This window comes from Streptomyces sp. MRC013, assembly GCF_023614235.1.
GTDB lineage: Bacteria > Actinomycetota > Actinomycetes > Streptomycetales > Streptomycetaceae > Streptomyces.
Genome location: NZ_CP094264.1, coordinates 625858 through 682996 on the forward strand (window position 1 = coordinate 625858; position 57139 = coordinate 682996).

At 76.0% G+C, this 57139-nt stretch carries 45 protein-coding genes and 8 pseudogenes (2 of these 53 running past the window's edge); 37 read left to right on the top strand and 16 right to left on the bottom strand.

Going from position 1 to position 57139, the window contains the following annotated elements; translation table 11 throughout:
* Together LUW75_RS02870 and LUW75_RS02875 are read right to left on the bottom strand one after the other, a co-directional pair.
* Positions 1 to 140 carry the start of an AMP-binding protein gene (locus LUW75_RS02870; RefSeq protein WP_250334216.1) on the bottom strand. The gene continues 1483 nt to the left of window position 1, outside the view, so 140 of the gene's 1623 nt are visible here — the first part of the coding sequence; its start codon is at positions 138 to 140; its stop codon lies beyond the left edge, outside the window.
* A pseudogene (locus LUW75_RS02875) lies at positions 137 to 1824 on the bottom strand (AMP-binding protein). Before LUW75_RS02875 ends, LUW75_RS02870 begins: the two are co-directional and overlap by 4 nt.
* A 104-nt stretch (positions 1825 to 1928) precedes the next feature.
* On the opposite strand from LUW75_RS02875, the gene LUW75_RS02880 reads away from it, so the two are divergent.
* The 4 genes from LUW75_RS02880 (at position 1929) to LUW75_RS02895 (ending at position 6952) form a co-directional block, all read left to right on the top strand.
* On the top strand, positions 1929 to 2810 hold the full coding sequence (locus tag LUW75_RS02880; protein ID WP_349816390.1) for a helix-turn-helix transcriptional regulator: 882 nt from the start codon (positions 1929 to 1931) through the stop codon (positions 2808 to 2810).
* Between the two features lie 456 nt (positions 2811 to 3266).
* Complete coding sequence (locus tag LUW75_RS02885) at positions 3267 to 3593, top strand: plasmid stabilization protein (RefSeq protein ID WP_250334217.1); 327 nt, start codon at positions 3267 to 3269, stop codon at positions 3591 to 3593.
* A 699-nt stretch (positions 3594 to 4292) separates the two neighbouring features.
* A complete protein-coding gene (locus tag LUW75_RS02890) occupies positions 4293 to 4700 on the top strand; it encodes a four-helix bundle copper-binding protein (RefSeq protein WP_250334218.1) in 408 nt (135 codons plus the stop codon).
* Positions 4701 to 5257: 557 nt separating this feature from the next.
* On the top strand, positions 5258 to 6952 hold the full coding sequence (locus tag LUW75_RS02895; RefSeq protein ID WP_250334219.1) for a RecQ family ATP-dependent DNA helicase: 1695 nt from the start codon (positions 5258 to 5260) through the stop codon (positions 6950 to 6952).
* Positions 6953 to 7031: 79 nt separating this feature from the next.
* Here LUW75_RS02895 and LUW75_RS24245 read toward each other — a convergent pair whose 3' ends face one another.
* Positions 7032 to 7163 carry a hypothetical protein gene (locus LUW75_RS24245; RefSeq protein WP_284453796.1) on the bottom strand — a complete coding sequence of 44 codons (132 nt, stop codon included), beginning with the start codon at positions 7161 to 7163 and terminating at the stop codon, positions 7032 to 7034.
* 602 nt (positions 7164 to 7765) lie between these two features.
* Positions 7766 to 9379, bottom strand: coding sequence for an amidase (locus LUW75_RS02900; protein WP_250334220.1), 1614 nt, complete (start codon positions 9377 to 9379; stop codon positions 7766 to 7768).
* A gap of 840 nt (positions 9380 to 10219) precedes the next feature.
* On the opposite strand from LUW75_RS02900, the pseudogene LUW75_RS02905 reads away from it, so the two are divergent.
* The 5 genes and pseudogenes from LUW75_RS02905 to LUW75_RS02925 all read left to right on the top strand — a co-directional run bounded on the left by LUW75_RS02905 (position 10220) and on the right by LUW75_RS02925 (position 14310).
* Positions 10220 to 11489, top strand: a pseudogene (locus LUW75_RS02905) (PP2C family protein-serine/threonine phosphatase).
* Between the two features lie 189 nt (positions 11490 to 11678).
* A complete protein-coding gene (locus LUW75_RS02910) occupies positions 11679 to 11939 on the top strand; it encodes a GlsB/YeaQ/YmgE family stress response membrane protein (RefSeq protein WP_250334221.1) in 261 nt (86 codons plus the stop codon).
* Between the two features lie 105 nt (positions 11940 to 12044).
* Entirely contained in the window at positions 12045 to 12704 is a 660-nt protein-coding gene (locus LUW75_RS02915) for a DedA family protein (protein ID WP_250334222.1), read from the top strand.
* Between the two features lie 180 nt (positions 12705 to 12884).
* Positions 12885 to 13313, top strand: coding sequence for a hypothetical protein (locus LUW75_RS02920; RefSeq protein ID WP_250334223.1), 429 nt, complete (start codon positions 12885 to 12887; stop codon positions 13311 to 13313).
* Positions 13314 to 13401: 88 nt separating this feature from the next.
* The gene (locus LUW75_RS02925) at positions 13402 to 14310 is read left to right on the top strand and encodes a hypothetical protein (protein WP_250334224.1); all 909 of its coding nucleotides are present in this window, start codon (positions 13402 to 13404) and stop codon (positions 14308 to 14310) included.
* A gap of 4 nt (positions 14311 to 14314) precedes the next feature.
* On the opposite strand, the gene LUW75_RS02930 is transcribed toward LUW75_RS02925, so the two are convergent.
* The 3 genes and pseudogenes from LUW75_RS02930 to LUW75_RS02940 all read right to left on the bottom strand — a co-directional run bounded on the left by LUW75_RS02930 (position 14315) and on the right by LUW75_RS02940 (position 16687).
* A complete protein-coding gene (locus tag LUW75_RS02930) occupies positions 14315 to 15286 on the bottom strand; it encodes an AraC-like ligand-binding domain-containing protein (protein ID WP_250334225.1) in 972 nt (323 codons plus the stop codon).
* A gap of 158 nt (positions 15287 to 15444) precedes the next feature.
* Positions 15445 to 16335, bottom strand: a pseudogene (locus tag LUW75_RS02935) (hypothetical protein); the annotation flags it as partial.
* 19 nt (positions 16336 to 16354) lie between these two features.
* Positions 16355 to 16687, bottom strand: coding sequence for a TraR/DksA family transcriptional regulator (locus tag LUW75_RS02940; RefSeq protein ID WP_250334226.1), 333 nt, complete (start codon positions 16685 to 16687; stop codon positions 16355 to 16357).
* Positions 16688 to 17030: 343 nt separating this feature from the next.
* Between LUW75_RS02940 and LUW75_RS02945 the strand changes: the two genes are divergently transcribed.
* The 4 genes and pseudogenes from LUW75_RS02945 (at position 17031) to secD (ending at position 21465) form a co-directional block, all read left to right on the top strand.
* Complete coding sequence (locus LUW75_RS02945) at positions 17031 to 17984, top strand: HAMP domain-containing sensor histidine kinase (RefSeq protein ID WP_250334227.1); 954 nt, start codon at positions 17031 to 17033, stop codon at positions 17982 to 17984.
* Complete coding sequence (locus LUW75_RS02950; RefSeq protein ID WP_250334228.1) at positions 17981 to 18646, top strand: response regulator; 666 nt, start codon at positions 17981 to 17983, stop codon at positions 18644 to 18646. The genes LUW75_RS02945 and LUW75_RS02950 overlap by 4 nt, the downstream gene beginning before the upstream one ends.
* Positions 18647 to 18694: 48 nt before the next feature.
* On the top strand, positions 18695 to 19102 hold the full coding sequence (locus LUW75_RS02955) for a hypothetical protein (protein WP_250334229.1): 408 nt from the start codon (positions 18695 to 18697) through the stop codon (positions 19100 to 19102).
* A gap of 75 nt (positions 19103 to 19177) precedes the next feature.
* Positions 19178 to 21465 (top strand): annotated as a pseudogene (secD, locus tag LUW75_RS02960) (protein translocase subunit SecD).
* 176 nt (positions 21466 to 21641) lie between these two features.
* On the opposite strand, the gene LUW75_RS02965 reads toward secD, so the two are convergent.
* Positions 21642 to 21803: a hypothetical protein gene (locus LUW75_RS02965; RefSeq protein ID WP_250334230.1), complete on the bottom strand. Its 162-nt coding sequence runs from the start codon at positions 21801 to 21803 to the stop codon at positions 21642 to 21644.
* 357 nt (positions 21804 to 22160) lie between these two features.
* Positions 22161 to 23348: an aminotransferase-like domain-containing protein gene (locus LUW75_RS02970; protein ID WP_250334231.1), complete on the bottom strand. Its 1188-nt coding sequence runs from the start codon at positions 23346 to 23348 to the stop codon at positions 22161 to 22163.
* A gap of 545 nt (positions 23349 to 23893) precedes the next feature.
* Here LUW75_RS02970 and LUW75_RS02975 point away from each other — a divergent pair.
* The 8 genes and pseudogenes from LUW75_RS02975 to LUW75_RS03010 all read left to right on the top strand — a co-directional run bounded on the left by LUW75_RS02975 (position 23894) and on the right by LUW75_RS03010 (position 31718).
* A complete protein-coding gene (locus tag LUW75_RS02975; protein ID WP_250334232.1) occupies positions 23894 to 24613 on the top strand; it encodes a Phenylacetic acid catabolic protein in 720 nt (239 codons plus the stop codon).
* 83 nt (positions 24614 to 24696) lie between these two features.
* Positions 24697 to 25806, top strand: coding sequence for a radical SAM family protein (locus LUW75_RS02980; protein WP_250334233.1), 1110 nt, complete (start codon positions 24697 to 24699; stop codon positions 25804 to 25806).
* Between the two features lie 57 nt (positions 25807 to 25863).
* Positions 25864 to 26109, top strand: a complete 246-nt coding sequence (locus LUW75_RS02985) for an acyl carrier protein (RefSeq protein WP_250334234.1) — start codon at positions 25864 to 25866, stop codon at positions 26107 to 26109.
* Entirely contained in the window at positions 26102 to 28141 is a 2040-nt protein-coding gene (gene fabI, locus LUW75_RS02990) for an enoyl-ACP reductase FabI (RefSeq protein WP_250334235.1), read from the top strand. The genes LUW75_RS02985 and fabI overlap by 8 nt, the downstream gene beginning before the upstream one ends.
* Positions 28138 to 29079 carry a beta-ketoacyl-ACP synthase 3 gene (locus LUW75_RS02995; protein ID WP_250334236.1) on the top strand — a complete coding sequence of 314 codons (942 nt, stop codon included), beginning with the start codon at positions 28138 to 28140 and terminating at the stop codon, positions 29077 to 29079. The genes fabI and LUW75_RS02995 overlap by 4 nt, the downstream gene beginning before the upstream one ends.
* Positions 29080 to 29201: 122 nt before the next feature.
* A pseudogene (locus tag LUW75_RS03000) lies at positions 29202 to 29456 on the top strand (alpha/beta fold hydrolase); the annotation flags it as partial.
* 130 nt (positions 29457 to 29586) lie between these two features.
* Complete coding sequence (locus LUW75_RS03005) at positions 29587 to 29970, top strand: hypothetical protein (protein WP_250337789.1); 384 nt, start codon at positions 29587 to 29589, stop codon at positions 29968 to 29970.
* Positions 29971 to 30164: 194 nt separating this feature from the next.
* The gene (locus tag LUW75_RS03010) at positions 30165 to 31718 is read left to right on the top strand and encodes a long-chain-fatty-acid--CoA ligase (RefSeq protein ID WP_250337525.1); all 1554 of its coding nucleotides are present in this window, start codon (positions 30165 to 30167) and stop codon (positions 31716 to 31718) included.
* A 115-nt stretch (positions 31719 to 31833) separates the two neighbouring features.
* On the opposite strand, the gene LUW75_RS03015 is transcribed toward LUW75_RS03010, so the two are convergent.
* From LUW75_RS03015 to LUW75_RS03030, 4 genes are all read right to left on the bottom strand, one after another.
* Positions 31834 to 32400, bottom strand: a complete 567-nt coding sequence (locus tag LUW75_RS03015; protein WP_250334237.1) for a DUF2165 domain-containing protein — start codon at positions 32398 to 32400, stop codon at positions 31834 to 31836.
* Positions 32401 to 32404: 4 nt separating this feature from the next.
* Positions 32405 to 34474, bottom strand: coding sequence for a galactose-binding domain-containing protein (locus LUW75_RS03020; RefSeq protein WP_250334238.1), 2070 nt, complete (start codon positions 34472 to 34474; stop codon positions 32405 to 32407).
* 134 nt (positions 34475 to 34608) lie between these two features.
* Positions 34609 to 35007 carry a DUF2267 domain-containing protein gene (locus LUW75_RS03025; RefSeq protein ID WP_250334239.1) on the bottom strand — a complete coding sequence of 133 codons (399 nt, stop codon included), beginning with the start codon at positions 35005 to 35007 and terminating at the stop codon, positions 34609 to 34611.
* A 96-nt stretch (positions 35008 to 35103) separates the two neighbouring features.
* The gene (locus LUW75_RS03030) at positions 35104 to 35298 is read right to left on the bottom strand and encodes a hypothetical protein (protein WP_250334240.1); all 195 of its coding nucleotides are present in this window, start codon (positions 35296 to 35298) and stop codon (positions 35104 to 35106) included.
* Positions 35299 to 35681: 383 nt separating this feature from the next.
* Between LUW75_RS03030 and LUW75_RS03035 the strand changes: the two genes are divergently transcribed.
* Positions 35682 to 36116, top strand: coding sequence for an ATP-binding protein (locus LUW75_RS03035; RefSeq protein ID WP_250334241.1), 435 nt, complete (start codon positions 35682 to 35684; stop codon positions 36114 to 36116).
* 87 nt (positions 36117 to 36203) lie between these two features.
* The gene (locus LUW75_RS03040; protein ID WP_250334242.1) at positions 36204 to 36389 is read left to right on the top strand and encodes a hypothetical protein; all 186 of its coding nucleotides are present in this window, start codon (positions 36204 to 36206) and stop codon (positions 36387 to 36389) included.
* 57 nt (positions 36390 to 36446) lie between these two features.
* Here LUW75_RS03040 and LUW75_RS03045 read toward each other — a convergent pair whose 3' ends face one another.
* A complete protein-coding gene (locus LUW75_RS03045) occupies positions 36447 to 37193 on the bottom strand; it encodes a sigma factor-like helix-turn-helix DNA-binding protein (RefSeq protein ID WP_250334243.1) in 747 nt (248 codons plus the stop codon).
* A gap of 334 nt (positions 37194 to 37527) precedes the next feature.
* Between LUW75_RS03045 and bla the strand changes: the two are divergent.
* The 13 genes and pseudogenes from bla to LUW75_RS03110 all read left to right on the top strand — a co-directional run.
* A pseudogene (bla, locus tag LUW75_RS03050) lies at positions 37528 to 38446 on the top strand (class A beta-lactamase).
* A 167-nt stretch (positions 38447 to 38613) separates the two neighbouring features.
* A complete protein-coding gene (locus LUW75_RS03055) occupies positions 38614 to 39387 on the top strand; it encodes an HAD family hydrolase (RefSeq protein ID WP_250334245.1) in 774 nt (257 codons plus the stop codon).
* A complete protein-coding gene (locus LUW75_RS03060) occupies positions 39384 to 41765 on the top strand; it encodes a glycoside hydrolase family 65 protein (protein WP_250334246.1) in 2382 nt (793 codons plus the stop codon). The genes LUW75_RS03055 and LUW75_RS03060 overlap by 4 nt, the downstream gene beginning before the upstream one ends.
* Before the next feature lie 281 nt (positions 41766 to 42046).
* Positions 42047 to 43387 (top strand): diaminobutyrate--2-oxoglutarate transaminase family protein, encoded by a 1341-nt coding sequence (locus LUW75_RS03065; RefSeq protein WP_250334247.1) that lies wholly within the window; start codon positions 42047 to 42049, stop codon positions 43385 to 43387.
* A gap of 138 nt (positions 43388 to 43525) precedes the next feature.
* Positions 43526 to 44950, top strand: coding sequence for a pyridoxal phosphate-dependent decarboxylase family protein (locus tag LUW75_RS03070; RefSeq protein ID WP_250334248.1), 1425 nt, complete (start codon positions 43526 to 43528; stop codon positions 44948 to 44950).
* Entirely contained in the window at positions 44947 to 46398 is a 1452-nt protein-coding gene (locus LUW75_RS03075) for a lysine N(6)-hydroxylase/L-ornithine N(5)-oxygenase family protein (protein ID WP_250334249.1), read from the top strand. The genes LUW75_RS03070 and LUW75_RS03075 overlap by 4 nt, the downstream gene beginning before the upstream one ends.
* Positions 46395 to 48118: pseudogene (locus tag LUW75_RS03080) on the top strand (IucA/IucC family protein). Before LUW75_RS03075 ends, LUW75_RS03080 begins: the two are co-directional and overlap by 4 nt.
* Positions 48115 to 48666, top strand: a complete 552-nt coding sequence (locus LUW75_RS03085; RefSeq protein ID WP_250334250.1) for a GNAT family N-acetyltransferase — start codon at positions 48115 to 48117, stop codon at positions 48664 to 48666. The pseudogene LUW75_RS03080 and the gene LUW75_RS03085 overlap by 4 nt, the downstream one beginning before the upstream one ends.
* A complete protein-coding gene (locus LUW75_RS03090) occupies positions 48663 to 49958 on the top strand; it encodes a hypothetical protein (protein WP_250334251.1) in 1296 nt (431 codons plus the stop codon). Before LUW75_RS03085 ends, LUW75_RS03090 begins: the two co-directional genes overlap by 4 nt.
* Positions 49959 to 50205: 247 nt before the next feature.
* Positions 50206 to 51492, top strand: coding sequence for a pyridoxal phosphate-dependent decarboxylase family protein (locus tag LUW75_RS03095; protein ID WP_250334252.1), 1287 nt, complete (start codon positions 50206 to 50208; stop codon positions 51490 to 51492).
* The gene (locus tag LUW75_RS03100; RefSeq protein WP_250334253.1) at positions 51489 to 53366 is read left to right on the top strand and encodes an IucA/IucC family protein; all 1878 of its coding nucleotides are present in this window, start codon (positions 51489 to 51491) and stop codon (positions 53364 to 53366) included. Before LUW75_RS03095 ends, LUW75_RS03100 begins: the two co-directional genes overlap by 4 nt.
* Entirely contained in the window at positions 53363 to 54169 is an 807-nt protein-coding gene (locus LUW75_RS03105; RefSeq protein WP_250334254.1) for an ABC transporter ATP-binding protein, read from the top strand. Before LUW75_RS03100 ends, LUW75_RS03105 begins: the two co-directional genes overlap by 4 nt.
* A gap of 116 nt (positions 54170 to 54285) precedes the next feature.
* Positions 54286 to 54963, top strand: a pseudogene (locus LUW75_RS03110) (ABC transporter substrate-binding protein); the annotation flags it as partial.
* Here the strand turns inward: LUW75_RS03110 and LUW75_RS03115 are convergent.
* Together LUW75_RS03115 and LUW75_RS03120 are read right to left on the bottom strand one after the other, a co-directional pair.
* Entirely contained in the window at positions 54933 to 55394 is a 462-nt protein-coding gene (locus LUW75_RS03115; RefSeq protein WP_250334255.1) for a hypothetical protein, read from the bottom strand. The pseudogene LUW75_RS03110 and the gene LUW75_RS03115 sit on opposite strands and share 31 nt — an antisense overlap.
* Positions 55395 to 55557: 163 nt before the next feature.
* Positions 55558 to 56286, bottom strand: coding sequence for a helix-turn-helix transcriptional regulator (locus LUW75_RS03120; RefSeq protein WP_462933687.1), 729 nt, complete (start codon positions 56284 to 56286; stop codon positions 55558 to 55560).
* A 205-nt stretch (positions 56287 to 56491) separates the two neighbouring features.
* Between LUW75_RS03120 and LUW75_RS03125 the strand changes: the two genes are divergently transcribed.
* Positions 56492 to 57139 carry the 5' end (the start) of a COG1470 family protein gene (locus tag LUW75_RS03125; protein ID WP_250334256.1) on the top strand. 735 nt of this gene lie beyond the right edge of the window, so the window shows 648 of its 1383 coding nt (coding positions 1-648); the start codon lies at positions 56492 to 56494; its stop codon lies beyond the right edge, outside the window.

Here is a 57139-nt window from a genome sequence, read left to right on the forward strand (position 1 = left end):
CGCCCTGACGGGACGTCGACGAGCGCCTCCCGGTCGGGGAACCGTTCGACGGTGCGTGCCAGGGCTGCGCCGATCGTGTCGCCGAGCAGGGACGTCCCACCGGTGCCGTGCGCGTACGACGGCCGTGGGGTGCGGGTCACCGGAAGTCCTCCTCGCGGTACTCGCCGGCCGAGCCGTGCGCGGTGCGCTCGCGCAGCTCGACGCGGCGGATCTTGCCGGACACGGTCTTGGGCAGGTCGGCGAACTCGACGCGCCGGATCCGCTTGTAGGGGGCGAGGATCGCCCGCGCGTGCGCGAACAGCGCCTTCGCGGTGTCCGGCCCCGGCTCCCAGCCCTCGGCGAGGACGACGTACGCCTTGGGCACGGTCAGCCGCACTGGGTCGGGCGCGGGTACGACGGCGGCCTCGGCGACGGCCTCGTGCTCCAGGAGCGCGCTCTCCAGCTCGAAGGGGGAGATCTTGTAGTCGGAACTCTTGAACACGTCGTCGCGCCGGCCCACGTAGGTCAGGTACCCGTCGGCGTCGCGGGCGCCGATGTCGCCGGTGCGGTAGTACCCGCCCGCCATGGCCTCGGCGGTCCGCTCCGGGTCGCCGTGGTAGCCGGCCATCACCCCGACGGGGGCGGCCGACAGGTCCAGGGCGATCTCCCCCTCGCCGGCGCCCGGCTTCCCCGTCACCGGGTCGAGCAGCTCGACGCGGAAGCCGGGGCCCGGCCGCCCCATGGAGCCCGGTTTCAGCGGCTGTCCGGGGCTGTTGGCGATCTGCACGGCCGTCTCGGTCTGCCCGAAACCGTCCCGTACGGTGACGCCCCAGGCGCGCCGTACGGCGGAGACGACCTCCGGGTTCAGCGGTTCGCCGGCCGCGACGGCCTCGCGGGGCGGGGTGCGCAGGGCGGTCAGGTCGGCCTGGATGAGCATGCGCCACACGGTCGGCGGCGCGCAGAAGCAGGTGACGCCGTGCCGGTCCATCTCGGCCATGAGGCGGGCCGCGTCGAAGCGCGTGTAGTTGTGGATGAAGACGGTCGCCTCGGCGTTCCAGGGGGCGAAGAGGCTCGACCAGGCGTGCTTCGCCCAGCCGGGCGAGGAGATATTGAGGTGCACGTCGCCGGGGCGCAGGCCGATCCAGTACATCGTCGCCAGGTGCCCGACGGGGTACGAGGTGTGGGTGTGCTCGACGAGTTTGGGGCGGGCGGTGGTGCCGGAGGTGAAGTAGAGCATCAGGGGGTCGGACGCCCCGGTGGGGCCGTCCGGGGTGAAGGCGGCGTCGGCCGTGTACGCCTCCTCGTACGCGGCCCAGGCGCCCGTCCCCCGGCCGGGGCGCCCACGGCGATGCGGGTGTACTCCCCCGGCACCCCGTCGAACTTCGCCGTGTCGGCGGCACGGGCGACCACGTGGCGGGCCCGGCCGCGTTCGACGCGGTCCCGCAGGTCGGCCGGCCCGAGGAGGGGCGTGGCGGGGATGACGACGGCACGGAGCTTCATCGCGGCGAGGGAGGTCTCCCACAGCTCCGCCTGGTTGCCGAGCATCACCACGATCCGGTCACCGGCCCGCACGCCGTGCGCGTCGCGCAGCCAGTTGGCGACGCGGGCGGAGCGGGCGGACATCTCGGCGAAGGACAGCCGCGTCTCGGCGCCGTCCTCCTCGACGATGTGCAGCGCCGTCCGGTCGTTGCCGTCCGCGACGGCGTCGAACCAGTCCAGCGCCCAGTTGAACCGGGCGGGACGGGGCCAGGTGAAGCCGGCGTACGCCGCCTCGTAGTCCTCCCGGTGGCGTAGCAGGAAGTCCCGGGCGGCCCGGAACTCCTCGGTCGCGCCGCTACCCGACATCTGTGTCCTCCTCGTTGCGGGACGGGTTCGCGCCATCGTGTAATCGGTGACACGGGTCTCACTACCCCCGTACGGGGGTGAAGCGGCGGGCGGGGGCGGTGCGCGTGGGCGAACGGCGGAGTGACACGGCCGAGCTGCGGACGGCGCTGCTGCGGATGCGCCGGGCCACGGGGCTCCCGGTGGCCTTCGGGGGGCTGCTGGAGGGACGGCCCGGGGCGCGGCTGCGGATCGGGGAGCTGTCGGGCGCGTCGTCCGGAGCGCTGCGCGGGCTGGCGATCGGTTCCGGGAGCGGCCTGGGCGGCCGGTCGATGGTGCTGGCCCGCCCGTGCGCGGTGACGGACTACCGGGCGGCGCGGCACATCAGCCACGAGTACGACGAGCCGGTCGCCGCCGAGGGGCTGCGGTCGGTGCTGGCCGTGCCGGTGGTGGTGGGTCACCGGGTGCGGGCGGTGCTGTACGGGGCGCTGCGCGCGCCGCAGCCGCTGGGCGGCCGGGTGCTGGACGCGGCGGTGGCGGTGGCGCGGGAGATGGAGCAGGCGCTGGCGGTGCGGGACGAGGCGCGGCGCCTCGTGGAGCCGGTGCCCGGGGCCGGGGGGCCGGCGGCCTGCGGTGCGGCGGCGTGGGAAGCCGTGCGGGAGGCGCACGGGGAACTGCGCGCGCTGGCGCCGCGCATCGCGGACCCGGTGGTGCGCGCCGAGCTGCTGGCGGCGTGCGGGCGGCTCGCGGCGGCGGACGGCCCGGCCCGGGGAGCGGCGGCGGACGGTTCCGCCCCGGACGCGGGCACGCCGCGGGAGGGGCTGGCACCGCGGGAGGTGGACGTGCTGGCGGTGGTGGCGACGGGGGCGACCAATGCCGACGCGGCCCGGCGGCTGGGGGTGCGGCCGGAGACGGTGAAGGGGTACCTGCGGTCGGCGATGCGCAAGCTGGGCGCGCACACGAGGCTGGAGGCGGTGGTGGCGGCCCGACGGGCGGGTCTGCTGCCGTAAGCCGGCCCGACGGGCGGGGCTCCCGCCGTGGCCGGCCCGACCGGCGGGGCTCCCGCCGTGGCCGGCCCGACCGGCGGGGCTCCCGCCGTGGCCGGCCCGGTGCAGGAGTACGTCGCGGGAGTCCGCCGGGGACCACCGCCGGAGGCCGCCGGAGACACGCGCTTCTCCGTTCCTGCTCCTCGGGGGGTGCGGGCCCCGCGCCGGACGGGCGGCCCCGCGCGGGACGCCGAGCGCCCGCCCGGTCCACCGGTCGGCCCACGGACCGGTCCACCGCGCCCGGACCCGGGCCGGCCGCCCGGCATCCGGCATCCGGCATCCGGCCCGCACCCGCCCGGGCGACGGTCGTTACCCCCGCGCCCTGCGGGGAACGCGCATCTCATCGAAGAGGGCCGCCGCGCGACCACGCCCGCGAACGGGCGGTACGGCGGCAAGCGGACGAGCGAGAGGGAACACGCCATGCCCCGAGGCAGCAGCCCGAAGCGGGAGCGGCAGTACGAGCACATCAAGGAAAGCGGCAGGAAGCGCGGCATGTCCGAGGACCGGGCCGAGGAGATGGCGGCCCGTACGGTCAACAAGGAACGGGCCCGCTCCGGCGAGGCGAAGTCCGCCAGCCGGAGCTCCACCCGGGGGAAGTCCCCCTCTCAGCGCGGCGGCGAGAAGTCCGGGAACCGCTCGAAGGAGCCGACTCGGGACGAGCTCTACCAGGAGGCGAAGCGGCGGGGGGTCGAAGGGCGCTCGTCGATGAACAAGGACGAACTGGCCCGGGCGCTGGGCCGCTCGTAGGGACCCGCGCGCGGATGCCACAGGCCTGCGCCGGTCCGGCACCCGGCACCCGACGTCCGGGGAGAGGGAGTGGCGCGGCGGCGCCCGGTGTGGCCGCCCCCGCCGCGGTCGCCGGTCACCGGCCGCTTTCGACGATCCGCGGCCGGGGCGGCGCGGGGCCGGGGGTGGGAGGCCGCCTCACCGGTCCGGTCGGGAGTACGGACCCGTGCCCGCCGGAGAGGGTTCCGCACCCGATCGTCCAACCGCCCGGGTCCGCCACCGGTTCAGCTTCGCGAACGGGGGGTTCCGCACCCGATCGTCCAGCCGCCCGGCCGGCGGCCGTCGTCGGCCCGGACGGCGCCCTGGTACCGGCGGCACCGGGCCACCCGATCGCCCGGTCACCAGCCCTGCCGCCGTCCCCGGGCGGCTTCCCGGCGCCACCGCCCGGTACGGCACCGGCGCGGGCCGCGGGGGTCCGCCAGCGCCCGCTCCCCCTCGCCGGTCACCCGTATGGCACCGGTGCGGGCCGCGGGGGTGAGGGCCTCCGGGGGCTCTTCCACGGTCCACGGTCCCCGTTCCGGCACGGGGGCCGCCCGGCGACCGCCCGGGCCGGGGCCGTTTGCCGGCCCGTACGGGTGTTACCCGTCCTGTCGCCGCATGCGGCTCCGCGGACGGTGGAGAGCCGTTCGCCTCAGGGCCCGCGAGGAAGGAGGCACGGGGATGACATCGGTCAAGGACATGCTGGACACGTATCCGGCGGACCTGGGCGGAGTGGACGAGCAGGCCGTGGCCAGGTGCATCGAGGCGTGCGTCGCCTGCGCCCAGGCCTGCACGGCCTGCGCCGACGCCTGTCTGGCCGGGGGCATGGTCGGTGAGCTGACCAAGTGCATCCGCACGGACATGGACTGCGCGGACGTCTGCAACGCCACCGCCGCCGTACTGTCCCGCCACACCGGTTACGACGCCGACATCACCCGCGCGGTCCTCCGGGCGTGCGCCACGGTGTGCGGGGCGTGCGCCGACGAGTGCGAGAGCCACGCGGACGTGCACGACCACTGCCGCGTCTGCGCCGAGGCGTGCCGCGGCTGCGAGCAGGCGTGCGACGACCTGCTCGCGAGCCTCGGCTGACCACGGCGCTCCGGCCGTCCGCGCAGGCGCGGACGCCGCCCTCCGACTCCCGTCACGGCACGGTCGGCATGGCGGTCGCGACGGTGCGCGCCCGCGCGGTGCCGACCGTGGTGGTGCGCGCCCACGCGTGCCGACCGCGGTGGTACGGCCACCGGGCGGCGCGCGCCGTCGGGTGCGGGCGTCCACGGCCCGTGGCCACCGCGGCCCCGGACCGTCCCCCTCGACCGCACCGTCGCCCCGGTCGAGGGGACCTTCGCTCCGGCGTCGCCTTCGCATCCGCTGCTCGCCGGCGCCGGGGCGGGCGGCACGGCGCGGGCCTCCCGCCCGGCCGTCCCCGTACCCCCGTTCCCGTACCCCCGTTCCCGCCGTCCGTTTGCGTTCCGGGGGCGGGCGGAGCTCCGGGATCCCGTCGGAGGTGCGGGCGCCGCGGCCGACCGCCCGCGGCAGGTCTCCCCCGTACGGGAGGGGGCAGGAGCACCCGGAGCGGACCGGGCGGCGAAGCGGCGCGGCCGCGGGACCGGCGCGCAGGGCGCCGGACGGACGAGGGGAGAGGCGCCATGTCCCAGGAGAGGCGAACCGCGGACCGCCTGCGGCGCACCGCCGCCGAGGTGTTCGGCTGGGAGGAGCTGCGACCCGGGCAGCTGGCCGCGATGGAGGCGGTCGCGGCGGGCCGCGACACGCTGGCGGTGATGCCGACCGGCGCGGGGAAGTCGGCGGTGTACCAGGTGGCCGCGCTGCTGCTTCCCGGACCCACCGTCGTGGTCTCCCCGCTCATCGCCCTGCAGCGGGACCAGATCGCCGGCCTGCTGGCCCGCGACGCCCCGGACGCCGTCGCGGTGAACTCCTCCCAGTCGGCCGGGGAGACGGAGGCGGCCTGGGAGGCGGTGCGGCACGGGGACGCCGAGTACCTGTTCCTCTCCCCCGAGCAGCTGACGAAGGACGAGGTGGTCGAGCGTCTCGCCCGGGCCGCGCCCTCCCTGTTCGTCGTGGACGAGGCGCAGTGCGTGGCCGCCTGGGGCCACGACTTCCGCCCCGACTACCTGCGCCTGGCGCAGGCGGTGCGGCGCGTGGGCCGCCCTCCGGTCCTGGCGCTCACGGCCACGGCGGCCCCTCCGGTGCGCGAGGAGGTCGTCCGGCGGCTGGGCATGGAGGACCCGGCACTGGTCGTGGCCGGATTCGACCGGCCGAACATCGCCCTGGAGGTGCGCAGGTTCCCCGACGACGCGGCCAAGCGCCGGGCGGTGGTGGAGCGCGCCGCGGCGGAGCCCAAGCCGGGGATCGTGTACGCGGCGACCCGCAAGGACGCCGAGGGCTACGCGGAGGAACTCGCCGGGCTGGGCCTGTCGGCCGCGGCCTACCACGCCGGGCTGGCCGCCGGTGAACGCTCCCGGGTGCACGACGCCTTCCTGGCCGGCGAGGCCGAGGTGGTGGTCGCCACCTCCGCCTTCGGCATGGGCATCGACAAGGAGGACGTGCGGTTCGTGCTCCACGCCTCGGTGCCGGGCTCCCTCGACGCCTACTACCAGGAGATCGGCCGGGCCGGCCGCGACGGGGAGCCGGCCGTCGCGGTCCTCCACTACCGGCCGGAGGACCGCGGCCTCCAGCGCCTCTTCACCGCCCGCACCCCCGACGAGGAGACCCTCGGCGAGGTCGCGGAGCGGATCCACGGACAGGACGGGCCCGTCGCCCTGGACGACGTCGGCGAGCGCACGGACCTGTCGCGCCGCCGTGTGACGGCCGCGGCCAACCTCCTGGAGCAGGCGGGTGCGGTGCGCACCGGCGACGACGGGGAGGTGCGCCCCGTCCCCGGCGTGACGGCCGAGGACGCCGCCGCACGGGCGGCGGAGGAGGCGCAGGCGCGGAAGAGGCTGGAGCAGTCGAGGCTGGAGATGATGCTCGGGTACGCCGAGACGACCGGGTGCCGCCGCCGCTTCCTCCTCGGCTACTTCGGCGAGGCGTACGAGGCGCCGTGCGGCGGGTGCGACGTGTGCCGCGCGGCCTCGCCGGCCGACGGCACGGTCGCGCAGGGTGTGGGGGACGGGGAGGACGCCCGGCCGCGCCACCCCGCGGCCGCCTCGTACCCGCCGGGAACGCCGGTGCGGCACGGGGAGTGGGGCGACGGCACGGTCATGAGCGAGGAGGGCGACCGGATCACCGTCCTGTTCGACTCCATGGGGTACCGCACCCTGTCCCTGCCCGCGGTGGCCGGCAAGGGGCTGCTCACGGTACGCGTGGAGCGGCCCGCCGACTGACCCCGCCCCCTTCCGAGGGCCGGGAGGCCGGTGGGAGGCCGTTCCCGCGGGGGCGGGAGCGCGCTTCCCGGCCTGCGGGTCATGCGCCGACGATGCCGTCCTCCACCACTTTCACGGAACCGGTGAGTACGGCGACCACGCCGTAGGGGGCGTCGACCGCCGTGACCACCGTGCCGCAGCCGTCGCCGTCAGGGCGCGCCCACTCCGGCACGGCCGCGCACGGCGGACCCTCATCGGCGCGGACCGCTTCGTCGCCGGGTGGTGGGCGAACGGCGGGCGCGGGGACTGTCCCTGCGGGCGCGGGGGGTACGGAGGCGGATGGGCCCGGTGGACGTGCGGGCGCTCGGGCGGGAGCCGTCGCCCGTTCCGCCCGGGCACCCGGGGCCTGCGGGATCAGGCCGGCGGCCGGCTTCCGGCGGGGGAACGCGATCGACTCCGCCCGCGTCGACGCCCACACCACCGGCCGGCCGCGAGCCCGCACGGCCGCTCCGCAGCGCTTCGCCCCGCCGATCGAACGATCGGCGGGGCGAAGCAGGCGGGCTCGGGCCCATCGGCAGCGTCCGATCACGGCCGGGGCCTTCGACCGCGGCGCTCGACGGCGGTCTCCGGCTGCCGGGCGGCCGGGCGCAGGCGCTTGGCCAGCCGGTCCCTCCGGCTCACGGTCCGCGCCGGGTGTCGCGCAGGACGTGCGTGGGGACGCCGTCCCGCGCGTGGCCCCGGGCCCCCGTCACCTCGCGCGGTGTGGCCCCGGTCGCCGGGTGGGGCGGGGCCGCCCCGTGGGACAGGCGGCCCTTCCGGTGGTCGGCGGTCGCCTCACCGGGAGGCGCCGGCGGGTACCGAGGGCAGGTACCGCGGTGCCCGCCAGGCGTCCAGCCGCTGCTCCACCGCGGCTCCCAGCGACAGCAGTTCCGCGTCCTGGCGGTCGCCGGCCATCAGGAGCAGGCCGACCGGCAACTCGCCCACGAATCCGGCGGGTACGGACAGGGACGGGTACCCGGCGACGGCGGCCGGGGTGGAGGACGGGATGACGTCGTTGTCGCCACGGGCGCAGTCGGTCGTCCACGCGGGCGGGTTCGCCGGGGAGGCGATGGCGTCCAGGTCGTGGGCGGCCATGGTCTCGTCGATGGAGCGCCGCGAGAGGTCCCGCAGCTCGGCCCGCATGGCCCGGTACCGCGGGTCGGTGGTCGGGGGCGCGAGCAGTGCCTGCTCGAACAGTTCCTGTCCGGCGAAGCAGGTCCGCTCGGCCGGGTGCGTGCGGTTGAACTCGATCAGGTCGGCCAGGGTGCGGGGCCCGTCGGTGCGGGTGGAGAGGTAGGCGTCGATGTCCCGGTGGAACTCGCTCAGCAGCGCCGGGAACTCGAGCTCGGCGAGTCTCGCCTGGTACGGCGGGGTCACCTCGACGACCCGGGCCCCCGCGGCGCGCAGTTCGGCGGCCGTCCGGGTCATCAGGGCGTCCACCTGCGGGCCGAGCGAGGGGAGCCGCCACAGCCCGATGCGCTTACCACGCAGACCGCCGGGGCGCAGGGCCCCGTCCGCGAGACCGGGGGCGCGGTCGGCGCGCACGGTGTCGCGATCGCTGATCACCGAAAGGGTGAGCGCGGCGTCGATGACGTTGCGTGCCATCGGACCGGCGGTGTCCTGCTCCGCGGAGATCGGGATGACACCCGACTGGCTGACCAGTCCGAGGCTGGGCTTGTGGCCGACCACGCCGTTCATCCCCGCCGGGCACACGATGGAGCCGTCCGTCTCCGTACCGATCGTCACCTGCGCCAACGACGCGGCGAGCGCGGCGGCCGAACCGGAGGACGATCCGCAGGGGTTCCGGTCCAGGACGTAGGGGTTGTTGGTCTGGCCGCCCACCGCCGACCAGCCGGATGTGGGCTTCGCCGCACGGAAGTTGGCCCATTCGGACATGTTGGCCTTGCCGAGGATCACCGCGCCCGCTGCCCGCAGCTTCGTGACCAGGGCCGCGTCCGTGTTCGGACGGCTGCCCGCCAGTGCCAGCGACCCGGCGGTCGTCGCCATGTCGCGGGTGTTCACATTGTCCTTGAGTAGGACGGGGATACCGTCGAGCGGGCCGCGGACGGTGCCGCGACGGTGCCTGACGTCGCTGGCGACCGCCTGGCGCAGGGCCGTCGGGTCGGTACGCAGTACCGAGTTGATCTTCGGGTCGATGGTCTTGATCCGCCGCAGGTACGCCGTCGTCAGCGCCGCCGACGTCAGCGAGCCGCGGTGCATGCGCGCCTGCAGCTCGGGGATCGTCACCGTGTTGAGGTCCACGCCCCGGACGAGGGTCGACTCGGCGGACGCCGCCGGGCTGACAGCAGCGGGTTCGGCCGCCATCGCGCGCTGGCCCGGCGCGCCCGCCAGGGGGACGGACGCCACGACCAGGGCCGTGGCCAGTGCGGCCATGTTTCTCGTAGTCATGGGGGGCAGCCCACTACACGGACCGGGCCTGCGCAAGAGTCCGCCGGGTGCCGGCGTACACGCGCACGTGGGCTGCCCCGAGTTCGGGGATTCCGATTCCGATGATTCAGGCGGATGGCGAGAGTTGTCCCTGTTCTTTCCGGAAGTCCCGTTCGTGCTCGGCGGGCGGGATGCGCCGAGCGCGCGGTGGGGCCTTCTTCGCTGCGCCGCGTCACCCGCTGGGTGATCGCCCTCCTGACCTGCCGGTGGTTCCGCCGGAGCTCCCGCGTCCCGGTCAGCCCGGTCTCGAAGGCGTCGTCCGGTGCCTCGGCCGTGGTCCGTCGTGCGGGTGCGACGGAGCCGGCGGCTGCGGGGCGCCGGCGTCGGACGGCCGCTCGGCGTAGCGGGTCGATACGCGGTGCGGCCTCCCGGCCGGGTGGTGGGCGAGCCGGGGGTCCTTCTTGACGCGCCGTCGGCAGAGGACCGCCCCCGGGGCTCCCGGCGGGGGTTCGGTCCGCATGCGGTTCGCGACCCGCCGGCCGACGATCGTCCGGGAAGGCGTCGGCGACGAACGCCGCACACGCCGGGTCTGAGGAGGACGTGGGACACGCCCGGCCCGACCGGGCGCGGAGATGCGTCATGTCCGCGCCCGGGAGCCGGCGGGACCAGAAGCGGTGAGGTCGCGGTCGACCGGGTCCGTCGGCCGCGGGCGCCCGGGGCGCACCCGGGCGCCCGCGGCCGGGCTCCGGGCGGGTCCAAGCGCCCGCGCACCCGCCCGGACCAGGGGGGCGCCGCCGCGGGGAGGCCACGTGAGAGCGGGGGGACCCGGGGAAGAAGAAGCGGCAACCGAAGGAGGCCGCCGTGGACGGTGACGTGCTGGGGTTGGGAGACATCCTGGTGGAGGCGGAGGCCGCCTCGCCGGTGGAGTCCGTCGATGTCGTGGCCCGGAACCTGCGGAAGCGGTTCGGGGCGGACTGCGTGTCGTTCCTCTTCGTCGACCTGGTCGGCGAGGAACTGGTGCGGCTCACCACGGCCGACGGGGCGGAGGACGGACGCCGGGCGACGCGCACAGGCCTGCGGGGAAGCGTGTACGAGGAGGTCCTGAGGTCCCAGCGCCTCCGCGTCGAGCCGGACGGGAAGGGCGGCCACCGGGCCGTCGCGCCGGTCACCAACCGCGGTGACTGCGTCGGCGTGCTGGAGCTGACGCTGCCGTGCGCCGACGAGGCGGTGCTGCGCCGAGTGGTGGACGCGGCGCACGCGCTGGCGTACATCATCGTCACCGACCGGCGCTTCACCGACCTCTACCACTGGGGCCGGCGCAGCACTCCCACCAGTCTGGCCGCCGAGATCCAGCACCAGTTGCTGCCCTCCGCCGCGTGCTGCGAGGCCGCGCAGTTCTCCCTCGCGGGCGGTCTGGTGCCGGCCGACGACATCGGCGGCGACACGTACGACTACGCCCTGGACCGGGGCACCCTGCACCTGTCCATCACCGACGCCATGGGGCACGACACCGAGTCCGCCCTGCTGGCCACCCTGCTGCTCGGCGCGCTGCGCGGTGCCCGGCGCGTCGGGTGCGGCATCGCGGAACAGGCCCGCCGGGCGCACCGGGCGCTCCTCGACCACGGCCGCGGCCTGGCCACTGGCCAGTTGCTCCGCGTCGACCTCGACGGCGGCGGCGTCCGGCTGGTCAACGCCGGCCATCCCAGACCGCTGCGCCTGCGCGACGGCACCGTGGAGGAACTGGCCGTCTCCCCCGACCTGCCCTTCGGCGTCTCCTCCCCCCACCCCCTACCGCGTGCAGGAGTTGGGGCTGCGCCCCGGTGACCGGCTGCTCCTGCTCACCGACGGCATGCAGGAGCGCGGCGCGGCCGGCGTGGACCTGCCCGCCCTCTTCCGCGACACCCGCCGCCTCCACCCGCGCGAGGCCGTCCGGGCCCTGGTCGCCGCCGTGTGCGACGCCTGCGGGGGGCACCTGGAGGACGACGCGACCGTGCTGTGCCTGGACTGGCACGGCCCCCAGCCCACCGGTCTGCGCCCCGACGCCGACGACGGCGTCCGGGCCCTGGCGCGGGGGCCGTTGCCGGAGGGCGGCACCCCCGCGCGGGCGGGACGGCGGGGCGCCGCTCGCTGACGCGGGGCCGTCCGGGCGGGTCCCGCGCCGCGGCGGCCCCGGGCACCCGGCCCGGCACCGCGCCGCAGGACCGCGTGGCCGCACCGCGGAACCCCGCGAAGATCCCCGCGGTGGACGAGGCTTACGTCCGCCGCGGGTGGGCAGGCGGGATGGCACCCGAAGGTCGGGACAGTCAACGGAAGGAGTGTCGTGTCGTTTCTCTGGGCCATCATTGCGGGGCTCGTCATCGGTCTGCTGGCGAAGCTCGTCGTTCCCGGACGTCAGCCCATCCCCCTGTGGCTGACGGTCCTCCTCGGTATCGTCGGCGCCGTCGGCGGCAACGCACTCGCCACCGCCTTCGGCGTGCGCGACACCGGCGGTGTCGACTGGATCCGCCACCTCTTCCAGATCGGCATCGCGGCCGCCCTCATCTCCTTCGTCGCCCCCATGTGGGCCCGGCGGCGCGCCTGACCCCCAGGAGTACGACGGTGCAGCCGGACGCGGTGGTGACCGCGCCCGGCTGCACCGTCGTCGGCCAGTCCTTCCCGTGCGGTCCGCCGCCAGTCTGGAGACCCCATGCGCCTCACGTCCACGGCATCACCCCGGGCGTCCGCGGACGGCATCGCCGGCTGGGCCGCCGGCCTCGTCGACACCCTGGGCGGTCCCGGGGCCGGGCTGGTCGTCGCGTTGGAGAACCTGTTCCCGCCGCTGCCCAGCGAGGTGATCCTGCCGCTGACCGGCTTCGCCGCCGGGCAGGGGGTGCTCACGCTGGTCTCCGCCCTGTTCTGGACCACGCTCGGGTCGACCGTGGGGGCCGTGGCCCTCTACTGGATCGGCAGGGCCTTCGGCCGCGAGCGGATGCACGCCCTCTGGGCGAGGCTGCCGCTGGTGAAGCCCTCCGACCTGGAGCGCACGGAGGCGTGGTTCGCACGGCACGGCACCAAGGCGGTCTTCTTCGGCCGCATGGTGCCGGTCTTCCGCAGCCTCGTCTCCGTCCCCGCCGGGCTGGTGTGCATGCCCGTGCCGGTCTTCCTCGCGCTGACCGCGCTCGGCAGTCTGATCTGGAACTCCGCCCTGGTGCTCGCCGGTTACTGGCTGGGCGACCGCTGGGGCGTCGTGGAGAAGTACGTGGGGGTCCTCTCCAAGGCGGTCCTGGTCCTGGTGGTCCTCGCCCTCGCGGCCTACGCGGTCCTGCGGGCGCGCGGCCACGGCCGGCCGGGGAGGCGAAGCTCCTGACGGGCCGTCCGCACGCCCCGCGGCGGGCCGCCCCTCGCGGCCGTCCCCGTCCGCCGTCCCCCGGTGGAGGGAACGCCAAGGAGGTGGGCACCCGGTGCTAACGACCTTCCGGCGTCCCCCCGGCACGCTGGAGGCACGTTCTCCCGACGGGGGAGACGACACACCGGAAGGACCACACAGATGAGGCGCAAGTCCGTCCTCGCCCTGCTGGCCGCGCCGATGGCCGCGGCGGCCCTGCTCGGCACGGCCCGGTCCGCCGGCGCCGACACCACCGGCGCGACAGCGGTCCGGGCGGGGACCCTCAAGCTGTACGAGCACGACGACTACAAGGGCGGCTACCGCACGTACAACGGTACCGACCGGTTCCTGAAGAACGACTTCTGGCGGAACCCTGCGACCGGCAAGGAGACCACCCGCTCGGTCAACGACGGGGCCAGCTCGATGAAGAACGACACCGGCCACGCGGTCTTCCTCTACCAGCACGGCGACGGCAGGCGGTGCTCCGGGCTCCGGTACACGGCGGAGAAGTACTCCAAGGACTCGGACCTGTCCCGCAACAGCAGCAACCCGTCGTTCGACAACAAGGCGAGCTGCGTCGTCTTCCAGTGAGGCGCGGTCCGGGGCGCGGCGCCCGTCCCCCTCGGGACGCCGCCGCGCCCCGGACCCGTGTCCCGGGCCGTGAAGGAGTACGCGTTCCATGCGCCCACGCGCCGTCCCGCCGCCGGCCCTGCCGGCCCTGATGGTCCTCCCGCTGCTGCTCCTGCCGGGCTGCTCGGCGGGGGCCGCCGCCCCGTCGGGTCCGGCCCCGGCGGCGGCCCCCGCCGAGCCGCCCCCGCCGCCGGGGCCGGAGGCGGTCGCCCTGGCACTGCCCTTCGACGCGTACGAGCAGTGGCTGCCGGAGCGGTACGCCGTCGAGGCCGCCGAGGAACTGCTGACGCGGGAGTGCATGCGCCGCGCGGGCCTCGGCTGGCGTGTCGTACCGCCGCCGCCCTCGGAGGCCCTCGACCCGCCGCACCGGACCCGCTACGGCCTGATCGAGGCGGAGGTCGCCCGGCGCTACGGCTACCACCCGCCGCCCGAGGCGCCCGCGCTACGGGAGTTCCGCGCCGCCCGGGCCGCCCGCGACGAGGCGCTCTCCCCCCGCGAGGCGCGCGCCGCCTACGGCGCCGACGGTAAGGGCGGCTGCGCCCGGCAGTCGTACGAGCGCCTCTGGAGCGGCGGCCCGAAGCCCGACCACGACGCGTACCACGCGATCGCCGCCGACCTCTTCGAGAGGAGCCGGAGCGATCCGCGCGTCCTGCGCGCGGTCGCCGCGTGGAGCGCCTGCATGCGCGCCGGGGGGTACGACTACGCCCACCCCTCGGAGGCGGCCGGGGACCCGGCCTGGAAGGACTCCCCGGCCCCCTCGCCGCAGGAGGTCGCCACCGCGCGGGCCGACGTGGCCTGCCAGCGGAGGACCGGGTACGTGGCGACGTGGGCGTCGGTGGAGACCGGCCTGCAGAAGCGGGCGATCGCCGCGGACCGCGGCACCCTGCGGGAGTTCGCCGCCGCCAACCGGCGCAACGTGGAGGCCGCCCGCCGGGTGCTCGCCGCCGAGCGCCCCTGACGCTTCAGGGGCGGGCACCGGGACGGCAGTCGCTCGGCGGCGCCCCGTACGCGCCGCGGAACGCCCGGGTGAAGTCCGAGGCCCGGGGGAAGCCCCAGCGCGCGCCGATGACGTGGACGGGGGTCGCCGCCAGCGCCGGATCCGCCAGGTCCCGGCGGGCGCGCTCCAGCCGCTGCGCGCGGATCCACGCGGCCACCGTCTCGCCCTCTTCCCGGAAGATCCGGTGCAGGTAGCCCACCGAGACGTGGTGGGCGGCCGCCACGGCCCGCGGGGTCAGCTCCGGGTCGTGGAGCCGCTGCTGGACGTACGCCCGGACGCGCCGCACCAGCGCCCGCCGCCGCGCCTCGCCCGGGGCCGCCGCCTCCCCGCCCCGCGCGGGCGCGAGCAGGGCGGACACCAGGTCCAGCAGGACGGCACCGAGACGGGCACCGTCCGCGTCGCGGTACGACCCCGCGTCCTCCACCAGCTGCCGCAGAAGCGTCGCCAGCAGCGCGCCGACCCCCTCCCGGCCCGGGACCAGCCGGGTCGCGGGCCGGTCGCGGCCGGGCGGGGCGACCAGCCGCCGCTCGACGAGGAGACCGGTGCCCAGCACCCTCCCCTCGCCGCCGTCGGCCTCCGCCCGCATCACGTAGGGCCGGGAGGTGTCCTGCACGCACAGGTCGTACGGGTCGGCCACGGCCCCGCCGCCGGGTCCGGCCACGCTCATCCGGCCGCGCAGCGGCAGCGACACGTGGAGCAGCCCGGGATCGGAGCGCCGGATCAGGGCCGGCGTCCGCCGCAGCGTCATCGGCGGGTGCTCGGTCGTCCACACCCGGACCGCGCCGAACGCCAGGACGCGCTGGTGCGCGGTGAAGCCGGGCGGGTGGCTGCTCGCGACCTCCACCGGCACGTACGTGCCCGCCAGGTGTTCGCGCCAGCGGTCCAACCGCTCGTCCTCGGGCACCTCCGCACCGTGGAACACCGTCTCGTCCAGCACTCCGCGCCTCCCGTCGGGCCGTCCCCCCCCAGCACCATACGCAAGGGTATGGAGCGTGGGGGTCGTGAACCGGACACGGCCCTCCTCCGCCGTCCGGGGGAGGAAGACCGTGCCGGGGCGGGACGCGTCCCCGTCCGGCGGGGGACCCGGGAGGCCGGTCAGCGGCCGGCCGCGCGCCGCTCCTGCCCGGCCGGGGCCGACCTGCGGTACGAGCAGCCGAAGTGGACGGCGAGCCCGATCGGGAACCACGCCGCGAACCGCGGCCGCGTCTCCCCCGCAGGTAGGTGACGGGCCGGACGGAGGCGATCACCCCGATCGCGGGGGTCACGGGCGTGGACGGGGCGCGGAGGGAGCGCGGCAGGCCGGGGCGGCGGGAGTGGAGCGCGATGACGCCGTGCAGACGACGGCGCAGGCGAGCGGGGCGCCGACGTCCGTCGGTCCGGCCGCCTCGCCGAACGGCGGGAAACCGGCGGTGGCCAGCGGGTAGGGGATCGCCCCGGGCATGGGGCGCCGGGCGTCCTGCGACTCCTCGGCGGCGGCGCTCATCGCGTCGTACCCGGAGGACGGCGAGGAAGACCGTCGCCGCGCCGGTGGAGGCGCCGCCAGCCCCATAGGGGAAGGAGGGCGCGTAGTTGCCGCTCCCCCCGTGGGAGAGGCCCACGACGATCACCAGCACCACCAGCGCCTTCAGCGCCACGACGGCGGTCTCGAAGCGGGCCGCGTTCCCGGTGCCCAGGGCGAGCGGGCAGGCGGTGAGCAGGCGCAGGAGCGCCGCGAAGAGGTCGACGCGGTGGCCCTCGCCCGTGCCCGGCGCGCCGAGCATCCAGCCGGGCGGGGAGGTGCCGGTCACCGTCAGCAGGAAGGCGGGACAGCCCGGGATGCCGATGGCGACGACCGCGACGACCGCCGTGTGCTCCAGAGCAGCAGGCCCCGGCCGATGAACCGGTCCGCGAGCTCGCCGGGGACCGCGTACCCGCGCGTGCAGGCGGAGCCCGCCTTCGGGATGGCCCGGCGAACTCGGCGTACGAGAGGGCGGCGGCCGGTCCGGCGGGCGGGGCCGGTCCGGCGTCAGACCGCCCCGCGCCGGCAGCCGACGCAGTGGCGGGTGTAGGGCAGGATCTCCAGGCGCTCGGCCGGGATGGCCCTGCCGCAGCCCTGGCAGTCGCCGTACGTGCCGTCGGCCAGGCGCTCGAACGCCGCGTCGATCTCCTTCAGGACGCGCCGCGCGGAGTCCCGCTGCGCGGCGAGGAGGTCGTCGGCGGCCTGCTGCCCGACGCCCGCCGCATCGATCGCCTTGAGCTGCGCGAGCCGGGACTCGCGCTCGTGTTCGAGGCGCTGCCGGGCCTCGTGCTCCGTCAGCCGTCCGGGGGCGGCGTGGGAATCGGCGCTGCCGAGCGTCATGGCGTACTCCTCCTGGGGGACGGACGGGGTGGAACACACGCGGGCCACCGCGGCGGGCCCGGTCCACCGGGCCGCCGGGCGGCCGGCTCTCCACCCTGACCGGCCGGCCCGCCGGGGGCCATGGGGCGCGGCACTCATTTCCGGTGGCGTGCGGGGTGCAGGAACGCACGGACGGCGCGGGCGCGGGGCGGGCCGGATGGGCGCGGGACCCCATCGACGGCGGGGGGTGCGCCCGGCAGGCTGGGCGGGCGCCCGGCCGCCGGTGCCGCCCGGTGGGCCGCGCGCCCCGGCCGCCGGGGATAGTGGGGTGGTGGCGGGGGTCTACAGGAAGGTTTCGTGCACCGTGTCGTTGTTCTGGCGGATCTTCGGGCTCAACGCCCTCGTCCTGGGTGCGGCCACGGCGTTGCTGCTGTGGGCGCCGGTGACCGTTTCCGTACCGGTCCTGCTGACGGAGGCGGTGATCCTGGTGGCCGGGCTGGGCGTGATGCTCGTCGCCAACGCGGCGCTGCTGCGGGTCGGCCTGGCCCCGCTGGAGCGGCTGACGCGCGAGATGACGACCGTGGACCTGCTGCGGCCCGGCCAGCGGCTGCCCGTGCCGGGGAACGGCGGGGTGGCGGAGCTGATCCGCACGTTCAACGACATGCTGGACCGGCTGGAGGCGGAGCGCGCCACCAGCAGCGCCCGCGCCCTGTCCGCCCAGGAGGCGGAGCGGCGGCGGGTCGCGCAGGAGCTGCACGACGAGGTCGGCCAGAGCATGACGGCGGTCCTGCTCGGGTTGAAGCGGGTCGCGGACCGGGCCCCGGAGCCGCTGCGGGCCGAGCTGCACCACGCGCAGGAGATCACCCGGTCGAGCCTGGACGAGGTGCGGCGGCTCGCCCGCCGGCTGCGCCCCGGGGTCCTGGAGGACCTCGGGCTGGTCAGCGCGCTGACGTCGCTGGCCGACGACTTCGCCACCCACACGGGGCTGGTCGTGCGGCGCCGCCTCGCCCCGGACCTGCCGCCGCTGGACCGCCAGACGGAGCTGGTGCTGTACCGGGTCGCGCAGGAGGGGCTCACCAACGCCGCCCGGCACGCCGAGGCGACCAGGGTCGACCTGGTGCTGCGCCGCACGCCGGGCGGGGTGGTGCTCTCCGTGGAGGACGACGGCCGGGGCGTCGGCGTGGCCCGCGAGGGCGCGGGCGTCCGGGGCATGCGGGAGCGGGCCCTGCTCGCCGGCGCCACGCTCGACCTCTCCCCCGGCCGCGACGGCGGCACCCGGGTGTCCCTGTCCGTCCCGGCCGCCGGGAGGCGCGCGTGAACCCGTCCGACACCTCCCCCGTCCGGATCCTGCTCGCCGACGACCACGCGCTGGTCCGCCGGGGCGTCCGGCTGATCCTGGACGGCGAACCGGACCTGCGGGTCGTCGCCGAGGCCGGGGACGGCGCCGAGGCGATCGCCATGGCCCGCGAGCACCCCGCCGACCTGGCCGTCCTGGACGTGGCGATGCCCCGGATGACGGGGCTCCAGGCGGCGCGGGAGCTGTCCGCGCACCACCCGTCGCTGCGGATCCTGATGCTGAGCATGTACGACAACGAGCAGTACTTCTTCCAGTCCCTGAAGGCCGGCGCCTGCGGATACGTGCTCAAGTCCGTCGCCGACCGGGACCTGGTCGCGGCCTGCCGGGCGGCGATGCGCGGCGAGCCGTTCCTCTACCCGGGGGCCGTGACGGCCCTGGTCCGCGACTACCTGGACCGGGCCCGGCACGGCGGGGAGCCGCCGGACCGGGTGCTGACCGCGCGCGAGGAGGAGGTCCTCAAGCTGGTGGCGGAGGGCCACTCCTCGAAGGACATCGCGGACATCCTGGTGATCAGTGTCAAGACGGTGCAGCGGCACCGGGCGAACCTGCTGCAGAAGCTGGGCCTTCGGGACCGCCTCCAGCTGACCCGTTACGCCATCAGGGCGGGTCTGATCGAGCCGTGAACGACCGTACGGCGTGATAGGAACGGGACGCGGGGGGAGGAGGAGGGCATGCCGCGGTACGACGCGCCACACGTGACGGGAGCGCACCGCGCCGCGGGCGCGTTCGGCGCGGCCGCGGCGGCGGTGGCCGCCGTCCTCCTCGCCGTGCTCGGCGTCCTCGCGCCGGCCGCCCACGCGGTCCACGCGGCCGCGCCGTCCCCGGCCGGGGCGCAGCGGCCGGCCGTCTCCGACGACCCGTGCGCGGCGGCCTGCTCGGCGGCGCCGCTCCCGTACGCGGACGCCTCCGGCGTCCGGTCGGTGCCGCCCCCCGTCGGCGCGGCCCCGCCGCCGGGGCCGCTCGTGCTCGACCCGCCCGCGGCCGGCCCGGCCGCCCCCGTGCCGTGCCGGGACGCCGCTCCCGCCCACCGGCCCGCGCGCCCCACGGGGCGTGCCCCGCCCCGGTCTCCAGCCGGCTGACCCTTTCCCCTTCCCTCCCGCGCGCCGTCGTGCGCGGCCGCGGTCCCGCCTGCTGGAGGCCCCTTGACCCGCGCCATGCGGGTGCGAGCGCTGCTCGCCCTCGCCGTCGTCGCCCTGTCCGTCTACATCGCCCTGACCGTCCCGGCCCGCCTGGGCCTCGATCTGCGCGGCGGCACGCAGATCGTGCTGGAGACCCGCGACTCCCCCACCGCCGCCGCCGACGCGAACGCCACCGACCGCACCGTGGAGGTGCTGCGCCGCCGTATCGACGCGCTCGGCGTCGCCGAACCCGTCCTGACCCGGTCCGGCGACCGCCGGATCATCGTCGAGCTGCCCGGCGTGCAGGACCCGCGCGAGGCCGCCGACGTACTGGGCCGCACGGCCCAGCTCACCTTCCACCCCGTCGTCGGAACGGCCGACGCGCCCCCGGACGGGCCCGGGCGGCCCCGGCCGGAGCGGCCCGGGGAGCTGGTCCTGGCCGACGAGTCCGGCGGCCGGCTGCGGTTGGGGCCGCCGGCGCTGACCGGGGCCGACGTGGCCGAGGCGAAGGCCGTGATCGACACGGAGCGGGGCATGGGCTGGTATGTGGACGTCGAGTTCGAGGACGGGGGCGGTGACCGGTGGGCGCGGCTGACGGGCAAGGCGGCGTGCGCCGCGCCCGGCGACCCGGCCCGGCGCGTCGCGATCGTGCTGGACCGGGAGGTCATCTCGTCACCGCAGGTGGAGGAGACCGTCGGCTGCGGCACCGGCATCGTCGGCGGCTCGACCCGCATCACGGGCGGTTTCTCCGCCGACGAGGCGCGCGAGCTGGCGCTGCTGGTCAACGGAGGTGCGCTGCCCGTCCCGGTGGAGACGGTCGAGCAGCGCACGGTCGGCCCGACGCTGGGCGCGGAGGCGATCCGCGGCAGTGCGCAGGCCGCCGCGGTCGGCACGGCCCTCACCGGTCTGTTCATCATCGCCGTCTACCGGCTCCTGGGCGGCCTGGCCGTGGTGGCGCTGGCCTGCTACGGCGTGATCTCGTACGCCGCGCTGGCCGCGCTCGGCGCGACGCTGACCCTGCCGGGCCTGGCCGGGTTCGTGCTGGCGATCGGCATGGCCGTCGACGCGAACGTCCTGGTCTTCGAACGGGCCCGGGAGGAGTACGCGCGGCGCGGGGCCGCCCGCCGCAGCCTGCGCTCGGCGCTGGCGACCGGCTTCCGGCAGGCCTTCAGCGCCATCGCGGACTCCAACATCACCACGCTCATCGCGGCGGTCCTGCTGTTCCTGCTGGCGTCCGGTCCGGTCCGGGGCTTCGGGGTGACGCTCGGCATCGGTGTGCTGGCGTCGATGGTGAGCGCGCTGGTCGTGACGCGCGCCCTGGCGGACTTCGCGGTGGCCCGTGCGGCGGTGCGGCGGCGCCCGCGGCTGTCGGGCATCGGCGACACGGGGGCGGTGCGGGAGCGGCTGCTGCGCCGCGACCCGGACCTGATGGGCCGCCGCCGCCGCTGGCTCGCCGTGTCGGCGGCCGCCCTGCTGCTGTCGGTCGCCGGGATCTTCGTGCGGGGGCTGGACCTCGGGGTGGAGTTCACCGGCGGGCGCCTCGTGGAGTACTCCACCTCGTCGCCGGTGGACGTCGACCGGGCGCGGGACGCGCTGGCCGACGCCGGGTTCCCGCGGGCCGTGGTGCAGACGTCCGGCGAGGGCGGGCTGACGGTGCGCACGGACGGGATGTCGAACGAGGAGGCGGCGCGGATCGGCGAGACCGTCGGCGAACTGGCCGGGGGAAGGCGGAGAAGGTCCGCGACGAGCTGATCGGGCCGAGCCTCGGCGCGGAGCTGCGCCGGGGCGCCCTGATCGCCCTCGCGGTGGCCGTGGGCGCGCAGCTGCTGTACCTGGCGGTCCGGTTCCGCTGGCAGCTGGGGACGGCGGCGGTGGTGGCGATGGTCCACGACGCGGTGATCCTCGTCGGGGTGTTCGCCTGGCTGGGCAAGCCGGTCGACGGGGTGTTCCTGGCGGCGCTGCTGACGGTCATCGGCTACTCGGTGAACGACTCCGTCGTCGTGTTCGACCGGATCCGCGAGCTGCGGGCGGCCCACCGGGGGACGTCCTTCGCACGGGTGACCAACACGGCGCTGCTCCAGACCGTGCCGCGCACGCTGAACACGGGCATGGGCGCGGTGTTCATCCTGGCCGCGCTGGTGGTGCTGGGCACCGGGTCGCTGACGGACTTCGCGCTGGCCCTGCTGATCGGCATCGTCGTGGGCACGTATTCGTCGATGCTGACCGCCGCCCCGCTGGCCGTGGAACTGCAGGCGCTCGGCGGACCCCGGGCGCGGGGCGGCGGGGGGAGGCCGGTCCGGGAGAAGGAGCCGAACCGCGTCTGAGGCGCGGGGCGGCCCGGCCCCGGGGCGGGCCGCCCCGCGCGGAAGCCCGGTGGTCCCGTGTCCGCCGCCGCTCCGAGAGGCGGTGCCGTCGCCGTCTCCTGACCGGTGGTCGGGGGCGGCGGCCCCACCGGACGGGGAACGGCCCCCGTGGCCTCCCCCGTCGTTCCCGCCGGCGTCTACCCGGCGATCCCTCCGACCGCGTCGATCCCGCTCCGCGGGCCGGGCCCGGGGACCGCCGGGGGCACGGAGTAGGTGACCGTCGCGGTGGCTGCCAGGGTGCCGGCGCCGTCGCGGAGTTCCGCGAGGACGACGCAGAGGCTCCTGCCGAACTTGGCCATCCTCGCGTGCGTGCGGAGCAGGCCGGGGCGGGGGGCGGTTGAGGTAGCTGATCTGGAGGGAGCTGGTCAGGGCCGTGAGGGTGGGGCTCCCCAGACGGGCGTTGACGAGGAGGAAGGCGGCCAGGTCGACGAGGGCGGCCTGTTCGGGGCCGGAGACCGTGCCGCCGGGGCGGAGGCGGAGGCGGGTGCCGTCGGCCTCCATGGTGAGGTGGGTCGAAGTGGCCTCGGTGACGTGGCAGGCGGTGTAGTCCTCGAAGTCCCGCGCGACCATCTCGTTGAGCGCGGTCGCGGTCATCGGGGCGTCGTCGGCCGGGGCGGTCGACTCGGTGGGCACGGGGATCCCTTCCGGAGCGCGGGTTACGCGAAGGTCTTGGCCAGACGGCGCAGGCCCTCGGTGATCTCCTCGGGAGGGTGGGCGGTGAAGGACAGGCGCAGGGTGGCCGGGTCCGGGGTGCCGGCGAAGAACGGGGCGCCGGGGACGTAGGCCACCTCGTGACCGACGGCGACGTGGAGGAGCCGGGTGGCGTCGTGGCCCTCGGGCAGGGCGACCCAGACGAACATGCCGCCCGCCGGGTGGTTCCAGCGGCTGCCGGGGGGCAGGGCGGTGGGCAGGCCGTCGAGGAGGGCGTCGCGGCGTTCCCGGTAGGCGTCGCAGATGGTCCCGATGTGGGCGTCCAGGTCGCTGTCGCGCAGGTAGCGTGCGGCCACGGCCTGGTCGACGGTGGAGGTGTGGAGGTCGGCGGCCTGCTTGGCGAGGACGCAGGACCGGCGGATGGCCGCGGGGGCGCGGAGGTATCCGAGGCGCAGGCCCGGGGCCATGATCTTGGAGAAGGAACCGAGCAGGATGGTGCGGTCGGACGCGGCGGGGGACGCGGCGATCCAGGGCACCTGCTCCCCGTCGTAGCGGAGTTCGCCGTAGGGGTCGTCTTCGACGATCCAGAAGCCGTGCCGGGCGGCGGCCTCGGCGACGGCGGTGCGCCGCGCGGCCGGGAGCGTGCGGCCGGTGGGGTTCTGGAAGGTGGGGACCAGGTAGAGCAGCTTGGCCGGTTCGCGCGCGACGATCTCGTCCAGGGCCTCGGGGATGACGCCGTCGTCGTCGGTGGGGACGGGGACGACGCGGGCGCCGGCGAAACCGAAGGTCTGGAGGGCGGCCAGGTAGCAGGGGTCCTCGACGAGCACGACGTCGCCGGGCTCCAGGGCGGTCGTGGTGATGAGGGTGAGGGCCTGTTGCGATCCCGTCGTGATCACCAGGTCGTCGGGGTCGGTGGGCAGTGCCCGTGCCGTGAGGCGCCGTGCGACGGCCTCGCGCAGGTCGGCGTCGCCCTCGGTGGTGGAGTACTGGAGGACCCGGCCGGGGGCGTCGGCCAGTACGCGGTCCAAGGCGGCCCTGAGGCCGTCGACGTCGAACAGCTCCGGAGCCGGAAGTCCCCCTGCGAAGGAGATCACTTCAGGGCGTGCGGTAAGCGACAGGATGTCCCGCACCGGCGAGGAGGCGACATTGGCCAGGCGGGAAGCGACGGCGGGCGGGGGAACAGGATGCCTCATGCGGCAAGCATATAGAGGCCCAGGTGACTGTCCAGGCCGTGGACGGGCCGGGAGCCGTCGTACGGGGTGGCCCGGCCCGCCCGCTCCGGTTTCTTCTTCGGCCTGATATTCGAGTCCGCGGTTCCGCGCAGAGGATTGCGCGCGGGAGCGCCTGACTTGTTTTCGGCGAGGGGGTCCGAGCACGCGCGCCGACCGGAGGCGGTGGAAATCCGCCGCAGGTGGGGGGGCAGTGGACGGAGCGGGTTCCACGGGGGGACGGGGTCGTCGTCCGCTGCGAGGGGAGGAGGGAACGGGGGTGCGATCCCGACATCCTTCAGCAACATATCGGCCACTGCGGCCGAGAGGGTTCCATTGATTGGCCGTCCCGGTGTGTCTATCGTCAGCCCGACCCACCGAGAAAAGGCGTTGATCGGCGCCACGGAAGCCGAAGTCGGAATTTAAGGTTCCGTTCGAGCCGCACGAAATCCCCGTCCATGTTTTCTCCGCCGAGTCCGGTGATCAGGTGCACCCGGACTCGGCGGGACGAGTGAGGGGCAGAAACGCGCATGTCATCCACCATTCCGAATGACGAGGTCGTCGTGGTGCGGACTCCTGCGGAATTCCTCGCGATGCCCGAGGACTACCAGGAGATCGCGATCCGGGGAATGATCGTCAATACCGAGGGCGAGCTCTCGGGCGGCGACGACTACGTACAGGTCTTCCTGCCGCTGGCGCCGAACGCCGAGGAGCGGCAGGTCTGCGCGGAACGGGCAGTCGAGGAGTACGACCACTACAAGATCGGCAAGCGTGTCCTCGCCGACATCGGCGTCGACACGACCTACATGGAGAAGCAGACGCTCGCCGAGCGGAAACTCTTCGCAGGCCATGAGTTCCACGCGTGCACCACCTGGGCCGAGCGCGGCGTCTTCTCCTACATCGGCGAGGAGACGGCGATGGTGATGATCTCCGAGTTCGCCCGGAGCAGTTACAAGCCGTGGGCCGAGGCCGTCCGCACCATCGTCCTCGACGAGAAGGTCCACATCGCGCACGGGGCGCGGGTCTGCCGCAGCCTGGCGGCGACGGACGAGGGCCGTGAGGAGCTGCAGCAGGCGCTGGACCGGCTGTGGCCCGGTTTCGAGCGCATCTTCGGCAGCTCGCGGTCCGAGCGCTCCCGCATGGCCGTCCGCTACGGACTGCGGCAGACGACGAACGGGCAGGCGCGGGACGTCTGGCGGGAGAAGGTGACGCCGCGCATCAGGAACCTGGGGCTGAAGGTTCCCGAGTAGGGCGGGACGCACCGGAGTGCCGCGTGCCGGAAGCGGCCACAACAGCGCGTTCCGACGATTCCGAGGACGAGGAGCACACCCCCATGGCAACGTCCGTCACGATCGGCAAACGCCCCCTCACCCGCAGGGAGGCCAAGGAGCGCACGGCCGCCCTGCTGGCGCAGCGGCCGGATCTGGCCGACCGGCTGCACCGCCTGCGCCGGCTCGGACGCACCGTCCGCTCGTGCGAGGTCCACCTGACCAACACGTGCAACATCCGCTGCAAGGGCTGCTGGTACTTCGAAGGCGGCTTCGACACGGCGGTCAGGGAGCTGTCCGACGTCGGCAAGATCAAGGCCTTCGCCCGGAGGCTGCGGGACGACGGCGTCAACCAGGCGACGCTGATCGGCGGTGAACCCACGCTGGTCCTGCGCCGGGTGGAGGCGTTCGTCGAGGAGCTCCCCTACATCACCGTCTCCACCAACGGGCTGCGGCCGATGCCCGTACAGGGCTTCGAGCACATCGCGATCGCCGTCAGCGTCTTCGGCGGCGGGCCGCTCGACGACGACCTGCGCGCCATCCGCGTCAACGGGTCGAAGTTCACCGGTCTGTTCGACACGGCGCTGTCCCACTACCGCGACGACCCCCGGGTGCTGTTCATCTTCGCTCTCTCCGAGGCCGGCCTGCCCCACCTGGAACCGACGGTCCGGAAGATCGAGGACAACGGCAACATCGTCACGTTCAACTTCTACAGTGAGCACGGCTCCGACCACCCGATCCGGATCGAGAACGAGCGCCGGGTGCTGGAGGAGGCGCTGCGGGTCAAGGAGTTGTACCCGCGGACGGTGGTGAGCCACCCCTACTTCATCCGCACCCTCGTCACCGGCACCTCCCACTGGGGCGCCCGTTTCGGCTACGACGTCTGTCCGAGTCTGAGCGTGGACCACCCGGCCCACGAGGAGCGCGTCGCCAACGGCAATCCGGTGATCCCCGGCTTCGCGGCCTGGGGAGCCGACTACGAGTCGCTGCAGTTCTGCTGCACCTCCGGGGACTGCGGCGGCTGCCGGGACAGCCAGGCCGTCTACAGCTGGCTGGTGGTCAGCGCCAACCGGTTCCTGGACGGCGCGGAGCGGCTGGAGGAGTGGCTGGAGATCACGGAGAGCTACTGGCGGCAGTGGCACTGGTCGCCGTTGCACGCCACCAAGGCGGCGTAGCCCGCGAGGCCACGGCCCCCGGTCCCCCGCGTCCCGTACGAGAAGGGCACACCATCCATGCTTGACCACGCCGCGATCGAGAAGTTCGTCAACGACGCCCTGGTGGAACTCGGCGTCGACGAGGCGGACGTCTCCCCGGACGCCGCGCTCGACGACCTGGAGATCGACTCGCTCGACACGGTCGAACTGGCGCAGGCGATCAGGAAGGACCTGAAGATCCCGGTGAAGATGAAGGACTTCGACGGCCTCGACACCGTCGGCCAGATCCTCAGGCTCTGCTACGAGAAGGCCGGACTTGAGTGACGCGGCGGGGGCGGTGGTGACGGGCTTCGGCGCGGTCACCCCGCTCGGTGTCGGCGCCGACGCGCTGCACGAGCGGGCCGTCGCCGGGGAGAGCGCACTGCACGGCGGGCTCGGCTCCTGCGACGGCTTCCGCCCCTGCGACCACCTCTCCCGTCACCTCGTGCGCCGCACCGACCGTTTCACGCAGTTCACGCTGGTGGCGGCGGACGAAGCGCTGGCGCGGGCCGGCTGGACCCCCGGCGGGCTCCCGTACGACGCCGCGCGCGTCGCCTGCGTCATCGGCTGCGGGCTCGGCGGTACGGCCAGTTTCGAGGCGCAGGGCGCGGTCCTCGCGGAGCAGGGCGCCGAGTACGTTTCGGCCCTGACGGTGCCGCGGATGATGGCCAACGCCGCCGCATCGCACCTGTCGATGCGGTACGGGCTCACAGGCGAGTCGCTGTGTGTGGCCTCCGCCTGCAGCAGTGGTGCGCAGGCCGTCGGTGCGGGACTGCGGCTGCTGGCCGCGGGCGCGGCGGACGCCGTCGTGGTGGGCGGCGCGGAGGCGTCGACGTCGGAGCTCGTCGGAGCCGCCTTCCGCAACACCGGGGCGCTCTCCCCCACCGGTCGGTGCCTGCCGTTCGACACGGACCGGGACGGCTTCGTCATCGGGGAGGGCGCGGGCGTCCTCGTACTGGAGACGGCCGGCGGCGCCGCCCGGCGCGGGGCCGAGGCGCTCGGCGCCGTGCGCGGCTACGGCGCCACCTCCGACGCCCACCACCTCACCGCCCCCGATCCCGGCGGCGGCCCGGCCGCCGAGGCCGTCGTCCAGGCTCTGCGCCGGGCCGGAACGGCACCCGGGGAGCTGGACTACCTCAACGCCCACGGCACCGGCACCCCGCTCAACGACCGGCTGGAGTGCGACGCCCTGCGCCTGGCCCTCGGCGGCGACGTACTGGCCCGCGTCCCGATGTCGTCCAGCAAGGGCGCCCTCGGGCACCTCTTCGGTGCGGCCGGAGCGGTGGAGGCCATCGCCACGCTGCAGGCGCTGCGCCACGGCGTCGCGCCCCCGACCGCCGGCCTGCGGCAGCCGGACGAGCGCCTCGGCGAGCTGGACCTGGTCCGGACGGCGCGCGAACTGCCCCGCGGGCGGCCGCGGGTGGGTCTGTCGACGTCGTTCGGTTTCGGGGGCCACAACGCGGCGCTCGTGCTCTCCACCCCCCGACCGACGAAAGGCCGTAGTGCGATGCTCGGTTTCGAAGGACGCCGCTACCTCGTGACCGGGGTCCTCAACGACGACTCCATCGCCTGGCACACCGCCAAGGCCCTCCAGGAGGCGGGCTCGGAGGTGCTGCTGACCGGGTTCGGCCGGACGCGGCGGATCACCGAGGCCGCGGCGGCCGGGTTGCCCCGCCCCGCCGACGTCCTCGAACTCGACGCCACCCGGCCGGACGACCTCACCCGGCTGGCCGAAGTCCTGGAGGACAGGTGGGGCGCGGTCGACGGCGTCCTGCACGCGATCGCCGCCGCCCCGCAGTCCGCGCTGAGCGGCAACTTCCTCACCACTCCCGTCGAGGACGCCGCCCACGCCCTGCACACGGCGGCCGTGTCCCTGCACGGGCTCACCACCGCCCTGGCCCCGCTGCTGGCGAAGAACCGGGGCAGCGTCGTCGGGCTGGACTTCGACTCCTCCGGCGCCTGGCCCGGCTACGACTGGATGGGCGTCGGCAAGGCCGCGCTCGGCGCCGTCTGCCGCTACCTCGCCCTCTACCTCGGCGGCAGCGGCATCCGCGTGAACCTCGTCGCCGCCGGGCCCGTGGAGACGGTCGCGGGGTCCGCCGTCAGCACCTTCGGCACCATCGCCGACCGCTGGGAGCGGGAGGCGCCGCTCGGCTGGGACCGCGCCGACGTGCGGCGCCTGACCGGGCCCGTCCTCTTCCTGCTCTCCGATCTCGCCGCCACCGTCACCGGTGAGATCGTGCACGCCGACGGTGGTATGCACGCCGTCCGCATGGGTGCGGGCGACCGGACCCGCCGGAAGGGGGACGCACGATGACGGCGGCGATCACCGGCATCGGGGCCGCGCTGCCCGAACGCACCGTGCCGAACAGCCACTTCGAGGCGATCGGTTCGTCCGACGAGTGGATCGTCAAGCGGACGGGCATCAGGGAGCGCCGCTTCCTGGCCGAGGACGGCCGGCTCGCCGACCTCGCCGTGACCGCCGCCCGGACGGCGCTGCGGCAGGCCGGACGGGACGCCGCCGACCTGCACCACGTCGTCGTCGCGACGACCACCCCGGACCGGACGACGCCCGGACTGGCGGTGGAGGTGGCCGCACGGCTGGGCACTCCGCAGGCCGCCGCCTTCGACCTGCACGCGGCGTGCGCCGGATTCGTGTACGCCCTGGACCACGGGACGGCGCTCATCGAGTCCGGGCGGGCGGAGGCCGTCCTCGTCTGCGGGGCGGAGGCGCTGACCCGCATCACCGACACCGCGGACCGGTCGACGGCCGTCCTGCTCGGGGACGGCGCTGGCGCCGTCGTCCTCACCGACCTCCCGGACGCCCCCGTCGCACCCGCCTTCCACCTGGCCTCGGACGGCGAACACGTCGGGCTGCTCTTCGCCGACCGCCACGACCGCAAGCTCCGCATGGACGGCCCGGAGATCTTCGTCCACGCCGTGGAGAAGATGAGCGACGCGGTCCGGCGGGTGCTGGAGCGGCGCGAGCTCGCCTGCGACGGCGTCGACCTCTTCGTCGCCCACCAGGCCAACGCCCGCATCGTGAGGGCCGTCGGCAAGGAGATCGGGGTGCCGCCCGAGCGTCTGTTCCTCAACGTCGACCGGGTGGCCAACACCTCGTCGGCGTCCATCCCCATCGCCCTGGCCCACGCCCGGGAGGAGGGCCGGATCGGGCCGTCCGGGGTGCTGGGCGTGGCCGCCTTCGGCGCGGGCATCACCTGGGGCGCCGGCGTGCTCGGCTGGCGGCTGGGATGAGCACCGGGCGGCCCCGCCTGCCGCTGCTGGGCGAGATCACGGCGCCCGACGGCGCGCGGCTCACCGTGCGGGTGCAGGCGCGGGACGACACCGGCGCCCCCGTCGTCGTCCTGCTGCCCGCCATGGGGACGCCCGCGCGCACCTACCTCCCGCTCGTGCGGGCGCTGCACCGGCGGGGCATGACGGTCGTGACGACGGACCTGCGCGGGCAGGGCGAGAGCGTGCCCGTGCCGGCGCGCGGTGTCCGGTTCGGCTACCGCGAGATCGTCGAACACGACATCGGGGCCGTGCTCGACCTCGTCGGCGCCGCCTATCCCACGGCTCCGCGGCTGCTCCTCGGGCACAGCCTGGGCGGGCAGCTGGGGCTGGTGCACTGCGGGCTGTTCCAGCCGCCGCACCTCGACGGCGTCGTGCTCGTCGCCAGCGGTTCCGCCTGGTACCGGGCGCTGGGGCGGGGCGGGGCGGGCTGGCTGGTGCGCAGCCAGCTCGGCGCCGCGGGGGGCCGGGGTGCTCGGGTACTGGCCCGGGGACCGGTTCGGGTTCGGCGGGCGGGAGACGGCGCGGCTCATGCGGGACTGGGCACGCCAGGTGCGCACCGGCCGCTACACCGTGCCCGGGGCGCGGGCGGACTACGAGCGGGCCCTGCGGGCGGTGGCGCTGCCCGTCCTCGCCGTCGACGTCGAGAACGACACCATGGCGCCGCCGGCGGCCGTGGACCACCTGTGCGCCAAGCTGCCCGCCGCCCGCGTCGAACGTCTCCACTACGCGTGCGCCGACGCGGACGGCCGTCCGCTGGACCACTTCCGCTGGATACGGCACCACGGCCGGCTCGTCGAGCGCGTCGGGGCCTGGGCGGCGCGGGTCGCCGCCGCCTCCGGCCGGGCGGCCTGATGCCGGGTCACCGCGCGGGCGGGCGGGGACGGCGCGGGCGTCGTCGAGGACCGCTGCCGGGTGAGCGCCCCGGCCTTCCCGCGCCCCGCGTGTGCCGCACCGCCCCCGGCCGGCGGCGGCCTGCCGGCGACCGCGATCGAACCCGAGCCGCCGAGGTCCGTCTCCCCTCGGCCCGCCGTACCGGAGGATTCCCGATGCACCCCGAGCCCCCGCACGACCCCGGCACCGTGCCCGCCCTGCTGGCCCGCAGCGCCGCCGCGCACCCCGACCGCCCGGCCCTGCGCCTGGACGCCGAGGAGCTGACCTTCGCCGAGCTGGACGACCTCAGCTCCCGCGCCGCCGCCCGGCTCCGCGCCCTGGGCACGGCGCCGGGGGACCGCGTCGCCGTCCTCCTGCCGAACAGTCCCGTCTTCGCGGTGCTGTACTACGGCATCCTGCGCGCCGGGGCGATCGTCGTGCCCCTCAACCCCCTGCTGAGGGCCGGGGAGGTCGAACACTGCCTGAACGACGCCGGAGCCGCCCTCCTCCTCGCCTGGCACCGGGGCGCGCACGAGGCGGTGGAGGGCGCCCGCCGGGCCGGCACCCCGCACCTCGTGGTCGAACCGGAGACCTTCCTCGACGGGTTGCGGACCCGTCGTCCGCCGGCCCGCGACGAACCGCGCTCGCCCACCAGCTCCGCCGTCGTCCTCTACACCTCCGGAACCACCGGCAACCCCAAGGGCGCCGAACTCACCCATCACAACCTGCGCCGCAACACCGCCGAGGGCGTGCGCGTGCTCCGCCTGGACCCCACCGACGTCGTCTTCGGCGGGCTGCCGCTCTTCCACTCCTTCGGACAGGTCATGGGGCTGAACTGCGCCGTGTCGGTGGGCGCCTGCCTGACCCTGCTGCCCCGCTTCACACCGGCGGACGCCTTCTCCGTGATCGAACGGGACCGGGTGACCGTCTTCCTGGGCGTCCCAACGATGTACACGCTGATGCTTCGGCTGGCACAGAGCCCCGGGTCCGGGCCGTACGACCTCTCCACCCTGCGCGTCGGCCTGTGCGGCGGCTCCCCGCTGCCCGTGGAGGTGCTGCACGCGTTCGAGGAGACGTTCGACTGCGCCGTGCTGGAGGGGTACGGGCTCTCGGAGTCGTCGCCGCTCGCCTGCGTGAACCGCATCGACCGCGAGCGCGTCGCGGGCACGGTCGGCGTTCCCGTGGACGGCGTCGAGATGCGCGTCGTCGACCGCGGGGGCAGGGAACTGCCCGACGGCGAGGTGGGCGAGATCGTCATCCGCGGGCACAACGTCATGCGGGGCTACTGGCGCCGTCCGCAGGCGACCGCCGAGGCCGTACGGGGCGGCTGGCTGCACACCGGTGACCTCGGCACCCGGGACGCGCGGGGGGACTTCCGGATCGTGGGCCGCATCAAGGACCTCGTCATCCGCGGCGGGTGCAACGTCTATCCGCGGGAGGTGGAGGAGGTCCTCCACGCCCATCCGGCGGTCGCCGAGGCAGCCGTCGTCGGGATACCGCACGAAGTCCACGGCCAGGAGGTCGCCGCCGCCGTGGTGCTGCGCGCCGGGACGTCCGCCACGCCGGAGGAGCTGGTCGGGTTCGTCCGCGAGCGGGTCGCGCCCTTCAAGTACCCGCGCGTCGTGTGGATCACCGACCACCTGCCGAAGGGCCCCACCGGCAAGGTCCTCAAGCGCGAGATCGTCCGGCCCGGGTCCGCGCGGCCCGCCGGGAAGGCGTCGGGGGGCTGATCGGTCCGGCGTGCGGCCGCCCGTCCCGCGGGCGGGGACGTCGGGCCGCGCGGCCCCGTCGGGACCCGAGCGGCCCGGGGCCCCGCCGGGGAACCGGCCGGGAGCGACCGGCAGGTCACCCGGCGCTCTCCGGGGCGTCGCCGTGCGCGGCCGGGTACGGCAGGTGCACCACCAGGAGCGTGAACGCGGCCAGCGCGACGTTGCGGGCGGCCGCGTCGAGGCCGTTCCAGTCGGCGGACTGCCACATCGCGAACCACTCGCCGCCGACGGCCATGAACCCGAACCCGAACAGCAGCAGGACCATGACGAGTCCGGCCGTGCTCGCCGCGCGGGCGCGGGCGCGGGAACCCCGACGCAGTGCGGCGCACCACAGGGCGGTGGCGAGGAGGAGGACGGCGGCGGTCAGGACCTCCCAGGCGATGATCACCACGTAGGCGGCGTCCTGGAGGACGGGCGACTCGACGGCCCGCCACATCAGGTCGGGGTCCCTGAACGTCGTGTCCATGGCGAGGACGTGCCGGACGAACTGCCGGTTCGTCCCGAAGTCCGTGCTGTTGCCGAAGGCGACCAGCGCCATGTGGACGGCGAGGGTGCCGGTCAGCGCCGTCGCGGCGAACGGCACCGTGCCGAGGGTCCGCCACCGTGCCCGCCGGGTGCCCGCCCGTGCCTCGCCGTCCGCCATGCCGTCAACTCCCGCCGTAGACGCCCACCTCGCGGAGCGAGTATCCCCACCGCGTGCCGCGTTCCAACCCGTGGACGCGGACGTACCGGGCCTGCTCGGGGGCGAAGCGCGCCGTGTCGAGGCCGCCGTCGCCGGCCGTGGTGGACCAGGCGGTGCGCCAGGCCGATCCGTCGGCGGAGACCTCCACGCGGTACGCCCTCGCGTACGCCTCCTCCCAGTCGAGGGTGACGCGCCCGACGGCGCGGACCGCCCCCAGGTCGATCCGGAGCCACTGGTCGTCGCTCCATTCGCTGGCCCAGCGGGTGCGGGTGTCCCCGTCGACGGCCCTGCCGGGCGCGTGGCCGGTGAGCGGGTCCCACCACTGGGTGGAGCTCGCCGTGGCGGTCGCGCCCGCCGCGAGGTTCGCGCCCAGGCCGTGGCGTTCGGAGGCGCCCCAGGTGCGCAGGTACGACTCGGCGCCCAGGAGCAGGTCGTCCACGACGTCCCCGCCCCCGGTGACCCGGATGTCCTCCACCCAGTCGGGCACGAGCCCGTAGTGGGCGGCGCCGTCCTCGTTGAGGTCCCAGGTGCGCTGCCCGGTGGTCTGCCGGTCGACGACGGAGCCCCCGTCGGCGGTGCGGAAGGGGTAGCGCACCGGGTCGGGGACGTCGGCGCCGCGCGGGGCGGGCCAGCCGCCGACCCCGTTCATGTCGGTGCCGTACCCGTACCCGATCCCGTACCGGGTGCGCAGGGCGTCGGTGCGCCTGGCCTCGGCCGTGAACTCCTCGGCGCCGTGCATGTACTGGGCGATGAAGCCGCCGAGGCGGTAGACGCGCTCGGTCCAGTCGGCGTCCATCCAGCTGTGCGAGGAGAGGACCCCCGGGTAGGACTCGGACTCCAGGACGTCCAGGGCGCGGCCGGCGGCCTTGACGCTCATGTGGTCGATCTCCAGCATCATGCCGCGCCGCATCATCCCGCGCACCGCGTACTCGCCGAGGTCGGTGAGGCCGCGGACGTTGCACCGGGCGTCCTGCGCGTAGGCGGGGACGGCGACGCCGGGCGGGAGCTTCGCCTCGGCGCCGGGGGCGGGGGCTCCGCCGATGGGGTTGTCGTGCTGCGGGCCGGTGCACCGCTCGGTCTTCCAGAAGGTGCCGGTGGACAGGAACTGGCCGACGTTGACGGCCGTGCCCAGGGCGCCGGAGTCGAAGCGGACGCCGCACAGGGCGTTGTCGAACTTGTGGCACAGGAACATGCTGCGCACGCCGAGCCCGTACAGTTCGTCGAGGCCGCGGTCGATGTCCTCGCGGTCGCACCGCGCCGCGTCGCCGACGTGCTTGCAGCCGAACGGCTCGGACGTCTCGACGCCGAGGACGACGGCGAGCCTGCCCTGCCGGACGACCTCGCGGGCCTGGGCGCTGTCGGTGACGATCCGGAACCAGCCCTTGCCGGGCCCGCCGTACATCCGGTCCACGTACGCCTGCATCTCGTACGTCTTCCGCGCCTGGAGGCGGAGGGACGTCATCTCGTCGCAGCCGCGGTCCTTGAAGAAGTACAGGGAGCAGATGACACCGTTGGTGACGAGGTGGTTGACGAGGACGCGCTGGCCGCCGCGCCAGGCGCGCTCGATCCAGGCGTAGTAGTTCTGCTGGTGGGTCAGCGAGTCGTGGGCGGGCCAGTCCGCGAAGGTCGGCCAGCCGTTCGGGTCGTGCTTGCCGTCGCCGCCCTCGGTGATGAAGTCGAACAGGGCGAGGGAGCCGTCGGGGTAGTGCTCGGGGCAGTCCTTCAGCGCGTCGGCGACGCCGTGCTCGGAGAACGCCTTGCCGCAGATCAGGCGGCCGCCGAAGGCCTCGTTGGACATGATGTGGTTGTGGGCGTCGACGAAGCCGCGCACTCTGCCCCGGGGGTCGGTGCCCCGGAAGGGCTCACCGGTGACGTTGATCTGCGAGTCGGGCACGGGCCGGGCGACGGGCTCCCACCAGCCTGGCGGCGCCTCGGCGCCGGAGGTCGCGGAGGGGCCCAGGGCCAGGGCCGCCGCGGTGACGAGGAGGGACAGCAGCGCGAGGATTCCGCGCCTGGTGGGGGAGGGTCGGGTCATGGGCGCACCGCCTGTTTGTCATGTCCCGTCGGGGGTTTGACGAGGATCGCGGCGGTGCGGCGAGCAGTCAATACTCGTGACGGCGCCCGCCGCGGGAGGGCGGCGGGCGCGGGTGCGGCGGGCGCGCGGGGCGGTCAGTCCGACAGGTCCGCCTTGCCGAAGAGGACGGCGTAGCTGCTGGGAAGCTGGCTGATGACCTGGTTCAGCTCACCGCCCGAGACGGCGTCGGCCAGGGTCGACAGGACGGCGCTCGCGTCCCACTGGGCGGTGCGGGGGCGGGCGCCGGTGCGTTCGCCGACGCGCCGGTAGAACTCCTCGATGCCGAACCGGTCGGTGGGACGGCCCTCGCCGGCGTCCGCGGTGAGCACGTCGCCCAGGTCCCCGGGCAACTGCGCCGCCAGGTCGGACGCCTCGCCGGGCGTGATGCGGTGGCCGAGCACCTCCAGTACCGCCCGGGTGATCTGCGCGGCCTCCTCCTGGTCGCGGTACTCTCCGCGCTCCCGGACCCGGGCGAGGAACTCGTCGTGCCGCATCGTCTCTCCCTCCTGCCGTACGACCCTCGGGGGTCGCCTCTGTCACCGTAGGACCGGCCGGGAGGCCCCGCACGCCGGGAGCGGCGGGCCCGCGGCTCACCGGGCCCCGGCGCCCGCGGGCTCCTCCTTCCGGCCCGGGGCCGCGCCGCGGGCGAGGGAGGCGCGGAGGCGGTCGTAGCGGTCGACGTCCGTCCACACGTCCGCCGGGTGCGGACGTGAGACGTACCAGGCCCACAGGCTCGCGCCGAGGGCGGCCGCCAGCGGGACGAGCAGCCAGAGAAGCGGCTCCATGAAGGATCCCCCCTTCGCAGTCGTCGGTCGTCCGTCGTCGCCGTGGCGGCGCGGGGTCCGAACCGCCCGCCGCGGGCGCGCGGACGGCGCCGGCCGGAAGGGGCCGGGGAGCGGTTCGCGGAGGGGGACGGCCGGGGCCGCCCGGCGATGATTTTCATATAGCATGGGGGCGAGTTGTTGACAAATCGAGGCTCAATTTTGTTGACGGGCCGCCCCGGGCCGACCGCCGTCCGCCCGGCGCCGCGCCGCGCCCGGAGCCGGTCGCACGGCCGGACCGCCCGCTCCGGGCGCGTCCCACCCGGAGCGTGACGGGCAGGAATCGCGGCGGCCGTGCGGGGCACTCGTCCGGCGGACCGCAACCGGGTGACGCACAGGAGGACGCAGTGGCCACCGGCACGCCCATGAACGACGGCGCCGACCGGCGCGACGCCGGGGACCTGGAGGCCCGCTTCGAGGGGGCACCGCAGGACGTGACCGCGGCCAGACTCCTCACCGACCGCTATCTGGACGCCCTGGAGCGCCTCGCGGCGCCCTCGGAACCGGACCGGCGCGACGACGTGCTGCTCGTCGTCACCGAACTGACGGGCAACGCCGTGCAGTACGCGCCGGGCCCGTTCTCCCTGCGGCTGCGGCGCACCTTCGACGGCGTCCACATCGTCGTGCGGGACGGCAACCCGCGCCCGCCGGTCCCCCGCCCCTGGTCGCCCGCCGACAGCACCGGGTCCGTGGGCTGGCACCTGGTGAAGGCCCTCGCCACCCAGGTGTCGGTGCTGACCGGGCCCGAGGGCAAGGACGTCCACGTCTTCCTGCCCTGGTGACTCACCCGGACGGACCGCCGGCGGCGGCGGCCCGTCCGCGGCCGTGCTGGGCTGGGGGCAAGCGTCGTCCACGTACGGGGAGCCGCCATGTACGAAATGCGCATCGGCACGGCCGCCACCGGCAGCGGCCTGGTGTGGCATGTCGTCGGCCGCGACCGGTCCTCCGCCCTCTGCGGGCAGTCGCTCCGGGAGGAGTGCGACGAGACGGACCTGCACTGCCTGCCCTGCATGTCGAGGTTCCAGGAGCTGATGCGGCAGCCCGGCGCGGCCTGAGCCCGCCGGGGCGGACGGCCTCCCCGGCGGGCAGGCGGGCGCGCCCGCCGGGGTGCCTCAGGGTCGCGGAGCCCCGTGGCCGCCGTGGTGCGGCGCCCCGTCGACGACGCGGTCCCGCGGGGCCGCCGGCCCGGGGCGGGCGGCGGCCGCGGTGAGGGCCGCCAGCAGGACGGCGCAGACGAGCAGGGCCGTCGTCCCGTACACCGTCCGCGTCAGGGCGCGCAGGCGGCGCTCGCTGCCGGTGCGGACGGACCGGGCCAGCGGGAGCGTGGCGGTCGACACCGCCGAGACCAGCCCGCTCAGCCACGCGCGCTGGGCCCCGGGGTCCGCGAGCGCGGGGGCCCGCTGCCCGAGCGCGGCGCGCGCGTGGTGCAGCCGGCTCGCCGCGGCCGGGACGGTGGCCGCGGTCTCGGCGGCGGCCGCCTCCATTCCCAGGCCGAGGCCGTCGCAGAGCAGGAGGGTGCGGCGGTACAGCGGCGGCAGTCCGAGCAGGGACCGGTGGGCGGGGTCGGCGGGCGGGGGCCCGGGGCGTCCGGCCCACCGCCGGAACCGGTGCCAGGGCGCGAGGGCGTACTCGTGGGTCCGCGCCCGCACCCAGCCGACCGGGTCGGGGTCGCGGGCGACCTCCGGCCAGTGCTCCCAGGCGCGCTGGAAGGCGTGCTCGACCGAGTCGAAGGCGTGTCTGCGGCCGCCGGTGAGCAGGTACGCCTGGTGCACCAGCGCCGGGGCGGCGCGGGCGTAGAGCGCGTCGAAGGACTCGACGGGGGTCGGGGAGGGGGCGGACGGCGGACTGCTCTGGCTCATCGGGTCGGCGACCCGCTCCGGACGGAAATGTGCATGAACGCATCTTGGCCTGCCGGGGAGGTGGTTCCCGTGGTGCGCCACGGCGTCCGGCATTCCTGGCAGAAACGTTACTTCGGGCGGCCGGAACCGAACGCCCCGCCGCTGCGGGGCAGCCGGGGGCGCGTACCCCGGCACAGCGGCTGGAACACCGGGCGCGCGCCCGACCGCCGTGGCCGCCGGCCCCGTCCGACGGGGGTCGGTTTTCGGCCGAGTGCGCGACGGGTGAAACCGGTGTGACGCATGGGACCGTCGTGACCGGTGTTCCCCTGCTGCCCGAGGTGAAGGGAGCCTCCTCATGCAACCCACCGGTGCCCGTCCGAACCGCCGCGCCGTCCTGGTCTCGGGGGGTGGGGGCCGCACTGGCCGCCGCCGTCGCGGCGGCCGGGCCCGCGCACGCGGCGCCCGGACGGGGGGAGCGCGTCGAAGGGCGGCTGCGGGCGCTCGAACGGACGCACGACGCGCGGCTCGGCGCGTTCGCGTACGACACGGGGACCGGGCGGACGGTGGCGTACCGGGCGGACGAGCGCTTCCCGATGGCGTCGCTGTTCAAGACGCTCGCCGTCGCGGCCGTGCTGCGGGATTTGGACCGGGACGGCGAGGTGCTCGCCGAGCGCGTCCACTACACGGAGCGGTACGTGAGGGAGTCCGGCTACTCCCCCGTCACCGAGCGGCCGGAGAACCTGGCGAACGGGATGACCGTCGCCGAGCTCTGCGACGCCACCCTCACCCGCAGCGACAACACCGCGGGCAACCTGCTGCTGCGCGAACTGGGCGGGCCGGCCGCGGTGACCCGGTTCTGCCGGTCCGTCGGGGACCGCGTCACCCGCCTGGACCGCTGGGAGCCGGAGCTGAACTCCGCCGAGCCGTGGCGGGTCACCGACACGACCTCGCCGCGCGCGATCGGCCGGACGTACGGACGGCTGCTCCTCGGGGACGCGCTGGCCGCGCACGACCGGGAACGGCTGACGCGGTGGATGCTCGCCAACCGGACGAGCGACGAGCGGTTCCGCAAGGGACTGCCCGCGGACTGGCCGCTGGCCGACAAGACCGGTGGCGGCGGGTACGGCGGCAACAACGACGTGGGCGTCGCCTGGCCGCCCGGCCGGCCGCCGGTGGTGCTGGCCGTCCTGACGACCCGGTTCGCCCCGGACGCCGCGGCCGACGACGCGCTGGTCGCCGAGGCGGCGGGGCTGCTCGCGCGGGCCGTGGGCTGACCCGGCGGGGCCGGGGGGGCGGGCGCGTGCCCCTCATGGCCCTGCACGGGCGCCCCCGCGGCGGGTACCGGGCCATGATGGGCGGTGGAGCCCGTTCTTCGCGCCCGCACTGGACGCCCCGGCGCCGCCGGGGCCGGGTGCGGCCGACGACGCAAGGAGACGCCGCCATGAGCCCAGGCACGGACCGCGGCCCGGTGGTCCCCGCACTGCGGTCCGCGCGGGCCGTCGTGTTCGACACCGACGGGGTGCTCGTCGACTCGGCGCGGGTCCACGCGGCGGCCTGGAAGGCGGCGTTCGACGCGTACCTGAGCGGCCTGCCGCCCGGGACGGCGGACGCCCCGGCGCGGCGGCCGTTCGACGCGGCCGGGGAGTACCGGCGGTACGTGGACGGGCGGTCCCGGCGGGACGGGGCGGCGGCGTTCCTGGCGGCGCGCGGGCTGCCCGCGGATCCGGCCGCCGTGGAGGCCGTCGCCGCCGACAAGGAGCGGCACTTCACCCGGCGGCTCAGCGAGCGCCCCGTGGACGCCTACCCGGGTTCGGTGCGGCTGCTGCGGGCGCTGCGTGCGGCGGGGGTGCCGGTGGCGGCCGCGTCGGCGTCCCGGCACGCCCGCGGGCTGCTGGAGCGGTCCGGGCTGCTCGGGCTGCTCGACGCGCTGGTGGACGGGGTGGAGGCGGCCCGGCTGGGGCTGCCCGGCAAGCCGGACCCGGCGCTGTTCCTGGAGGCGGCGCGGCGGCTCGGCGTGCCGGCCGGGCGGTGCGCGCTGGTGGAGGACGCGCTGGCGGGCGTGGAGGCGGGGCGGCGCGGCGGGTTCGGTCCGGTGGTGGGCGTCGACCGGGGGGCCTCCCCGGCCACGGCGGAGGCGCTGCGCCGCCACGGCGCCGACCTCGTCGTGGCGGATCCGGCGGAGCTGCTCGCCGTGCGGGGGGAACGGCCGTCGTGAGCGACTGGACGTGGGAGTTCGAGGGGTACGCCGCCGAGCGCGAGGCGCTGCGGGAGGCGCTGTGCACCCTGGGCAACGGCTACTTCGCGACGCGCGGCGCGCTCCCGGAGTGCGCGGCGGACGGGACGCACTACCCGGGGACGTACGCGGCCGGCTGCTACGACCGGCTGGCGTCGGAGGTGGCGGGGCGGCGCGTCGAGAACGAGGACGTGGTGAACCTGCCGAACTGGCTGCCCGTGCGCTACCGCATGGCCGGCGGCGCGGAGCCCGGTCCGTGGCTGGCCCCGGCGCACGAGTTCCTCACCGACCACTCCCTCACCCTCGACCTGCGCGGCGGCGTCCTGGAGCGGTGCAGCCGGTACGAGGACGATTCCGGGCGGCGGCTGGCCGTGCGCCAGCTGCGGCTGGTCCACATGGGCGATCCGCACGTGGCGGCGCTGCGCACGGAGTTCACCGCCGAGAACTGGGCGGGGACGCTGCAGGTGGAGGCCGCGCTGGACGGCTCGGTCGCCAACACGGGCGTGGCGCGGTACCGGCAGCTGGCGTCGCGGCACCTGGAGGACGTGGCGACCGGCGAGACGGCGGACGGCCGGGTGTGGCTGGGCTGCCGCACGGCCACCTCCGGCGTCCGGATCGGGCTGGCCTCGCGGACGACGGCGCCGGGGGACGCCGAGGTGGTGCACGGCGACGGGCGGGTGACGCAGCGGTACCTGCTGTCGCTGCCGCCGGGCGCGACGGCGGTGGTCGACAAGGTGGTGGCGCTGCACACCTCGCGCGACCCGGCGATCTCCGATCCGCTGCACGCGGCGGTGGACCGGGTGGGCCGGGCGGACGGCTTCGGCGAGCTGCTGGCGTCGCACCGCACGGCGTGGCAGCAGCTGTGGCGGCGGGCCGAGCTGGAGGTGCCGGACGGGGCGGGCCGCATCCTGCGGCTGCACCTGTTCCACGTGCTGCAGACGCTGTCGCCGCACACGGCGGACCTGGACGTGGGCGTGCCGGCGCGCGGGCTGCACGGGGAGGCGTACCGGGGGCACGTGTTCTGGGACGAGCTGTTCGTGCTGCCGTACCTGAACCTGCACTTCCCGGAGGTGTCGCGGGCGCTGCTGACCTACCGCCACCGGAGGTTGGGCCGCGCGCGGGACGCGGCGCGGGACGCGGGCCGGACGGGGGCGATGTACCCGTGGCAGAGCGGCGCCGACGGCCGGGAGGAGACGCAGCGGCTGCACCTCAACCCTCTCTCGGGGCGCTGGCTGCCGGACCACTCGCATCTCCAGCACCACGTGGGGTCGGCCGTCGCGTACAACGTGTGGCGGTACTGGGAGGCGACCGGGGACGACGAGTTCCTGCACACCAAGGGCGCGGAGATGCTGCTGGAGGTCGCCCGGTTCTGGGCGGGTTCGGCGGTGTACGACGAGGGGCTGGACCGGTACCGGATCCGCGGGGTGATGGGGCCCGACGAGTACCACGACGCGTACCCGGGGGCGCGGCGGCCGGGCCTGGACGACAACGCCTACACGAACGTGACGGCGGCCTGGGTGCTGGCGCGGGCCCTGGAGCTGATGGCGGGGCTGCCGGAGCCGCGGCGGCGGGAGTTGGAGGAGCGCATCGGGCTGCACCACGGCGAACTGGCGCTCTGGGAGGACGTGTCGCGGCGGCTGTACGTGCCCTTCCACAACGGGGTGATCAGCCAGTTCCACGGCTACGGGGAGCTGGCCGAGCTGGACTGGGACGGGCTGCGGCACGCGTACGGGGACATCCGGCGGCTGGACCGGATCCTGGAGGCGGAGGGCGACACGGTCAACCGCTACCAGGCGTCCAAGCAGGCGGACGTGCTGATGCTGGGCTACCTCTTCCCGCCGGCGGAGCTGCGGGGGCTGCTGCGGCGGCTGGGGCACGTGCTGGACGACGGGACGTGGTGGCGGACCGTCGACTACTACCTGCGGCGCACGAGCCACGGTTCGACGCTGAGCGTGCTGGTGCACGGGTGGGTGCTGGCACGGGTCCGGCGGGCGGGGGCGTGGGAGTTCTGCCAGGAGGCGCTGGAGGCGGACATCGCGGACCTGCACGGCGGGACGACCGGCGAGGGCATCCACCTGGGCGCGATGGCGGGCACGCTGGACCTGGTGCAGCGGGGGCTGACGGGACTGGACACGCGGGGCGGGGTGCTGCGGCTGGACCCGGTGCGGTTGCCGGAGCTCTCCGAGTACGCGTTCACGCTGAGGTTCCACGGGCACTGGGGGGTGCGGCTGCGGGTGACCCCGGGGAGCCTGCACGTGGCGGTGCCGGAGTCGGGGGTGGCGCCGATCGACATCGAGCTGCCCGGGGCCGCGGTGTCGATCGAGCCGGGGCGGTCAGTGCGGCTGCCGCTGCCGGAGTAGGAACGGCGCGTTCGGAGCGGGTGCGGCCCGGCGGCCGGGCGCGGGGCGGCGCGGTGCACCGCCCCGGCCTGCGGAGACGCGCGGCCCGCTCCCCCAACAGGGGGGCGCTTTCAAGACAGTTAGCGCCCCCTGTGCGCGGAATGCGCCGACGGAGGCCTCTTGATCTGCCTGGAGGTTAGGCTAACCTAACTTTCCGTGAGCGACGGCGGGTCCCTCCCGCCGCGTCCGCCGCATGCGCGCCCCGGGCGCGACCTCCGCCACACGACCGAAGGGCGTCCGCCATGCCGAACGGTGCGCTGCGCGCCGAACTCCTCGAGCGCCAGGAGCGGCGCGAGTCCTCCGCCCGTACCTATGCGCGCACCCTGCCGGTCGCCCCGGTGCGCGCCGCCGGAGCGGTGGTCACCGGTGCCGACGGGCGCACCTACCTGGACTGCCTCTCCGGCGCCGGCACCCTCGCGCTGGGACACAACCACCCGGCCACCGTCGCGGCCCTCCGGTCGGTCCTCGAGTCCGGCGCGCCCCTGCACACCCTGGACATGATCACCCCTCAGAAGGACTCCTTCTCCGGGGAGTTGCTCCGCCGGCTGCCCGGCGGCCTGCGGGACGCGGCGCGGCTGCACTTCTGCAGCCCGGCCGGGACGGACGCGGTCGAGGCGGCCCTGAAGCTGGCCCGGCACGCGACGGGCCGGCGCGGGGTCGTCGCCTTCACCGGCGCCTACCACGGGATGACGCTCGGCGCGTCCGCCGTCTCCGGGCCGCCCCGCATGAGCGGCGCGGTCGGCGCGGACGGCCTGCCGGTGACCCGCCTCCCCTACCCGTACGGGCTGCGCTGCCCGTTCGGCACCGGCGACGGCGGGCGGTCCGGGGAGCTGTCGGCGCGCCTGCTGGAGAGCCTGGTCACCGACCCCGGCAGCGGGGTGGGGACGCCCGCCGCGGTCATCCTGGAGGTCGTCCAGGGCGAGGGCGGCGTCGTCGAGGGCCCGGACGCGTGGCTGCGGGAGGTCCGCCGGATCACCGCGGAGCACGGCATCGTCCTCGTGGTCGACGAGGTGCAGACCGGCATCGGCCGCACCGGCCGCTACTGGGCCTGCGAACGCGCCGGGGTCACCCCCGACGTGCTCGTCATCTCCAAGGCCGTCGGCGGCGGACTGCCGCTCGCGCTCATCGCCTACCGCCCCGAACTCGACACCTGGTGCCCCGGCCACCACACGGGGACCTTCCGCGGCAACACGCTCGCCATGGTCGCCGGGGAGATCGCCCTGCGCACGGTCGCCGAGGAGCAACTGGCCGAACGGGCGCTGAAACTGGGCGAGCGGATCCGCCGCGACCTGCGCGGGATCGCGGCCGACGACCGGTCCTTCGGCGAGGTGCGCGGGCGCGGGCTGATGATCGGCGTCGAGCTGGTCGACCCGGACGGCACCCCCGACCGGAACGGCGTCCCGCCCGGCGACCCCGTGCGCGCCCGGGCCCTCCGCGCGGCGTGTCTGGAGCGCGGGCTGATCCTGGAGCTCGGCGGCCGCGACGACACCGTGGTGCGCCTCCTGCCGCCCCTGGTCCTCACCGACGAGCAGGCCGACTCCGTCGTGGAGCGCCTCGCCTCCGCCGCCGAGGCCACCCGGTGAGCCGCGGCGACCTGCGCCCCGGCACACCCGGACCCGGCGCGGACGGACCCGGCGCGGACGGCGCCCGCCGGCCGGCCGCGGCCGCCCCGCCGGAGGAGGCCGACGCCGCCGTGGCCGGGGGCGCCCCGGGGGGCCCACGTGCTCGGGAAGCTGACCTCGGTGGTGCTCGACGCCCTCGCCGAGGGGGCCGACGCCCGGGGCGGACCGCTGCCCGCCGGCGGACCGGGCGCGGTCGCCGAGCGGTTACGGGCCGCCTGCGCCCCCGTCCTCCCCGAGCACGGCACGGGCGCCGAGGAGGCTCTGCGCACCGTCGTACGGGCCGTCGCCGAGGGCGCCGCCGACCCGGCCGACCCCTGGTGCGCCGCCCACCTCCACTGCCCGCCCCTGGCGGTGGCCGCCGCCGCCGACCTGGCCGCCGCCGCCCTCAACCCGTCGATGGACTCCTGGGACCAGGCCCCCTCCGCGTCGGTCCTGGAGCAGGAGGTCACGGCCGCCCTCGCCGCCCTCGTCTACCCGGGGCGCACCGCGCCCGACGCACTGGTCACCAGCGGCGGCACCGAGTCCAATCTCCTCGCCCTGCTCCTCGCCCGCGAACGGGCCCGCGCCGCCGGGGCCCCGGCGGTCGGAGTCGTGTGCGGTGCCACCGCCCACCACAGCGTGCGGCGCGCCGCCTGGCTGCTGGACCTGCCCGCCCCCGTCCCCGTCGACTGCCCCGGCGGGCGGACCGACCCGGAGGCGGTCGGCCGGGCCCTGGCCCGCGTCACCGGACCCGCCCTGGTGGTGGCCACCGCCGGCACCACCGACGAGGGGCTGATCGACCCGCTCCCGCAGCTCGCCGCCGTGGCGGCACGGCACGGCGCGGAGCTGCACGTGGACGCCGCGTACGGCGGACCGCTGCTGTTCAGCGACCGGCTCGCGCCGCTCCTCGACGGCCTGGAGTCGGCCGTCTCCGTCACGTTCGACCTGCACAAACTGGGCTGGCAGCCGGTCGCCGCCGGGGTCCTCGCCGTCCGCGACGCGGACCTGCTCACCCCGCTGGCCCTGCGCACGGACTACCTCAACGCCGCCGACGACGGCGAGGCCGGCCTGCCGGACCTGCTGGGCCGCTCCGTCCGCACCACCCGGCGCCCCGACGTGCTGAAGATCGCCGCCACCCTGCGGGCACTGGGCCGCACCGGCCTCGGTGCGCTCGTCGAGCACTGCGTGGCCGCCGCGCGGGAGTTCGCCGCGCTCGTCGACGCCCATCCGGCGCTGCGCCGCCGCCCCGGCGAGACCGGCATCAGCACCGTGCTGTTCCGGCCGCTGGCCGCCGACGCGGCGCCGCCCGGGGAGGGCGACGCGCTGGTCGCGGAGGTCCGCCGCCGACTCCTGGCCGAGGGGCGCGCGGTGGTGGGACGGGCCGTCGCCGAGGACGCCGACGGCACCCGGCGGCTGTGGCTGAAGGCCACCCTGCTCCACCCGCGGGCCGCCGGCGAGGACCTGGCCGGCCTGCTCGACCTGGCCGCCGCGGCCGCGTGCCGCGCCGGCGCCCCCCACCCGCCACGACCGGGAGGACCCCGATGACGACTGGGCGAACCGCCGAGGAACCGCGGACCGTCGACCTGCTCGGTGTGGGCGCCGGACCGTTCAACCTGTCGCTGGCCGCCCTGGCCGACGGGGTGCCCGGACTCGACGCCGTCTTCCTGGAGCAGCGGACCGCCTTCTACTGGCACCCCGGCCTGCTGATCGAGGGGGCCGTGCTCCAGGTGCCGTTCCTCGCCGACCTGGTGAGCCTCGTCGACCCGACGAGCCGCTGGTCGTTCCTCAACTACGTCCGCGTCCAGGAGCGGCTGTTCCCGTTCTACTTCGCCGAGCGGTTCCACATACCGCGCGCCGAGTACGACGCGTACTGCCGCTGGGTCAGCCGGGCGCTGCCGTCCTGCCGCTTCGGGCACCGCGTCGACGGCGTCCGCTGGGACCGGGACCGGCAGGCGTACGAGGTGGGGTTCACCCGCGTCGACGAGCGCGGCGCCGCCCTGTCCACCGGCCGGATCCTCGCCCGGCACCTGGCGCTCGGCGTCGGCACCGCCCCGCACGTGCCCGCGCCGCTGCGGGACCTCGCCGGCGACCCGGACGCACCGGTGCTGCACTCCGCCGACTACCTCGCCCACCGGGACCGGCTCCGCGCCGCCGGCCACGTCACCGTCGTCGGCGCCGGCCAGTCGGGCGCCGAGGTCCTCCTCGACCTGCTGCGGGCCCGGCCCGAGGGCCGGGAGGGGCTGGCGTGGCTCGCCCGCACCCCGGCGTTCGCGCCCATGGAGTACAGCAGGCTCGGGCTGGAGCACTTCACCCCCGACCACACCCGCTACTTCCGCGAGCTGCCCGAGGCCGTCCGCGACCGGCTGCTGCCGGCCCAGTGGCAGCTGTACAAGGGGGTCAGCGCGGAGACCCTGGCGGACATCCACGGCGAGCTGTACCGCCGGACCCTGGCCGGGGGCTGGCCGGACGTCACCCTCACCCCCGGCGTCGCCGTCACCGCCGCCGCCCGCCGCGACGGGCGGGTGGAGCTGGCCCTCGAACACCGCGAGGAGGGGTCGCGGGCCACGCTCGCCACCGACGCCGTCGTCCTCGCCACCGGCTACGCGCAGCGCCCCCTCGACGGGCTCCTCGGGCCGCTCGGCCCGCACCTCGCCCGCGACGGCTCCGGCCGGCCCCTCGTCGGCCACGACCAGCGGCTCGTCCTCGACGGGGAGATCGGCGGCGCCGTGTTCGTCCAGAACGCCGAGCGCCACACCCACGGTGTCGGCGCCCCCGACCTGGGCCTCGCCGCCTGGCGCTCCGCCGTCATCCTCAACACCCTGACGGGCCGGCCCGTCTACCCGCTGCCGCGCCGCACCGCGTTCACCACCTTCGGCCTGGCCCGCGGCCGCGCGGACCACGGGCCGGCCGGGGAGACCGGGCCGGCCGCACCGGCCGCACAGACCGAGCCGACCGCACAGACCGAGCCGACCGAGCAGAAAGAGTGTGCATGAGCCAGATCCAGCCCCCGGACCCCGTCGCGGAGGCCGACCGGGCCGCCGCCGACAACCTGCTGCGCTGCTGGGTGCGGGAGACCGGGGTGGAGCGGCCCGCCGGCGACGTGCTGCGCCTGGAGCTGCCCACGGCCGGTACGGCCGTCGAGGCGCCCGTCCTGTACTGGTCGCCCGCCGGCTGGCACCGCTTCGGGCCCGCCCGTCTGCCCTCCGGCGCGCCCGCATCCGCCACGGTGCTCGCCGCGCTGCTCGGCGCCGAGGCCGCGGACGGCGACCCCGAGTCCGTCACCGACCTGACCGGCCGCGTCAGCGACTCCGTGCGCCGGGTCGCCGGGTTCCTCCGGGCGCGGGCCGCCGCGCCCGACGACCCGACCGGCACCACGCCGTTCCTCGCCGCCGAGCAGGCCCTCCTCACCGGGCACCCGCTGCACCCGACGCCCAAGAGCCGCGAGGGGCTCACCGAGGCGGAGGCCGCCCGGTACTCCCCCGAGACCCGCGGCTCCTTCCCGCTGCACTGGTTCGCCGCGGACCCGTCCGTCGTCAGCTCCGACTCCTCCCTCGACCGGAGTGCCGAGGACCTCCTCGCCACCTTCGCCGGGGACGGCCTCGCGCGGCCCGGGGGCACGGTCCTGGTCCCCGCCCACCCGTGGCAGGCGCAGGACGCCGTCCACCGGCCCGCCGTACGGGCCCTCCTCGACGCGGGCCTGCTGCACGACCTCGGCCCGGCCGGCCCCGACTGGTCGCCCACCTCCTCGGTCCGGACGCTGTACCGGGCCGACGCGGCCGTGATGCTGAAGTTCTCCCTCGGGCTGCGCATCACCAACTCGCGGCGCGAGAACATGCGGTCCGAACTGCGCCGGGGCCTCGCCGTGGACCGGCTCCTCACCGCCGGGCTCGCCCGGGCCCTGCACGCCGCGCACCCGGGCTTCGAGATCGTCCGCGACCCGGCGTGGCTCGCCGTCGACACCGCGCCCGGCGGCGGCGACGGCACCGGCCTCGACGTGGTCGTCCGCGCCAACCCGTTCACCGCGGACGCCGCGGCGCAGGGCCTGTGCGTCGCCGGGCTGGTCTCCCCCGCCCCGACCTGCCCGGCGGGCGCTCCCGCCTGGCGGTGCTCGTGCACTCCCTCGCCGAGCGGACCGGCCGGCCCGCCGCCGAGGTCGGCGAGGAGTGGTTCGCCCGCTACGCCGAACGGGTCGTGGGCCCCGTCCTGTGGCTGTACGCCGTGTACGGGCTGGGCCTGGAGGCGCACCAGCAGAACACCCTCGCCGTCCTCGACGACGAGGGCTGGCCCTCCGGCGGCCGGTACCGCGACAACCAGGGCTACTACTTCTCCCCCGCCCGCAGCGACGCCCTGTACGGGTGGGTGCCGGGCGTCGGCAGGGACCTCGGCACGTACGTCGCCGACGAGGTCATCGACGAGCGGCTGGCCTACTACGTCGGCGTCAACAACCTGCTCGGCCTCGCCGGCGCGCTCGGCTCCCAGGGCCTCGCCGACGAGACGCGGTTGCTCGGCCTCGCCGGCCGGTTCCTCGCCGCGGCCGCCGCCGAGCACGGCGACCGGCTGCGGCTGGCCTCGCTGCTGCGGGACGGGCCGACGCTGCGCTGCAAGGCGAACCTGCTGACGCGGGTGCGCGGCATGGACGAGCTGACCGGCCCGCTGGAGGCGCAGTCGGTGTACGTGGACATCCCCAACCCCCTGGCGGGAGCGGGCAGGTGACGGGCGGGAACCTCGTCGTCACCGGGACGCTGGCGGAGGCGGGCGCGTTCACGCTGCGCGCGGTCGACCCGGCCGCCGACGCGGGACTGGTCCACGCGTGGATGAACGACCCGGAGGTGGCCGAGTACTGGGAGATGGCGCAGCCGGAGGAGCGGATCGCCGCCTACCTGCGGGAGCAGGTGGCCAGCGCCCACTCCACCCCGTACATCGGCTGCGTCGGCGGCACCCCGATGAGCTACTGGGAGCTGTACCGGGCCGACCTGGACCCGCTGCGCCACCACTACCCGGCGCGGCCCCGCGACGCCGGCGTGCACCTGCTGCTCGGCCCGTCCGGGTACCGGGGCCGGGGGCTCGGCGCGGCGCTGCTGCGGGCCGTCTCCGACTGGCTGCTGCGCACCGACCCGTACGCCGAGCGCGTCGTCGCGGAGCCGGACGTCCGCAACGAGCGGTCCGTGCGGGCCTTCGAACGGGCCGGGTTCCGGCTGGTCCGGCGGATCGACCTGCCGGCGAAGCGGGCGGCGCTCATGGTCCGCGAGCGCACGGCATGACGGAGGGGCGCGGCCGCCCGGTGCTGCTGGCGGCGGCCGGACTGCACATGGTGACCCAGTCGGCGCTCGCCCCGTTCTACCCGGCGCTGTTCCGCGCCGCGTACGGGGTGGAGGCGCTGGCCGCGACCGGGCTCTTCCTGGTGCTGTGCCAGGCGTCGGCGGTCGTCGCCCTGCCCCTGTGGGGCCGGGCGAGCCACCGGGTGCCGCTGGCCCGGCTGGTGACGGCCGGGCAGTCGGCGGCGGTGCTGCTGGCCGCGGCCCTGGTCCTCGCACCCTCGTACGCGGTGTTCACCGGGGTGTCCGTGCTGCTCGTCGCCGCGAAGGCGGTCGTCCTGCTGGCGTACCCGGGGCTCGCCCGGAGCCATCCGCGCGGGGTGCTGCCCGGCGTCGTGCAGTACGTGGCGGTCCTGCACGCCGCGTCGGTCGCGGCGACCCTGCTGGGCGGGGCCGTCGTGTCCGTGCCCGAGCCGCGGTCGGCGCTGCCGCTGCTGGCGCTGCTGGAGGCGGTGCTGCTCGCGGCCTGCCTGCGGGTGCTGCGGCCCGGGGCCGGCGCGCCGGCCGGCGGCGGTGGCGCCCCCGGGGCCGGCCCGGCCGTCGGCGGCGGGGTGTGGCGGCTGGCCGTGTACGTGCTGCTGACGGCGGTCGCCGTCTACGCGGCGCGGCCGTACTTCACCGCGTACGCCACCGGCTCGGGCGCGTCGGCCGCCACGGCGGCGGTGCTGTTCCTGCTGCCCCACCTCGCCGTGCTGGCGCTGCTGCCCGCCGCCGCGCGGCTGCGGGGGCGGCTGGGAGGGCGGCTGCTGCGGTACGGGATGCTCGTCGCCGCGGCGGGGCTCGCCGCGCAGGCGGCGGTCACCGAGCCGGGCTGGCTGGCCGTGGCGCGGCTGGTGTTCGGGGCCGGGCTGGCGCTGGGCCAGGTCGCCCTGGACGAGCGGGTGGTCGCCGCCAGCGGGTCGGGGGCGGCGTACAGCGTCGTCGCCGTGGGACAGACGGCGGGGCTGCTGCTCGCGCCGCTCGTCGCCACCGGCGCGGCGGCCGCGGCCCTGTGGGCGCCCCTCCTCGTCGGGGGCGCGCTGCTGTGCGCCCTGGCGCTGGCGGCCCCCGCGCCGCCGGCGGGGGCCGCCGCCCGGGGCGCGCTCCGTCCCCCGCCCGCCGTTCCCCGCGTCCCGCCCCCGCGCCGGCGCCCGCCGGACCGGCCCGCGGAGCCGAAGGGGCACGCGTTCGCCCTGCCGGCGCCCGCCCACCGCGCCCCGGAGGCGGAACGAGCCGGAGAAGAAGGAGCCCTGCCATGACGATGACCGGTGGCGCACCGTCCGCCCCCGCCCCGCCGTTCCCGGGGCCCGTCCTGCTGGCCGCCCTCCCCCGCGGGGCTCGACGAGGTGGGGCGGCTGGTGCGCGGCATCCTCCGGGAGTGCGCCGACGGGCTGCGCGGGCGCGGGGGGGCCGCTGCCGGCGCTCGCCCCGGAGGGCCTGACCGCGCTGGTCGACGCGCAGTTCCCCGAAGGGGTCGTACCGCGCGCCGGGACCGGGCCGGAGGCCGTGCTGGCGCTCGCCCGGGCCTGCGCGGAGGGCACGGTGGACCTCGCCGACCCGCGCGCCGCGGCGCACCTCCAGCCGCCGTCGCTGGCCGTCGCCGCGGCGGCCGACGTCCTGGCGGGGGTCTTCAACGCCTCCGTCGACACGTGGGACTCCGGCCCCTACGCCGTCGAGATCGAGCGGCGGCTGGTGAAGGGCGTCTGTGGGCTCGTCGGATACGGGCCCGGCTCGGGCGGGGTCCTCACCTCCGGCGGCAGCGCCTCCAACCTCCAGGCGCTGCTCGTCGCCCGCGACGCGGCGGCGGCCAAGTCGCGGGACGTGCGCACCGCCGGCCTGGCCGGCTTCGGGCGGCGGCCGCTGGTGTTCTGCTCGGAGCTGGCGCACTTCTCCGTCGCCCGGGCCTGCGCCGTCCTGGGCCTCGGGGAGGGCGCGGTGCGGGCCGTGCCCGTCGACGGACACCACCGGATGCGGCCCGGGGCGCTGGACGCGGCGCTGCGCCGGGCCGACCCGGACGCGTGGCTGCCCGTCGCGGTGGTCGCCACCGCGGGGACCACCGACTACGGCTCGGTGGACCCCCTGCCGGAGGTCGCCGCGGTCGCCCGGGAGCACGGCGTGCGGCTGCACGTGGACGCCGCCTACGGGTGCGGCGCGCTGTTCTCGGACCGGCTGCGGCCGCTGCTGGAGGGGATCGAGGAGGCCGACACGGTCACCCTGGACCTGCACAAGACGGCCTGGCAGCCGGCCGCCGCGAGCCTCCTGCTCGCCCGCGACGCGGCGGACTTCGCGCCGGTGACCGGGGGGCGGGTCGCCTACCTCGACCCGGACGACGACGGTGAGGCCGGGTACGACGGGCTGCTCGGCCTGTCGCTGCAGACCACCCGCCGCGCCGACGCGCTGAAGGTCGCGGCGACGTTCCTGGCGCTGGGCACCGACGGGATAGGGGCGATGCTGGAGGCCTGCCACGACCTGGCCCGGCACGCCGAGCGGGCCGTGGCGGCGCACCCCCGGCTGTCGCTGACCGCCGGGGCGACGCTGTCGACGGTCGTCTTCCGGTACGCCGCCCGCGACCCGGCCGCGTCCGACCGCGTCAACGGCGCGCTCCGCCGCCGCCTGCTGCGCACCGGCACCGCGCTGGTCGGCCGGACCGAGGCGCCCGGCGGCGACGGCCGCCCGGCCGTCCACCTCAAGCTCACCCTGCTGAACCCGCGGGCCCGTACCGCGGACGTGGACGGCCTGCTCGACGCGGTCGTCCGGGCGGGCCGGGCCGTCGAGGAGGGGAGCACCGGATGAAGCACCGCCGAGCGGAGCGGCACAAGGGCCGGAGGAAGAGCCGGCGCCCACACGAGAAAGGCATCGACCGCATGACCGAGGACCACCCCGTGCCCGAAATCGCCGACGTGTCACCGGAGTCGTGGCGGGAGGCGAACCGCAGGCTCCTCGCCAAGGCGCTCTCCGAGTTCGCCTTCGAGGAGCTGGTCGAGCCGCTGGAGCTGGAGGAGGGGGGCCGGTTCCGGATAGACCTGGACAGCGGGGTCTCGTACGCGTTCTCCGCCACGCGCGGCGCACTCGGTTCCTGGCGGGTCGCCGGGGACTCCGTGACGCGCGGCGCGGCGGGGCTCCTCGGCAACGAGATCGAGACGCCCGCCTGGGACGTGCAGCGGTTCCTCGTGGACTGCGCGGGCACCATCGGGACCGACGCGCCGACCCTCGGCATGTACCTGACGGAGTTGTCGGCGACCCTCGCCGCCGACGCGGCGCGCATCGAGCACGGCGGGTGGACGGCGGCCGAACTGCGCGGGCTGGACCACGCCGAGCTGGAGTGCGCCATGACGGGCCATCCGACGCTCGTCGCCAACAAGGGCCGCGTCGGCTTCTCCGCGAGCGACGTGCGGGCGTACGCGCCGGAGTCGCGGCGGCCGGTCGCCCTGGAGTGGATCGCCGTGCACCGGGGGCTCGCCGAGTTCCGGGGCACGCCGGGGCTGAGCGAACGGGCGGTCGTCGCCCACGAGCTGGACGAGGGCACCGCCGCCGCGTTCCGCGCCCGGATCGAGGCGGCCGGCTGCGACCCCGACGCGTACGTGTGGATGCCCGTCCACCCCTGGCAGTGGGACCACGCCGTACAGGTGCTGTTCGCCGGCGAGGTCGCCCAGCGGCGGATCGTGCCGCTCGGCCGGAGCGCCGACGCGTACCTGCCGCAGCAGTCGGTGCGGACCATGACGAACGTGTCGGAGCGGGGCCGGTACGACGTCAAGCTCCCCCTGAAGATCGTCAACACGCTGATCTGGCGCGGCATCCCGCCGCACTGCACGCAGGGGGCGCCGCTCACCACGCAGTGGCTGACGGGCCTGCTCGGCCGGGACGGGCTGCTCCGCGACGAGCTGCGGACGGTGTTCCTCGGCGAGGTCGCGTCGGTGACGGTCCGCCACCCGTACCTGGACGGGGTGCCGGAGATGCCGTACCAGCACCTGGAGACGCTCGGCTGCATCTGGCGGGAGCCGGTGGAGTCGCGGCGGGACGAGGGCGAGCGGGTCCGCACCTTCGCGTCGCTGCTGTACGTGGACGGGCAGGGCACGTCGTTCGCGGCGGAGCTGGCCCGCGCCTCGGGGCTGCCCGCCGAGGAGTGGCTGTCGCGGCTCTTCGAGACGGTGACGCACCCGGTGCTGCACGTGATGTACACGTACGGCATCACCTTCAACCCGCACGGCCAGAACACGCTGATCGGGTACGACGCCGACGAGGTGCCGCGGCGGCTGTTCCTGAAGGACTTCGTGGACGACGTGTCCGTGTCGCACACCCCGGTCCCGGAGCGCGGGCCCGAGCCGGACGGCCACGACCACGTACTGCCCCGCAAGAGCCCGGTCGTCATCCGCCAGCACGTGGTGGACCAGCTGCTGCTGGGCCACTTCCGGTACCTGGCGCCGCTCGCCGCCGAGCAGTTGGGCGTCCCCGAGGAGCGGTTCTGGCGGCTGGTGCGGCGGGCCGTCGTGTCGTACCAGGAGCGGTTCCCGGAGAAGAAGGACCGGTACGCCGAGTACGACATGCTCGCGGAGGAGTTCCCGCGCTACCCGTTCAACACCGACCGGCTCGTCGTCACCCGCTACGTCGACCGGGCGCTGCGGCACGCGCTGCGCCCCAACGGCACCGTCCCCAACCCGCTGTCGTGAGCGTGGGGATCAGCGCGCGGGAGCTCACCCTGGGCCACGGGGGCGAGCCGGTCGCGCGGGGCATCGACGTCACGCCGGCACCCGGCGCGGTCACCGCGCTCATCGGTCCGAACGGCTCGGGCAAGTCCACGCTGCTGCGGGCGCTGGCCCGGCTGCACGTCCCGGACGGGGGCCGGATCGTGCTGGACGGGCGGGACCTGGCGGAGTACCGGCCGCGTGAGCTGGCCCGCAAGCTCAGCTTCCTGACGCAGTCGCCGGTCGTGCCCGCCGGGGTGACCGTGGAGGAGCTGGTGGCCTACGGCCGCCACCCCCACCAGGGCCTGCTGGCGCGGGGCGGGGGCGACGAGGACCGGGAGGCGGTCTCCTGGGCGCTGGACGCCACGAACCTGCGGCCGCTGGCCGAGCGCACCCTGGACCGGCTGTCCGGGGGTGAGCGGCAGCGGGTGTGGATCGCGATGGCGCTGGCCCAGCGGACCGGGCTGCTGCTGCTCGACGAGCCGACGACGTACCTCGACATCCGCTACCAGATCGAGGTGCTGCGGCTGGTGCGGCGGCTGGCCGACGAGCACGGCATCACCGTGGTGGTGGTGCTGCACGAGCTGAACCAGGCCGCCGCGTTCTCCGACGCGGTGGTCGTGCTGGCCGGGGGCCGGATCGTCGCGTCCGGGCCGCCCGCGGAGGCGCTGACGGAGGAGACCGTCCGCACCGCCTTCCGGATCGACACGACCGTCGTCCTCGACCCCCGCACGGGTGTGCCGACCTGCCTGCCGACGTGGCGCGAGCCGTCGCCGGCGGCCGGCTGAGCCCCGGCCCGCCGCACCAACCGGCCCGTACGCCCCGTACGGGTGCCCCGCACCACCCGGCCGTACACCGCGTACGGCCGGGCCGCACCACCGATCGAGCGAAGGAACCCTCGCGTATGCGCACTCCACCACGGGCCCGCACCGGCCTCACCGCCCTGTTCGCCGCCGCGGCGCTCGCCGTCACCGCCGCCGGCTGCGGCTCCGCCGCCGAGGAGGCGGGCGGCGGCTCCCCCGCGAAGAGCGGGGGAGGCGGTGCGGGCGGCGTCACCGTCTCCCACCTGAAGGGCACCACCACGCTGAAGGCACCCGCGAAGAAGGTCGTCGCCCTGGAGTGGACGTACGCCGAGGACCTGCTGGCCCTCGGGGTGTCCCCGGCCGGGGTCGCCGACGTCGGGGGGTACGGCCAGTGGGTCACCGCCGGGCCCCGCTTCGGCGCGGACGTGAAGGACGTCGGCACCCGGCAGGCACCCAGCCTGGAGACCGTCAAGGCGCTGAAGCCCGACCTGATCATCACCTCCAAGGTGCGTTCCGAGGCCAACTACGAGCAGCTGAACGAGATCGCGCCGACCCTGATGTTCGACCCGTACTCCACGGAGAGCGAGTACGAGGAGATGCGGGCCACGCTGAAGACCATCGGCACCGCCGTCGGCAAGCCGGAGGCGGCCGACGCGGCGCTGAAGGACCTCGACGCGAAGATCGAAGCGGCGAGGCGGAAACTGGCGGCGGGGAAGAGGGACGGCGCGGAGGTGACCGTCGCCCGCGGCTACACCACGGACGGCGCCGCCGTCGTGGAGGTCCTCACCGACTCCACCATCCCCGGCGCGCTGCTGCCGCGGCTCGGCCTGAGGAACGCGTGGAAGGGCGAGGCCGACGCGTACGGCATGAGCAAGGTCGACATCGAGTCGTCGCGGCGGCTCGCGAAGACCAGCCGGTCGCCGAGGGCGGACGGCTGGACGTCGAAGTGCGCCGGGCCCGCGCCGAACAGCGGTGCGCTGGTGCTGTCCGTGGTGGCCCCGCCGAGGCTGCGGTGCCGGGTGCCGGCGTACACGACCCGGGTCTCCGCGGCGTCGGTGACCCGGGGCCCCGCGGCGTCGGCGGCCCGCAGCCGAGGGGCGGCGCCGCCCTGTCCGGAGGCCGCCGTCACGCCGTACACCGGGAGCAGCAGCAGCAACGACGCGCCGAGCCTCCCCAGGCGGTACCGCCCCCCAGGTCCAGCGGCTCCCATCACGCTCTCCCTCTCGTCCTGGCCGGGACGCCCCGGTCCAGGCGCGCCCCGCCCACCCTGCGTCGGCCGGGTGCGGCGCGGCAGGGCGGCGGGGCCAGATCCGGGGAAGTACGCGGTGTGCTTCCGGGCAGCGCCGGTTCCCGGCCGCCGTCGGCGCGGCCCGTCAGATCAGTCCGTTGCGCAGCGCGTAACCGACGGCGTGGGCCCGGTTGCGCAGGTGCAGCCGCGAGATGACCTCGTGCAGCACGTTCTTGACGGTCCGTTCGGAGTACGCGGTCCTGCGGGCGATCTCCGCGGTGTCCAGGCCCTCCGACACCATGCGCAGCATCTCCGCCTCACGGGTGGTGAGCGTGGACAGGGACAGCCCCCGCGGGTCGAGCGCCGAGCGCTGGAGGCGGCCCACCCGGGTGAGCAGTTCGCCGAGCAGGTCGCCGGGGAGCACGCCCTCGCCGTTGGCTATGGCGAGGACCAGGCGGAGGAGCCGGTCCTGGTCGGCCTCGGCGCGGCGCAGCACCGCCGCCACACCGCACTCGACGACGCGCTGCAGCGAGCCCGCGCCGAGGGTCGCGACCACGAGCCCCGTGCGGGTGGCGGAGTTGTGGCGCAGCCGGTGCAGCAGGGCGGCCACGTCGTCGTCGACCACGTCGACGACCACCAGCGACACCCTGGCCCGCTCCGCGTCGGCGTCCGCGTCGGCGAGCAGCTCGACCTCCGGGCGCTGGCGCAGCTGCTGGGCGACGCCCAGGCGCAGGACCGGGTCGGCGGCGTGGACGGCCACGCTCACGCGGCTCTCCCGGTCGGGACGGCCGGTTCTTCGCGTGCTCCGGTCCGGGGCGGGCGCGCGGGAGGTGGTGGCGGTCGCTGCGGGTTCCGTCTTCTCTGCGCTGGGCATGAGCGCTTGTCCGTCCCCTGGGTTCGTGGTCGATGTCCGCACGGCGAGGGCGACCGGCACAAGGGGGGCGCGCGGGAGGCGGCGGCCCGTGTCAACGGCTCGCCGATGAGGGGAGGACCGCCCTCGGCCCCCGGGACACCACCGTTGCCCGGGCGTTGCCCCCGCGCTTCTCGTGGCGCCCCGGGGGCGCTCCTACCGTGGCGGTGTGACGCCTTCTGCAGCTTCTTCCCATCCCGGTGCGTCCGGCCTCGGCATCCCGGAAGTGACCGTGGCGCCGGGCGGCACCGCCACGACGGTTCTGACCGTCCGCAACGACGGCGACATCGTCGAGGCGTACGCCCTGGAAGTCGTCGGGGAGTGCGCCTCCTGGGCCACCGTGGAGCCGCCCCGGGTCTCCCTCTACCCCGGTACCTCCGAGACGGTGACGATCCTTCTGGAACCGCCGCGCTCCGCGGAGGTCCGGGCCGGTGAGGTGCCCCTCGGCGTACGGGTCCTGCCCGCCGAGCACCCCGGGTCGGTGCAGGTCCTCGAGACCACCGTGCACGTCGAGGAGTTCCACGAGCTGCACGCGGAGCTGGTTCCGCGCCGCCGGCGCGGCTGGCTGCGCGGACGTTACCGGCTGGCGGTGCGCAACCGGGGCAACTCCCCGGTGGAGGCGGGCTTCGCCGCGGGCCAGGCGGGCGAGGAGCTGGGGTTCGCCTTCGGCCCGGCGGCGCGGAGGCTGGAGCCCGGCGAGTCGGCGGAGGCCGGCCTGCGTGTCCGCACGGGCAAGCCAGTGTGGTTCGGCGCCCCCGTGGTGTGGCCGTTCACCGTGGACGCCGCGGAATCCGGCGACGAGGAGGGGGCGCGGCGG

Excerpts from the sequence above, each read along its gene's own strand:
- LUW75_RS02885 (WP_250334217.1), top strand. The coding sequence starts at position 3,267 with ATGCCCCGAGGCAGCAGCCCGAAGCGGGAGCGGCAGTACGAGCACATC.
- LUW75_RS02890 (WP_250334218.1), top strand. The coding sequence starts at position 4,293 with ATGACATCGGTCAAGGACATGCTGGACACGTATCCGGCGGACCTGGGC.
- LUW75_RS02895 (WP_250334219.1), top strand. The coding sequence starts at position 5,258 with ATGTCCCAGGAGAGGCGAACCGCGGACCGCCTGCGGCGCACCGCCGCC.
- LUW75_RS02900 (WP_250334220.1), bottom strand. The coding sequence starts at position 9,379 with ATGACTACGAGAAACATGGCCGCACTGGCCACGGCCCTGGTCGTGGCG.
- LUW75_RS02915 (WP_250334222.1), top strand. The coding sequence starts at position 12,045 with ATGCGCCTCACGTCCACGGCATCACCCCGGGCGTCCGCGGACGGCATC.
- LUW75_RS02920 (WP_250334223.1), top strand. The coding sequence starts at position 12,885 with ATGAGGCGCAAGTCCGTCCTCGCCCTGCTGGCCGCGCCGATGGCCGCG.
- LUW75_RS02925 (WP_250334224.1), top strand. The coding sequence starts at position 13,402 with ATGCGCCCACGCGCCGTCCCGCCGCCGGCCCTGCCGGCCCTGATGGTC.
- LUW75_RS02940 (WP_250334226.1), bottom strand. The coding sequence starts at position 16,687 with ATGACGCTCGGCAGCGCCGATTCCCACGCCGCCCCCGGACGGCTGACG.
- LUW75_RS02955 (WP_250334229.1), top strand. The coding sequence starts at position 18,695 with ATGCCGCGGTACGACGCGCCACACGTGACGGGAGCGCACCGCGCCGCG.
- LUW75_RS02965 (WP_250334230.1), bottom strand. The coding sequence starts at position 21,803 with ATGGCCAAGTTCGGCAGGAGCCTCTGCGTCGTCCTCGCGGAACTCCGC.
- LUW75_RS02970 (WP_250334231.1), bottom strand. The coding sequence starts at position 23,348 with ATGAGGCATCCTGTTCCCCCGCCCGCCGTCGCTTCCCGCCTGGCCAAT.
- LUW75_RS02975 (WP_250334232.1), top strand. The coding sequence starts at position 23,894 with ATGTCATCCACCATTCCGAATGACGAGGTCGTCGTGGTGCGGACTCCT.
- LUW75_RS02980 (WP_250334233.1), top strand. The coding sequence starts at position 24,697 with ATGGCAACGTCCGTCACGATCGGCAAACGCCCCCTCACCCGCAGGGAG.
- LUW75_RS02985 (WP_250334234.1), top strand. The coding sequence starts at position 25,864 with ATGCTTGACCACGCCGCGATCGAGAAGTTCGTCAACGACGCCCTGGTG.
- LUW75_RS02995 (WP_250334236.1), top strand. The coding sequence starts at position 28,138 with ATGACGGCGGCGATCACCGGCATCGGGGCCGCGCTGCCCGAACGCACC.
- LUW75_RS03010 (WP_250337525.1), top strand. The coding sequence starts at position 30,165 with ATGCACCCCGAGCCCCCGCACGACCCCGGCACCGTGCCCGCCCTGCTG.
- LUW75_RS03015 (WP_250334237.1), bottom strand. The coding sequence starts at position 32,400 with ATGGCGGACGGCGAGGCACGGGCGGGCACCCGGCGGGCACGGTGGCGG.
- LUW75_RS03020 (WP_250334238.1), bottom strand. The coding sequence starts at position 34,474 with ATGACCCGACCCTCCCCCACCAGGCGCGGAATCCTCGCGCTGCTGTCC.
- LUW75_RS03025 (WP_250334239.1), bottom strand. The coding sequence starts at position 35,007 with ATGCGGCACGACGAGTTCCTCGCCCGGGTCCGGGAGCGCGGAGAGTAC.
- LUW75_RS03030 (WP_250334240.1), bottom strand. The coding sequence starts at position 35,298 with ATGGAGCCGCTTCTCTGGCTGCTCGTCCCGCTGGCGGCCGCCCTCGGC.
- LUW75_RS03040 (WP_250334242.1), top strand. The coding sequence starts at position 36,204 with ATGTACGAAATGCGCATCGGCACGGCCGCCACCGGCAGCGGCCTGGTG.
- LUW75_RS03045 (WP_250334243.1), bottom strand. The coding sequence starts at position 37,193 with ATGAGCCAGAGCAGTCCGCCGTCCGCCCCCTCCCCGACCCCCGTCGAG.
- LUW75_RS03055 (WP_250334245.1), top strand. The coding sequence starts at position 38,614 with ATGAGCCCAGGCACGGACCGCGGCCCGGTGGTCCCCGCACTGCGGTCC.
- LUW75_RS03065 (WP_250334247.1), top strand. The coding sequence starts at position 42,047 with ATGCCGAACGGTGCGCTGCGCGCCGAACTCCTCGAGCGCCAGGAGCGG.
- LUW75_RS03075 (WP_250334249.1), top strand. The coding sequence starts at position 44,947 with ATGACGACTGGGCGAACCGCCGAGGAACCGCGGACCGTCGACCTGCTC.
- LUW75_RS03090 (WP_250334251.1), top strand. The coding sequence starts at position 48,663 with ATGACGGAGGGGCGCGGCCGCCCGGTGCTGCTGGCGGCGGCCGGACTG.
- LUW75_RS03100 (WP_250334253.1), top strand. The coding sequence starts at position 51,489 with ATGAAGCACCGCCGAGCGGAGCGGCACAAGGGCCGGAGGAAGAGCCGG.
- LUW75_RS03115 (WP_250334255.1), bottom strand. The coding sequence starts at position 55,394 with ATGGGAGCCGCTGGACCTGGGGGGCGGTACCGCCTGGGGAGGCTCGGC.
- LUW75_RS03120 (WP_462933687.1), bottom strand. The coding sequence starts at position 56,286 with ATGCCCAGCGCAGAGAAGACGGAACCCGCAGCGACCGCCACCACCTCC.